Origin of the sequence: Mesorhizobium sp. WSM3864, assembly GCF_002294955.1 — a bacterium.
In the GTDB taxonomy this organism is placed as follows: Bacteria; Pseudomonadota; Alphaproteobacteria; order Rhizobiales; family Rhizobiaceae; genus Mesorhizobium.
The window spans coordinates 446006-501757 of sequence record NZ_NSGD01000004.1 but is presented as its reverse complement, the minus strand read 5'-3'; the positions used below and the strand labels follow the sequence as shown (position 1 = coordinate 501757).

Annotated in this window: 54 protein-coding genes and 1 tRNA gene; 35 read left to right on the top strand and 20 right to left on the bottom strand. The window is 64.3% G+C overall.

Going from position 1 to position 55752, the window contains the following annotated elements; genetic code table 11:
* Nucleotides 1–128: 128 nt before the first annotated feature.
* Nucleotides 129–1046, bottom strand: coding sequence for a peptidylprolyl isomerase (locus CK215_RS12815; RefSeq protein WP_095831106.1), 918 nt, complete (start codon nucleotides 1044–1046; stop codon nucleotides 129–131).
* Between the two features lie 263 nt (nucleotides 1047–1309).
* On the opposite strand from CK215_RS12815, the gene secA reads away from it, so the two are divergent.
* From secA to CK215_RS12780, 7 genes are all read left to right on the top strand, one after another.
* Nucleotides 1310–4042 (top strand): preprotein translocase subunit SecA, encoded by a 2733-nt coding sequence (secA, locus tag CK215_RS12810; RefSeq protein ID WP_095782409.1) that lies wholly within the window; start codon nucleotides 1310–1312, stop codon nucleotides 4040–4042.
* Between the two features lie 122 nt (nucleotides 4043–4164).
* Complete coding sequence (locus CK215_RS12805; RefSeq protein WP_095831105.1) at nucleotides 4165–5568, top strand: lipopolysaccharide biosynthesis protein; 1404 nt, start codon at nucleotides 4165–4167, stop codon at nucleotides 5566–5568.
* Nucleotides 5568–6848 (top strand): GNAT family N-acetyltransferase, encoded by a 1281-nt coding sequence (locus CK215_RS12800; RefSeq protein ID WP_095831104.1) that lies wholly within the window; start codon nucleotides 5568–5570, stop codon nucleotides 6846–6848. The genes CK215_RS12805 and CK215_RS12800 overlap by 1 nt, the downstream gene beginning before the upstream one ends.
* A 70-nt stretch (nucleotides 6849–6918) precedes the next feature.
* Nucleotides 6919–8073, top strand: a complete 1155-nt coding sequence (locus CK215_RS12795) for a YncE family protein (protein WP_095831103.1) — start codon at nucleotides 6919–6921, stop codon at nucleotides 8071–8073.
* Between the two features lie 173 nt (nucleotides 8074–8246).
* Complete coding sequence (locus CK215_RS12790) at nucleotides 8247–8567, top strand: metalloregulator ArsR/SmtB family transcription factor (protein WP_066990141.1); 321 nt, start codon at nucleotides 8247–8249, stop codon at nucleotides 8565–8567.
* 53 nt (nucleotides 8568–8620) lie between these two features.
* Entirely contained in the window at nucleotides 8621–10009 is a 1389-nt protein-coding gene (locus tag CK215_RS12785; protein WP_095831135.1) for an NAD(P)-binding protein, read from the top strand.
* Nucleotides 10010–10023: 14 nt separating this feature from the next.
* Nucleotides 10024–11211 carry an MFS transporter gene (locus CK215_RS12780; RefSeq protein ID WP_095831102.1) on the top strand — a complete coding sequence of 396 codons (1188 nt, stop codon included), beginning with the start codon at nucleotides 10024–10026 and terminating at the stop codon, nucleotides 11209–11211.
* A gap of 114 nt (nucleotides 11212–11325) precedes the next feature.
* Here CK215_RS12780 and CK215_RS12775 read toward each other — a convergent pair.
* Nucleotides 11326–11410 (bottom strand) — tRNA-Leu (locus CK215_RS12775).
* 265 nt (nucleotides 11411–11675) lie between these two features.
* On the opposite strand from CK215_RS12775, the gene CK215_RS12770 reads away from it, so the two are divergent.
* Together CK215_RS12770 and CK215_RS12765 are read left to right on the top strand one after the other, a co-directional pair.
* The gene (locus CK215_RS12770; RefSeq protein WP_095831101.1) at nucleotides 11676–12266 is read left to right on the top strand and encodes a YqaA family protein; all 591 of its coding nucleotides are present in this window, start codon (nucleotides 11676–11678) and stop codon (nucleotides 12264–12266) included.
* Nucleotides 12267–12391: 125 nt separating this feature from the next.
* The gene (locus CK215_RS12765; protein ID WP_095799920.1) at nucleotides 12392–12910 is read left to right on the top strand and encodes a disulfide bond formation protein B; all 519 of its coding nucleotides are present in this window, start codon (nucleotides 12392–12394) and stop codon (nucleotides 12908–12910) included.
* A 200-nt stretch (nucleotides 12911–13110) separates the two neighbouring features.
* On the opposite strand, the gene CK215_RS12760 is transcribed toward CK215_RS12765, so the two are convergent.
* Nucleotides 13111–13668, bottom strand: a complete 558-nt coding sequence (locus tag CK215_RS12760; RefSeq protein ID WP_040970486.1) for an HNH endonuclease — start codon at nucleotides 13666–13668, stop codon at nucleotides 13111–13113.
* Between the two features lie 110 nt (nucleotides 13669–13778).
* On the bottom strand, nucleotides 13779–14438 hold the full coding sequence (locus tag CK215_RS12755) for a DNA-3-methyladenine glycosylase (protein ID WP_095831100.1): 660 nt from the start codon (nucleotides 14436–14438) through the stop codon (nucleotides 13779–13781).
* 92 nt (nucleotides 14439–14530) lie between these two features.
* Here CK215_RS12755 and gluQRS point away from each other — a divergent pair, with 92 nt between their 5' ends.
* Nucleotides 14531–15406, top strand: a complete 876-nt coding sequence (gluQRS, locus tag CK215_RS12750) for a tRNA glutamyl-Q(34) synthetase GluQRS (RefSeq protein WP_095831134.1) — start codon at nucleotides 14531–14533, stop codon at nucleotides 15404–15406.
* Here gluQRS and CK215_RS12745 read toward each other — a convergent pair whose 3' ends face one another.
* Nucleotides 15407–15694, bottom strand: coding sequence for a hypothetical protein (locus CK215_RS12745; RefSeq protein ID WP_066990158.1), 288 nt, complete (start codon nucleotides 15692–15694; stop codon nucleotides 15407–15409).
* 159 nt (nucleotides 15695–15853) lie between these two features.
* Between CK215_RS12745 and CK215_RS12740 the strand changes: the two genes are divergently transcribed.
* A complete protein-coding gene (locus tag CK215_RS12740) occupies nucleotides 15854–16756 on the top strand; it encodes a DMT family transporter (protein ID WP_067319647.1) in 903 nt (300 codons plus the stop codon).
* Here CK215_RS12740 and CK215_RS12735 read toward each other — a convergent pair.
* Entirely contained in the window at nucleotides 16726–17577 is an 852-nt protein-coding gene (locus tag CK215_RS12735) for a YihY/virulence factor BrkB family protein (protein WP_066990164.1), read from the bottom strand. The genes CK215_RS12740 and CK215_RS12735 overlap by 31 nt on opposite strands.
* 58 nt (nucleotides 17578–17635) lie before the next feature.
* Here CK215_RS12735 and CK215_RS12730 point away from each other — a divergent pair, with 58 nt between their 5' ends.
* The 7 genes from CK215_RS12730 (at nucleotide 17636) to CK215_RS12700 (ending at nucleotide 23256) form a co-directional block, all read left to right on the top strand.
* A complete protein-coding gene (locus CK215_RS12730; protein WP_095831099.1) occupies nucleotides 17636–18502 on the top strand; it encodes an SDR family oxidoreductase in 867 nt (288 codons plus the stop codon).
* A 25-nt stretch (nucleotides 18503–18527) separates the two neighbouring features.
* On the top strand, nucleotides 18528–18719 hold the full coding sequence (locus tag CK215_RS12725; protein WP_066990167.1) for a twin transmembrane helix small protein: 192 nt from the start codon (nucleotides 18528–18530) through the stop codon (nucleotides 18717–18719).
* Nucleotides 18720–18736: 17 nt separating this feature from the next.
* Nucleotides 18737–19318, top strand: a complete 582-nt coding sequence (locus CK215_RS12720; protein WP_066990170.1) for a cob(I)yrinic acid a,c-diamide adenosyltransferase — start codon at nucleotides 18737–18739, stop codon at nucleotides 19316–19318.
* Nucleotides 19319–19343: 25 nt separating this feature from the next.
* Nucleotides 19344–20153 (top strand): rhomboid family intramembrane serine protease, encoded by an 810-nt coding sequence (locus CK215_RS12715; RefSeq protein ID WP_095831098.1) that lies wholly within the window; start codon nucleotides 19344–19346, stop codon nucleotides 20151–20153.
* Nucleotides 20154–20402: 249 nt separating this feature from the next.
* A complete protein-coding gene (locus CK215_RS12710; protein WP_095828459.1) occupies nucleotides 20403–21152 on the top strand; it encodes an electron transfer flavoprotein subunit beta/FixA family protein in 750 nt (249 codons plus the stop codon).
* Between the two features lie 24 nt (nucleotides 21153–21176).
* Entirely contained in the window at nucleotides 21177–22106 is a 930-nt protein-coding gene (locus tag CK215_RS12705) for an electron transfer flavoprotein subunit alpha/FixB family protein (RefSeq protein WP_095831097.1), read from the top strand.
* Between the two features lie 271 nt (nucleotides 22107–22377).
* Nucleotides 22378–23256, top strand: coding sequence for a 3-hydroxybutyryl-CoA dehydrogenase (locus tag CK215_RS12700; RefSeq protein ID WP_066990182.1), 879 nt, complete (start codon nucleotides 22378–22380; stop codon nucleotides 23254–23256).
* 34 nt (nucleotides 23257–23290) lie between these two features.
* Here the strand turns inward: CK215_RS12700 and CK215_RS12695 are convergent, their stop codons facing one another.
* The 3 genes from CK215_RS12695 to CK215_RS12685 form a co-directional block, all read right to left on the bottom strand.
* Nucleotides 23291–25252, bottom strand: a complete 1962-nt coding sequence (locus tag CK215_RS12695; RefSeq protein ID WP_245418670.1) for a PAS domain S-box protein — start codon at nucleotides 25250–25252, stop codon at nucleotides 23291–23293.
* A 132-nt stretch (nucleotides 25253–25384) separates the two neighbouring features.
* On the bottom strand, nucleotides 25385–26023 hold the full coding sequence (locus tag CK215_RS12690; protein WP_095831095.1) for an NrsF family protein: 639 nt from the start codon (nucleotides 26021–26023) through the stop codon (nucleotides 25385–25387).
* Nucleotide 26024: 1 nt separating this feature from the next.
* Nucleotides 26025–26561 (bottom strand): sigma-70 family RNA polymerase sigma factor, encoded by a 537-nt coding sequence (locus CK215_RS12685; protein ID WP_066990192.1) that lies wholly within the window; start codon nucleotides 26559–26561, stop codon nucleotides 26025–26027.
* 204 nt (nucleotides 26562–26765) lie between these two features.
* Between CK215_RS12685 and CK215_RS12680 the strand changes: the two genes are divergently transcribed.
* From CK215_RS12680 to CK215_RS12670, 3 genes are all read left to right on the top strand, one after another.
* On the top strand, nucleotides 26766–27773 hold the full coding sequence (locus CK215_RS12680) for an iron ABC transporter substrate-binding protein (RefSeq protein WP_066990195.1): 1008 nt from the start codon (nucleotides 26766–26768) through the stop codon (nucleotides 27771–27773).
* Nucleotides 27774–27934: 161 nt separating this feature from the next.
* A complete protein-coding gene (locus CK215_RS12675; protein WP_095828454.1) occupies nucleotides 27935–29506 on the top strand; it encodes an iron ABC transporter permease in 1572 nt (523 codons plus the stop codon).
* Nucleotides 29503–30585, top strand: a complete 1083-nt coding sequence (locus tag CK215_RS12670; RefSeq protein WP_095779358.1) for an ABC transporter ATP-binding protein — start codon at nucleotides 29503–29505, stop codon at nucleotides 30583–30585. Before CK215_RS12675 ends, CK215_RS12670 begins: the two co-directional genes overlap by 4 nt.
* Before the next feature lie 7 nt (nucleotides 30586–30592).
* Here the strand turns inward: CK215_RS12670 and CK215_RS12665 are convergent, their stop codons facing one another.
* From CK215_RS12665 to ugpB, 4 genes are all read right to left on the bottom strand, one after another.
* Nucleotides 30593–31675, bottom strand: a complete 1083-nt coding sequence (locus tag CK215_RS12665) for a sn-glycerol-3-phosphate import ATP-binding protein UgpC (RefSeq protein WP_095831094.1) — start codon at nucleotides 31673–31675, stop codon at nucleotides 30593–30595.
* Between the two features lie 6 nt (nucleotides 31676–31681).
* Nucleotides 31682–32530, bottom strand: a complete 849-nt coding sequence (gene ugpE, locus CK215_RS12660; RefSeq protein WP_066990208.1) for a sn-glycerol-3-phosphate ABC transporter permease UgpE — start codon at nucleotides 32528–32530, stop codon at nucleotides 31682–31684.
* A gap of 8 nt (nucleotides 32531–32538) precedes the next feature.
* Complete coding sequence (gene ugpA, locus CK215_RS12655; RefSeq protein WP_066990493.1) at nucleotides 32539–33423, bottom strand: sn-glycerol-3-phosphate ABC transporter permease UgpA; 885 nt, start codon at nucleotides 33421–33423, stop codon at nucleotides 32539–32541.
* Nucleotides 33424–33492: 69 nt separating this feature from the next.
* Nucleotides 33493–34803, bottom strand: coding sequence for a sn-glycerol-3-phosphate ABC transporter substrate-binding protein UgpB (gene ugpB / locus CK215_RS12650; RefSeq protein ID WP_066990210.1), 1311 nt, complete (start codon nucleotides 34801–34803; stop codon nucleotides 33493–33495).
* 314 nt (nucleotides 34804–35117) lie between these two features.
* Here ugpB and CK215_RS12645 point away from each other — a divergent pair, with 314 nt between their 5' ends.
* Nucleotides 35118–37547, top strand: a complete 2430-nt coding sequence (locus CK215_RS12645; RefSeq protein ID WP_095831093.1) for an EAL domain-containing protein — start codon at nucleotides 35118–35120, stop codon at nucleotides 37545–37547.
* On the opposite strand, the gene CK215_RS12640 is transcribed toward CK215_RS12645, so the two are convergent.
* Nucleotides 37539–38228 carry a TlpA disulfide reductase family protein gene (locus tag CK215_RS12640; RefSeq protein ID WP_066990216.1) on the bottom strand — a complete coding sequence of 230 codons (690 nt, stop codon included), beginning with the start codon at nucleotides 38226–38228 and terminating at the stop codon, nucleotides 37539–37541. The two genes, CK215_RS12645 and CK215_RS12640, sit on opposite strands and share 9 nt — an antisense overlap.
* A gap of 36 nt (nucleotides 38229–38264) precedes the next feature.
* Here CK215_RS12640 and argH point away from each other — a divergent pair, with 36 nt between their 5' ends.
* The 7 genes from argH (at nucleotide 38265) to CK215_RS12605 (ending at nucleotide 46031) form a co-directional block, all read left to right on the top strand.
* Complete coding sequence (argH, locus tag CK215_RS12635) at nucleotides 38265–39665, top strand: argininosuccinate lyase (protein WP_095831092.1); 1401 nt, start codon at nucleotides 38265–38267, stop codon at nucleotides 39663–39665.
* A gap of 72 nt (nucleotides 39666–39737) precedes the next feature.
* On the top strand, nucleotides 39738–39944 hold the full coding sequence (locus CK215_RS12630; RefSeq protein ID WP_066990222.1) for a lipoprotein: 207 nt from the start codon (nucleotides 39738–39740) through the stop codon (nucleotides 39942–39944).
* A gap of 52 nt (nucleotides 39945–39996) precedes the next feature.
* Nucleotides 39997–41265, top strand: coding sequence for a diaminopimelate decarboxylase (gene lysA / locus CK215_RS12625; protein WP_095782430.1), 1269 nt, complete (start codon nucleotides 39997–39999; stop codon nucleotides 41263–41265).
* Nucleotides 41266–41299: 34 nt separating this feature from the next.
* Nucleotides 41300–42241: a threonine/serine dehydratase gene (locus tag CK215_RS12620; protein WP_095831091.1), complete on the top strand. Its 942-nt coding sequence runs from the start codon at nucleotides 41300–41302 to the stop codon at nucleotides 42239–42241.
* A 113-nt stretch (nucleotides 42242–42354) separates the two neighbouring features.
* On the top strand, nucleotides 42355–44952 hold the full coding sequence (locus tag CK215_RS12615) for a TIGR02302 family protein (RefSeq protein WP_095831090.1): 2598 nt from the start codon (nucleotides 42355–42357) through the stop codon (nucleotides 44950–44952).
* Nucleotides 44953–44975: 23 nt separating this feature from the next.
* On the top strand, nucleotides 44976–45341 hold the full coding sequence (locus tag CK215_RS12610; RefSeq protein WP_095831089.1) for a glyoxalase superfamily protein: 366 nt from the start codon (nucleotides 44976–44978) through the stop codon (nucleotides 45339–45341).
* Nucleotides 45342–45428: 87 nt separating this feature from the next.
* A complete protein-coding gene (locus tag CK215_RS12605) occupies nucleotides 45429–46031 on the top strand; it encodes a 2-hydroxychromene-2-carboxylate isomerase (protein WP_095782433.1) in 603 nt (200 codons plus the stop codon).
* Nucleotides 46032–46048: 17 nt separating this feature from the next.
* On the opposite strand, the gene CK215_RS12600 is transcribed toward CK215_RS12605, so the two are convergent.
* Nucleotides 46049–46933, bottom strand: coding sequence for a LysR substrate-binding domain-containing protein (locus tag CK215_RS12600; protein ID WP_095782779.1), 885 nt, complete (start codon nucleotides 46931–46933; stop codon nucleotides 46049–46051).
* A gap of 189 nt (nucleotides 46934–47122) precedes the next feature.
* Between CK215_RS12600 and CK215_RS12595 the strand changes: the two genes are divergently transcribed.
* Nucleotides 47123–48073 carry a DMT family transporter gene (locus tag CK215_RS12595; protein ID WP_066990236.1) on the top strand — a complete coding sequence of 317 codons (951 nt, stop codon included), beginning with the start codon at nucleotides 47123–47125 and terminating at the stop codon, nucleotides 48071–48073.
* 4 nt (nucleotides 48074–48077) lie between these two features.
* On the opposite strand, the gene CK215_RS12590 is transcribed toward CK215_RS12595, so the two are convergent.
* From CK215_RS12590 to CK215_RS12580, 3 genes are all read right to left on the bottom strand, one after another.
* Nucleotides 48078–48449 carry a response regulator gene (locus CK215_RS12590; RefSeq protein ID WP_095831088.1) on the bottom strand — a complete coding sequence of 124 codons (372 nt, stop codon included), beginning with the start codon at nucleotides 48447–48449 and terminating at the stop codon, nucleotides 48078–48080.
* Nucleotides 48450–48524: 75 nt separating this feature from the next.
* A complete protein-coding gene (hpt, locus tag CK215_RS12585) occupies nucleotides 48525–49067 on the bottom strand; it encodes a hypoxanthine phosphoribosyltransferase (protein WP_095782435.1) in 543 nt (180 codons plus the stop codon).
* 178 nt (nucleotides 49068–49245) lie between these two features.
* Nucleotides 49246–49887: a hypothetical protein gene (locus tag CK215_RS12580; protein WP_095831087.1), complete on the bottom strand. Its 642-nt coding sequence runs from the start codon at nucleotides 49885–49887 to the stop codon at nucleotides 49246–49248.
* A gap of 181 nt (nucleotides 49888–50068) precedes the next feature.
* Between CK215_RS12580 and ftsE the strand changes: the two genes are divergently transcribed.
* The 3 genes from ftsE (at nucleotide 50069) to CK215_RS12565 (ending at nucleotide 52623) form a co-directional block, all read left to right on the top strand.
* Entirely contained in the window at nucleotides 50069–50728 is a 660-nt protein-coding gene (gene ftsE, locus CK215_RS12575; RefSeq protein ID WP_066990245.1) for a cell division ATP-binding protein FtsE, read from the top strand.
* Nucleotides 50721–51710: an ABC transporter permease gene (locus tag CK215_RS12570; protein ID WP_095779349.1), complete on the top strand. Its 990-nt coding sequence runs from the start codon at nucleotides 50721–50723 to the stop codon at nucleotides 51708–51710. The genes ftsE and CK215_RS12570 overlap by 8 nt, the downstream gene beginning before the upstream one ends.
* Nucleotides 51711–51894: 184 nt before the next feature.
* A complete protein-coding gene (locus CK215_RS12565; RefSeq protein ID WP_095831086.1) occupies nucleotides 51895–52623 on the top strand; it encodes a YdcF family protein in 729 nt (242 codons plus the stop codon).
* Here CK215_RS12565 and CK215_RS12560 read toward each other — a convergent pair.
* On the bottom strand, nucleotides 52620–53240 hold the full coding sequence (locus CK215_RS12560) for a pyridoxamine 5'-phosphate oxidase family protein (protein ID WP_127325771.1): 621 nt from the start codon (nucleotides 53238–53240) through the stop codon (nucleotides 52620–52622). The genes CK215_RS12565 and CK215_RS12560 overlap by 4 nt on opposite strands.
* A 102-nt stretch (nucleotides 53241–53342) precedes the next feature.
* On the opposite strand from CK215_RS12560, the gene CK215_RS12555 reads away from it, so the two are divergent.
* Together CK215_RS12555 and CK215_RS12550 are read left to right on the top strand one after the other, a co-directional pair.
* Nucleotides 53343–54245, top strand: a complete 903-nt coding sequence (locus CK215_RS12555; protein WP_095831084.1) for a LysR family transcriptional regulator — start codon at nucleotides 53343–53345, stop codon at nucleotides 54243–54245.
* An 81-nt stretch (nucleotides 54246–54326) separates the two neighbouring features.
* On the top strand, nucleotides 54327–55121 hold the full coding sequence (locus CK215_RS12550; RefSeq protein ID WP_066990260.1) for a 1-acyl-sn-glycerol-3-phosphate acyltransferase: 795 nt from the start codon (nucleotides 54327–54329) through the stop codon (nucleotides 55119–55121).
* A 7-nt stretch (nucleotides 55122–55128) separates the two neighbouring features.
* Here the strand turns inward: CK215_RS12550 and CK215_RS12545 are convergent, their stop codons facing one another.
* Entirely contained in the window at nucleotides 55129–55749 is a 621-nt protein-coding gene (locus CK215_RS12545) for a LysE family translocator (RefSeq protein ID WP_095831083.1), read from the bottom strand.
* Between the last annotated feature and the right edge of the window lie 3 nt (nucleotides 55750–55752).

Sequence of the window (55752 nt, the reverse complement as noted above, 5' to 3'; positions counted from 1 at the left end):
GTCTGTTCAGGGGCGGGTCGCTTCAACATGACCCAGTGAATCAAAAACCCCCGGCAAACGCCCGGGGTTTGTCAGCAGTCTGAGGGCGCCCTAAGGCGCCCTTAGCACCATCTTTCAGGCTGGCCGGCTTACTTGCCGCTCTCCAGCGTGTCGACCGCCGACTTCAGCTTCGCGTCCGGGATCTCGATCTTAGCGGCGCCGCGCAATTCCTTGACCATGGCGAAATACTTGTCGCGGATGACGGCCTGCTTGGCCTGGTCCTTGACGTCGTCGAAGGCCGGCGGCTGCTTGGCGCGCTTGTCCTCGATCTTGATGACATGCCAGCCGAACTGCGACTGCACCGGCTCCTTGCTGTACTTGCCGACATCGAGCGCAAACGCGGCCTTGTCGAACTCCGGCACCATCTGTCCGGGACCGAACCAGCCGAGGTCGCCGCCATTCGACTTGCCGCTCGGGTCGCTGGTGTGCTCGTTGGCGAGCTTCTGGAAATCGGCGCCGCCGTCGAGCTGCTTGATGATCGCCTCGGCTTCTTCCTTCGTCTTCACGAGGATGTGACGGGCGTGGATCTCATTGACCGGCGGCGTGTTGGCGATTTCCTGGTCGTAGCGGGCGCGGACATCTGCATCCGTCACCTTGTCGACGACTTCCTTCTCGACGACCTCGCCGTGCAGGGCGCGCTGCTGCAGGAAGGCCATCCGACGCAGGAAATCGGCATCCTTGTCGAGGCCGCTGTCGACCGCTTTCTTGGCCATGACGCGGATTTCAATGGCCGCCGAAAGAGCAGCGGCGCGGCGCTGTTCCGGCGGCAGCTGCGCGAACTGCTGCGACAGCTCGCCTTCAGCCAGCGCGAGGTCGGCCTCGGTCAGCTTCTCGCCGTTGATGGTGGCGACCACGGCGTTGGGATCCACGGGAGCGGCTGCGGGAGCCGCTGCGCCCGGCTGGGCGGGCTTGGTTTCCTGCGCCATCAGCGGCGACAGCGAAAGAGCCGAGAGCCCGAAGGCCAAGCCAAGGCTGGCGAGCGACGCGCAGCGGAACGACAGGGACATCAAGATAACTCCAATGGGGATTGCCGATAAGGATCGCTTGAACGGGAAGGTTCCAGATCAGTCCGATTGTGGCGGAATTTGGCGCTGCCCATAGGGCTAACGCGGCGTTGACATCAGTTGAGCCCCCTCTTATCTGTCCAACGACTTGGCGTCCAGAACCGTTTTCCGGGCGCTTTTTGCGTTTGTCCGCATTCACGCGGATTTGATGGGCCCGCCAGGCGCCTGTCGCAAACGGCTAAAATTGCTATCGAAAGGACCATTGGATGGTCAGTCTCGGCGCTCTCGCGCGTAAGGTTTTCGGCTCTTCCAACGACCGCCGAGTCAAGGCGACCAGGCCCCGGGTCGAGGCCATCAATGGGTTGGAAAACGAGATGCGGGCGCTCTCCGATGCCGAGCTTGCCGGCCGCACCGAGAAATTCCGCCAGGACTTCGCCAATGGCGCCTCGCTCGACGACCTGCTGATCCCGGCCTTTGCCACGGTGCGAGAGGCGGCCCGCCGCGTTCTCGGCATGCGTCCCTTCGATGTCCAATTGATCGGCGGCATGGTGCTGCACAATGGCGGCATCGCAGAGATGCGCACCGGTGAGGGCAAGACGCTGGTCGCCACCTTGCCGGTCTATCTCAACGCGCTCGCCGGCAAGGGCGTGCATGTCGTCACGGTCAACGACTATCTTGCCAGGCGCGACGCCGAATGGATGGGCCGCGTCTACAAGTTCCTCGGCCTCACCGTCGGCATCATCGTCCATGGCCTCTCCGACGACGAGCGCCGCGAGGCCTACGCCGCCGACGTTACCTACGCCACCAACAACGAGCTCGGCTTCGACTATCTGCGCGACAACATGAAGTATGAGCGCTCGCAGATGGTCCAGCGCGGCCATGCCTACGCCATCGTCGACGAGGTCGACTCGATCCTGGTCGACGAGGCGCGCACGCCGCTGATCATTTCCGGTCCGCTCGAGGACCGCTCGGAAATGTACAACACCATCGACGCCTTCATGCTGAAGCTCGGCCCGGCCGACTACGAGGTCGATGAAAAGCAGAAAACCACGATCTTCACCGAGGACGGCACCGAGAAGCTGGAAAACATGCTGCGCGATGCCGGCCTGTTGAAGGGCGAGTCGCTCTACGACGTCGAGAACGTCGCCATCGTCCACCACGTCAACAATGCGCTGAAGGCGCACCTGCTGTTCCAGAAGGACAGGGACTACATCGTGCGCAACGGCGAGATCGTCATCATCGACGAGTTCACCGGCCGCATGATGCCGGGCCGCCGCTATTCGGAAGGCCTGCACCAGGCCCTCGAGGCCAAGGAGCATGTGCAGATCCAGCCGGAGAACCAGACGCTGGCCTCTGTCACCTTCCAGAACTATTTCCGCCTTTACAAGAAGCTCGCCGGCATGACCGGCACGGCGCTGACCGAGGCGGAGGAATTCGCCAACATCTACAATCTCGAAGTCACCGAGATCCCGACCAACCTGCCGGTCGCCCGCAGGGACGAGGACGACGAGGTCTACCGGACGGTGGAAGAGAAGTACAAGGCCATCGTCAAGGAGATCCGCGACGCCCGAGAGCGCGGCCAGCCGATCCTGGTCGGCACCACCTCGATCGAGAAATCCGAGCAGCTGGCCGAGCGCCTGCGCAAGGAAGGCGTCAAGAATTTCGAGGTGCTCAACGCCCGCCACCACGAGCGCGAGGCGGCTATCGTCGCCCAGGCCGGCAAGCCCGGCGCCATCACCATCGCCACGAACATGGCTGGACGCGGTACCGACATCCAGCTCGGCGGCAATGCCGACATGCGCATCGCGGAAGAACTGGCGGATATGCCCGCCGGCCCGGAGCGCGAGGCGCGCGAACAGCAGATCCGCGATGACGTCGCGCAGCTGAAGGAAAAGGCGCTGGCCGCCGGCGGACTCTACGTCTTGGCGACCGAGCGCCATGAATCGCGCCGCATCGACAACCAGCTGCGCGGACGTTCCGGCCGCCAGGGCGATCCTGGCCGTTCGAAATTCTTCCTGTCGCTGCAGGACGATCTGATGCGCATCTTCGGCTCCGAGCGCATGGACGGCATGCTGCAGAAGCTCGGCCTCAAGGAAGACGAGGCCATCATCCACCCGTGGATCAACAAGGCGCTGGAGAAGGCGCAGAAGAAGGTCGAGGCGCGCAACTTCGACATCCGCAAGAACCTGCTGAAATACGATGACGTCTCCAACGACCAGCGCAAGGTGGTTTTCGAGCAGCGCATCGAGCTGATGGATGGCGAAGGCCTGTCGGAGACGGTGGCCGAAATGCGCGAGGGCGTCATCGAGGAAATCGTCGCCAAGAACATCCCGGAAAACGCCTATGCCGAGCAGTGGAACGTCGCCGGCCTGAAGGAGGAAGTGGCGCAGTACCTCAATCTCGACCTGCCGATTGACGACTGGGTCAAGGAGGAGGGCATCGCCGAGGACGACATCCGCGAGCGCATCTCCGCCGCCGCCGAGGCAGCCGCCAAGGAACGCGCCGAGCGCTTCGGCCCCGACGTCATGAGCTATGTCGAGCGTTCGGTCGTGCTGCAGACGCTCGACCATCTGTGGCGCGAGCACATCGTCAACCTCGACCATCTGCGTTCGGTCGTGGGCTTCCGCGGCTATGCCCAGCGCGATCCGCTGCAGGAATACAAGGGCGAGGCCTTCGAGCTGTTCCAGGGCATGCTCGGCAATCTGCGCCAGGCCGTGACCGCGCAGCTGATGCGCGTCGAGCTGGTCCGCCAGGCGGCTGAAGCGCCGCCGCCGTCGGCGCCGGATATGTTCGGCAGCCATATCGACGGCACCACCGGCGAGGACGACTTCCAGGGCGGCGAGACGGCGTTGTTGGTCCGCCAGGAATCGCATGCCATGGTGGCACCGGAAAATCGCGATCCGAAGAATCCCGCGACTTGGGGCAAGGTCGGCCGCAACGAGGCCTGCCCCTGCGGCTCCGGCAAGAAATACAAGCACTGCCACGGCGCCTTCGCTTGATCCCCTTCCCTTCTTCTCCCCGGATATGACGGGGAGAAGGAAGCCCTCCACCCAACCGTTTCTTAATGTGTTTCGCATACACCGAAACCTTGGAAACAGGCGGAAAACGGAGAGTATTCGGGGTGCGCTTTTCCGCGGCGACGACTGCCGGGCGGTTCTTGCCGCAGCGCTGGGCGCTGCGCATGCGGCCGCTGCTTGGCCGCATCGACGCCGTGCTGTTCAGCGCCGACGAACGCGGCGAAGCCGGCCGCATGTCGCTGATCGCCTTTTCCATCCGCATCGTCAGCGCGGTCATCGCCTTCGTCAGCCAGGTGCTGATGGCACGCTGGATGGGCTCGTTCCAATACGGCATCTTCGTGCTGGTCTGGGTGACGATGGTCATCGTCGGCAATCTCGCCTGCCTCGGCTTCCACACCTCGGTCATCCGTTTCATTCCCGAGTATCGCGAGCGCGGCATGCTCGCCGAGCTGCGCGGCATCGTGCTGGCGAGCCGGCTGTTCGTGCTGGTCGCTTCGACGGTGATCGCGGGGCTGGGCGCGCTCGGCGTCTGGCTCGCCTCGCCCTGGATCGAGAACTACTACGTCATTCCCTTCATCCTCGGCGTCATCAGCCTGCCGATGATCGCGATGGGCGACCTTCTTCAGGGACTGGCGCGGGCGAACTCATGGGCGCTGTTCGCGCTGTCGCCGACCTATCTGGTGCGGCCGGTGCTGATCCTGGTGTTCATGGCGCTTATGCTCGCCATGCACTACGTGCCGGATGCCAAGACCGCGATCTTCGCCTCGATCGCCGCCACCTATACCACGACGCTCGGCCAACTGATGGGCGTCACCTCGCGCATGGACAAGCAGATCCCGGCCGGGCCGATGACCGTGCATTTCGGCCGGTGGTTCCTGGTCTCGCTGCCGATCTTCCTGGTCGAGAGTTTTTTCTTCCTGCTCACCAATGCCGACGTGCTGATGGTTGGCGCCTATCTCGAGCCCAATGACGTCGCCGTCTATTTCGCCACCGTGAAAACGCTGGCTCTGGTGCATTTCGTCTATTTCGCCGTCAAGGCGGGCGTTGCCCAGCGCTATGCGCAATTCACCCATGGCGAGCCGGAAAGGCTCGCCGCCTTCGCCCGCGAGACCGTCTCCTGGACCTTCTGGCCCTCGCTTGCGATGGCGCTGCTGGTGCTGGCGCTCGGCGAGCCGATGCTGGTGCTGTTCGGCCCTGAATTCACCGCCGGCTATCCGCTGCTTTTCCTGCTGGTTTTCGGCGTCGTCGCGCGCGGCGCCGTCGGCCCCTGCGAAAGCTTGCTCACCATGAGCGGCAACCAGAACATCTGCGCCGCCGTCTATGCCATGACGCTCGCGCTGAATATCGCTCTCAATGTGGTTCTGATCCCGCTCTTCGGCCTCTGGGGCGCGGCGATCGCCACCAGCCTCGCCATGGTCTTCGAGGCCGGCGCGCTGTCCTTCACCGTCTGGCGCAAGCTCGGCATCGTCATGGCGATCTTCGTGCCCGCAAATAAGGAAGTCGCCTGATGGCCGCCATTCCGCTGCTTGAAGAGACCAGCGGCGGCCCCGCCGGCGCCATGGTGTCGGGCCTTGCCGGCCTCGTCAGGGAGGCCGATCCCGCCCATATCGAGCTCTTCGCCAACAACCGGCCGGAGCGCAAGCTCGCGATCTATCCCGCCTCGGCCGGCTTCGACCTGGTCGAGGAGCTCGACTATCTTAGCGCTCGCACGATCGAGCCCAACGTCTTCTTCAACCCGCGCTTCCTGGCGCCGGCCATGCCGAGGCTCGAGGACCGCGAAGTGCGGCTGGCCGTGATCCGCGACGGCGACGAGTTCCGCAACCGGCTGCGGCTCCTTGTGCCGTTCTCGGTCGAGCGCCCCGCAATTCCGCTCGGCGTGCCGGTCATGCGCACATGGTCGAGCCCGTTCGGCCCGCTCGGCACGCCGCTGGTCGATCGTGATGATCCGGTCGGCGTCATCGAGGATTTCTTCTCGATGCTGTCCAGGCCGCATCTCAAATTGCCGAAGGTCTTCGTGCTCCCCGACATCAAGCTGGACGGCCCGGTGGCGAGCCTGCTCACCTCCTTTGCCGACAGCCGCGGCCTGACCCTGGTCGTCACCGGCAAGGCCGAGCGCCCCGTGCTGGAAAGCGATGCCGATGGCGACGACTACCTCAAGGCCTCGCTGCGCGCTCATCACTATCGTGAATTCCGCCGGCTGAAGCGGCGCCTCGCCGGCCTTGGCAAGCTGGACCATGTGGTGGCGCGCGGACCGGACGAGATCCGCCACGCCATCGAAAGCTTCCTGACACTGGAGGCGGCCGGCTGGAAGGGCCGCGAGCGCACGGCCATGGCGATCGACCGCTACCGCGCCGCCTTCGCCCGCGAGGCGGTGCACAGGCTCGCCGAGCACGACATGTGCCGCATCCACACACTGACGCTCGAGGGCCGTACGATCGCTTCTCTCGTCGGCTTCGTCGAAGCGGGCGTCGCCTACACCTGGAAGACGGCTTATGACGAGACGCTCTCGGCCTATTCGCCGGGCACACTGCTGATGATCGAGGTGACCAAGCAGCATCTCGATGATCCTAATGTCGCCATGACCGATTCCTGCGCGGTGCCCGACCATCCGGTGATGAGTCGCCTGTGGACGGAGCGCAAGCCGATGGGCACGCTGGTGGTCGGCCTGACGCCCGACGCCGACCGGCCGGCCCGCCAGGCGGCCTCGCAGCTCCATCTCTACCGCGAGACCCGCAACATGGCGCGGCTCCTGCGCAATCGCATGCGGAGCCTATTGAAAAGGCGCTAGCTGAAAGGCCGCATACCGGCTATGGCATCCGGCGGCCGAGCCGCCATGCCTTCTTCACAAAGCAATCCAGATGTTCGAAACCTTCCTGCGCTTCGCCCGCCTCAGTGCGCCGCTTGTCCTGCTCGCCATGCTCCCGGCGCGAGCCTTCGCCGAGTCCTGCCCCGAGGATTGCTCCGAGCCCGCGCCCGTCGACATCTACAGCCACACCACCGCCGGCCATATGGCTCCAGCCGCGGCAGCTGCGTTGCCGCGCGTTTATGTGCCCAACCGTTCCTCGAACAGCGTTTCCGTCATCGACCCGGCGACGCTGAAGGAGGTCGACAGGTTTCCGGTCGGCAGCAAGCCGCAGCACGTCGTTCCTTCCTGGGACCTGAAGACGCTTTGGGTGGCCAATAACGGCACCGGCAAGAACGGCAGCCTGACGCCGATCGACCCGACGACCGGAAAGCCCGGCAAGCAGGTGCCGGTCGACGACCCCTACAACATGTACTTCATGCCGGACGGCAGCGCCGCCATCATCGTCGACGAGGCCCTGAGGCGGCTCGATCTGCGCGATCCGCGGACCATGGCGCTGCAAGCCGTCATCCCGACGCCGGCCTGCCCCGGCATCAACCATGCCGATTTCGCGGCCGACAATTCCTATGCGATCTTCACCTGCGAATATGGCGACGGCGGACTGGCCAAGATCGACCTGAAGAACCGCAAGGTGCTCGGCCCTCTCGACCTGTCGAAGATGGGCATGCCGCAGGACATAAGGCTCTCGCCCGACGGCAAGGTCTTCTACGTCGCCGATATGATGAATGACGGCGTCTTTCTGATCGAAGGCGACAGCTTCAAGGAGATCGGCTTCATTCCGACGGGCATTGGCGCGCATGGCTTCGTCGTCAGCCGCGACGGCAAGCGGCTCTATGTGTCGAATCGCGGCTCGCACAAAATGGAGCAAGGCCGCGCCGACGGGCCGGGCAGCGTGACGGTGATCGACTTCGCGACGCGCTCGGTCGTCGCCCAATGGCCGATCCCCGGCGGCGGCAGCCCCGACATGGGCAATGTCAGCGCCGACGGCAAGCAGCTCTGGCTCTCCGGCCGCTTCGACAGCGAGGTCTATATGATCGACACGACGTCGGGCGCCGTGACGAAGATCCGCGTCGGCGTCGAGCCGCACGGCCTGACGGTGTGGCCGCAGCCGGGGCGCTACTCGCAGGGGCATACGGGGAATATGCGGTAGGGTGTCGGTGACCTGCAAATGCTGACGACCTCAATCCCAATGGAGCCTTGGCACCATGTCCGCTGCCCTTCCGCGACGGCTCCCTGCCGATGCACTTGGAACTCGTCTGACCATATTTCGATCATTGTCGAAATAGAGTTGACCGGCGGCGGCGGAGGGTGCAGTCTATTTCCATGAAACTCGAACAAGCCGCAAAACAGCTCGAAGCCATCGGCAACCCGACACGGCTCAAGCTCTATCGCACACTGGTCAGAGCCGGCGAAGCTGGCCGGCCGGTGGGGTACTTGCAAGACACCCTTGGCATCGCGGCCTCGACACTGTCCCATCACCTGCATCGCCTCATTCTGACCGGCCTCGTGACGCAGGAGCGTCAGGCGACGACCCTCATCTGCCGGGCCAACTATCCTATCATGCGCGACTTGATCGGCTTCCTGGCTGACGAGTGCTGTGCTGACGCAGCTTGCGGCGCGACGGAGAGCGACGCGGCGGCATAGCCTCTTTTTTTGCATCGTATTTCGATGATCCCGGAAGGATGGAAAAAATGTCAATGAATGACCCTGACGCCCTCCCTGTCGCCGTCATCGGAGCCGGCCCGGTCGGCTTGGCGGCTGCCGTCCAACTCATCCAAAGGGGGCTCCCGGTGAAGGTCTATGAGGCCGGCGCTGGCATCGCCACAAATCTCAAGGACTGGGGCCATGTCCGGGTGTTCACGCCTTGGCGCTACTGTGTTGATCAGGCGGCCCGAAAGCGTCTTGAGGAGAGCGGCTGGGCGATGCCCAAGCCCGAGGCGTTCCCCACCGCTGATGAACTGATTGCCCGCTACCTCGAGCCGCTAGCAAGGCTCCCTGAACTCTCCTCGTCCATCGAAACCAGTGCGCGCGTGATTGCCGTTTCGCGCTGGGGCGCAGACAAGGTCTTGAGCAAAGATCGAAAGGCGCGACCGTTCATGCTGGTGGTCGAAACCGGGGAAGGCATCAGGCGCGACAGTGCACGGGCCGTCATTGACGCCTCAGGCACGTGGCAGACGCCAAATCCACTTGGGGCCGGTGGTGTCCCGGCGGAGGGCGAAGCGGAGTTCGCAGACAAGATTGCCTATGGCATTCCCGACATTCTCGGCCGCGACCGCACCCTTTATGCCGGCCGCGCCACGCTTGTTGTCGGTTCGGGCCATTCGGCCGCCAATGCCCTGCTCGATCTCGATAGGCTGGCTGCGGTTGAGCCGGGAACCGCTTTTGTCTGGGCGACACGCGGGACCGATCTGGTTCGCATTTACAGCGGCGGAGACTTGGATCAACTGCCGGCGCGCGGTGAGCTTGGTTCTGACGTTCGCGAACTGGCGGAGAGCGGGCGCACAAAGCTCGTCACTGGGTTCGCGACACTGGCCATCCGAAGCGCAATCGGCCGCCTGACAGTCGAAGGTCAGACGAAGGACGGCCTACAAACCCTCGGTCCTTTCGACCGCATCATCGCGGCGACCGGTCAGCGGCCCGATCTGTCCCTCACCCGCGAACTTAGGCTTGACCTCGATCCGTGGCTTGAGGGCGTAAAGGCGCTGGGGCCTCTGATCGACCCCAACGAGCACTCCTGCGGCGATGTTCCCCCGCACGGCCATCGCGAACTGAGCCACCCCGAGCCCGATTTCTACACTGTCGGCATCAAGAGCTACGGCCGCGCCCCGACCTTCTTGCTGCTGACCGGGTATGAACAGGTGCGGTCGGTCGCGGCAGCCCTCGCTGACGACATGGCGGCTGCGGATGCGGTGCAACTGGTGCTACCCGAAACCGGCGTCTGCACGGTTCCCCAGTCGACCATACGCGCGACCGCTGGCGGATGCTGTGGTGGTCCCGCTTCTTCCGAGGCTGACGCCTGTTGTGTCGCCGATGCTGAAGCGAAGGCCGCTGGCAAGGGTGGCTGCGGGTGCGGGGTGGCAGCCTAATCGCATCACGCCCGATGAAACGCAGTCGCCGAACGATCATCACCGTCCTCGGGCTGACCCAGATCATGGCCTGGGGGTCCACCTATTACCTGCCGGCGGTGATTGCACCAAAGGTCGCCGCCGACACCGGCTGGCCGCTGCCTTGGGTCGTGGGTGGATTATCGCTTGGCCTGCTGGTCGCCGGGCTGATTTCACCTCGCGTCGGCTCGTCCATTGAGCGCCACGGCGGCCGGAACATTCTAGCGTTCAGCGCCGGATGCATCGGCATCGGCCAGATCGGGCTCGCTGCCTCGCCGAACCTTGCCGCCTACATCGCAGCGTGGCTCGTTGTTGGGCTTGGAATGGGGGCGGGCTTGTACGATGCCGCCTTCGCGACCCTCGGCCGGCTCTACGGACATAGCGCGCACTCGGCCATCACAACCCTTTCGCTGTTCGGCGGCTTCGCCAGCACGTTCTGTTGGCCGATCTCGGCCTTCCTGATGGGCGAGACGGGCTGGCGCGGCACATGCCTCGTCTATGCTTCGGTGCAGTTGTTCTTCGCCCTGCCCCTCTATCTCGGAATGTTGCCGCGTCGGGTGCCGCTGCCGAGCGTCACAGATCGGCCGGGAAAGGAGCAGGTGGGCACCCCAGTTCAGCCGGCCGCAGTGCCGATCATGGTCGTCCTGGCTGCCACGCTGACCTTGGCGGCGGTCATTTCGTCGACGGTGTCAGTTCATCTCCTCACCATCTTGCAGGCCAGCGGCATGGCGCTCGCCGCTGCCGTTGGGCTCGGGGCACTGGTCGGCCCCGCTCAGGTGTCGGCGCGTGCCGTCGAGATGATCATCGCCCGCTACCATCATCCCATCTGGACCAAGTTCGCGTCGGTGAGCTTCGTCGCCATCGGCATTGGTGCGCTCTGCGTCGGGGTTCCGGTGGTGCCTGTGGCGCTGGCGTTCTACGGTGCAGGCATCGGCCTCGAAACGATAGCGCGAGGCACGCTGCCGCTCGCTCTGTTCGGTCCGTCGGGATACGCGAGACTGATGGGGCGACTTGCCATGCCCAGCTTGATCGCTCAAGCAGCAGCGCCGTCTGTCGGAGCGCTATTGTTGGAGCATGTGGGCGCTCACGGCACTCTAGCAGCTCTCGCTGGCTTGGCGCTGCTGAACGTCGGACTGGCGTGTAGCCTTGGCTGGCTGATCTTCCGTCGTCGAACCTTAAATTAGAGGTACAGGCGCAGTGATGCTTTGTAACCGGCCGGTAGCCCTGTGAAGCGGTTGGCCAGCCTATGAAGCTCCGTCACTTCGGCAACTGCCTGGTTGAAGATCAAAGAGACCAATTGGTGCCCCTAGCCGGGATCGAACCAGCACTCCTTGCGGAACTCGATTTTGAGTCGAGCGCGTCTACCAATTCCGCCATAGGGGCTCAGGCCGGGCGGCCTGGATGGGCGCGGACTATACGGGTGGACAGGCTTTCGTCAACTGGCCTGTTGCCGATTTGCAGGCGCTGCCTGCACCCGGCCATGCCTTTCAGTCTCGTGCAGGTGCCGCCATTGTGCGGCGCGGAAAATCTTTCTAGACAGGGGATGCGTTGAGGCGTCTCGGATCCCGAAGGGTGGATGCGGCGCTTTGGAACCTTGTCTTCCTGCCACCCGGTGTCCAAAACCACTGCGCGCTTTTCAGGAGAGCCGATGCTTCGCGGACTTTACGACTGGACCATGTCCCTGGCGGCAAGGAAATCGGCCGAATGGTGGCTGGCCTTCATCGCCTTCGTCGAAAGCTCCGTCTTTCTGGTGCCGGCCGACGTGCTCTATCTGCCCATGGCGCTGTCCAAGCCGGAGCGCGCCTATCGCTACGCGCTGGTGGCAACGGTGGCCTCGGTGCTCGGCGGCGTCGCCGGCTGGTTCATCGGCCACTACGCCTACGAGGCAGTCGCCAAGCCGATTCTGGAATTCTACGGCAAGTATGACGAGTTCGAGCAGCTGCGCACCTCATCCGGCGTCGGCTTCATCGTCCTGATGCTGATCACCTCGGGCGCGGCGCATTTGCCGCCGATCAAGGTCGTGACGATCTTGTCGGGCGTCATCGGCGTCAACCTCCTGCTGTTCATCGTGCTGGCGATCGTTGCGCGCGGCGCCCGTTTTCTGCTGCTTGCCTGGCTGCTGCGCCGCTACGGCGAGTCGATCAGAGAGTTCATCGAGAAACGGCTGGGCATGATCGTCAGCGCCGGCGCCGCTGCCCTTATTTTGCTCTATATCGCGGTCAGATACGCCCACGGATAATGCATGTCGCCCAAAAGTGCGCAGCGGTTTTGGGAGAACGACATGCATCGAAACAAGACTCAAGCGCGGCGCCTGAATTCATTTCTGCGCGGCGCTTTAGTCGCCAGGCGAACGGATCACGACCGATGACAGCGACCATGACTGCCGACACTGGACGCCAGCGGACGCGTGCCGCGCTGTTCCTGGCCGTCGCCATGGCAGCGACCGTCGGCTCGGCGCTCGCCTTCCAGTATATCGGCGGCTACATTCCCTGCCATCTCTGCCTGGAGCAGCGCACGCCCTATTATATCGGCGCGCCGCTGATGCTGGTGGCGGCCGTTGCCTCGATGCTGCGCGCACCGGCCTGGCTGACGCGCGGCCTGCTGGGAATCGGTGGCCTCTTGATGCTCTACGGCCTCTATCTCGGCGTCTACCACTCCGGCGTCGAATGGGCCTGGTGGCCCGGCCCCGCCGACTGCACGGCCGGCGCCGGTCCGGTCGACACCGGCGGCAAGGGCGTGCTCGACGCGCTGGACAAGTTCGTGCCGCCCTCGTGCGACAAGGCCGCGCTTCGCATCCTCGGCCTGTCGCTCGCCGGTTGGAATGCCATCGCCAGCCTCATCCTGGCCGCCGTCGCCTTACGCTGCGCGCTCGCGCGCGACTGAGCTACACAGCCGTAGTGACGGGGAGAAAAGAGGCCGTCATCAATGGCTTCGCCAATGATCGACCTTGCAGAACGGGTGTCGTCGTGGCGGACAGTTCCTTCTCCCCGAAACTAAACGGAGAGAAGGTGGCGCCAGCCGGATGAGGGCAACGCCGAAGATCGGCAATTTGTCGTTGCATGGCCGGTCGATTGTGCCGAACTCTACGGCTCCAATTCGACATCCCAGTACAGATAGTCCATCCAGCTTTCATGCAGATGGTTGGGCGGGAACAGGCGGCCGTTGTTGTGCAGATCGTGCACGGTCGGCTGATAGGGTTTTTGCAGCGGCCACATCTTGGCCTGCGCCGGCATCATGCCGCCTTTCCTGAGATTGCAGGGCGAGCAGGCGGCCACGACGTTCTCCCAGGTCGTCGCCCCGCCGCGATGGCGCGGGATGACATGGTCGAAGGTGAGATCGTCGGTCGTGCCGCAATACTGGCACTGAAAGCGGTCGCGCAGAAAGACGTTGAAGCGGGTGAAGGCAGGATGCCGCGACGGCTTCACATAGGCCTTCAGACTCACCACGCTCGGCAGCTTCATCGAGAAGGTCGGCGAGGAGACGGCGTGTTCGTATTCGGCGACGATATTGACCCGGTCGAGGAAGACAGCCTTGATGGCGTCCTGCCACGACCAGAGCGACAGGGGGTAATAGCTGAGCGGACGGTAATCCGCATTCAGCACCAGCGCGGGAAGCCCATCCGGAGATACGGCAACCGTCACGTAGTTGGCCTCCTTCGTTCCAAACCGAACGCCACGGATACTGTAAGCCCGACATGACAGGGATGTGAAGCGGATTGTCGTTCGGCGAAACGTTCAAAAACGCATGATTTTCATGCTTTTTCGGCCATCTCGACAGGCGGCGCCGCGTCCCTGCCCTTCAATTCCCGATAGTAGGCCCAGAAAAGCCGCGACGCGACCCCTCGCCACGGGCTCCATGATTCGGCCAGTCGAATCAGTGTTTTCTCCGGCGGACGAGGGTCGATGCCCAGGGCGTGGCCGACCGCCGTCTGCAGCGCGACGTCGCGCGCGGGAAACACATCGGGGTGACCGGCGGCGAACAGCAGGTAGCACTCCGCCGTCCACGGTCCGATGCCCGGCACCGCCGTCATCGCCGCGATCGCCTCGTCGGCGTCGAGCGAGCAGAGATGGTGGAGGTCAAGCCCGCCGGCCACGGCTTGCGCGATGGCCATCAGCCCGCGCTGCTTCGGCCGCGACAGGCCGGCCTGGCGGAAAATATCCTCGCCGGCGCAAAGGATGCCTTCCGGCGTCAGCGGATCGACCAGCCTGATCAGCCGGCCAAAAATGGCATCGGCGCTGGCGCGGGACACCTGCTGCGAGACGATGATCGACGCGAGGCTGCCGAATCCGGGCTCGGAGAGCCTGAGCGGCACCTCGCCGGCCATGCCGCGTACCTTCTCCAGCCGTGGATCGAGCACGCAGAGCGCCTCGAGTCCTGCCGCAATGTCGTCGAGTGAGGCGATGCGTTGCACGTTTGCTTGTTCCCAGGGCGCTCATGAAGTGGCAATTGATGGCTAACTATCAACCGGCGGAAGCGCCTTTCAACCCGAATGCCGTCCGAGACATGACGCTCCTGACATTCCGCTTCGCGCCGAGCCCCAATGGCGAGTTGCATCTCGGCCATGCCTATTCGGCGTTGCTGAACCGGCAAATGGCGGCGCGGGCGGGAGGACGGCTGTTGCTGCGCATCGAGGACATTGACATCACCCGCTGCACCCCGGAATTCGAGGCCGGCATATTCCGCGACCTGGAATGGCTGGGGTTCGAATGGGAAGAGCCCGTGCGGCGCCAGTCCGAACACTTTTCCGAATACAGGGCCGTGCTCGACCGGCTGATCGCCGAGGAACTCGTCTATCCCGCCTTCATGAGCCGCGGCGAGATCCGCGCCTTCATTGCCGAGACCGAGAAACGCGGCCGCGATTGGCCGCGCGACCCCGACGGCGTGCCGCTTTATCCGCCGCTCGACAAGGCACTTCCGTCTAAGGAGCGCAGGCGGCGCATTGCCGAGAACACGCCTTTTGCCTGGCGGCTCGACATCGAGGCAGCCATGGCGCGCATGCCGGGCGCCTTGTCATGGGTCGAGTTCACCGACGAGGCCATGGCCGCGACGCAAACGGTCGACGCATCGCCGCAGGCCTGGGGCGACGTCGTCGTGGCGCGCCGCGATATCCCGACCAGCTACCATCTCGCAGTCGTCGTCGACGACGCGCTGCAGGGCGTCAGCCATGTCGTGCGTGGTCAGGACCTTTACGCGGCGACCAGCGTGCAGCGCTTGTTGCAGGACCTGCTCGGCCTCCCCGCGCCGCGCTACTTCCACCATCGGCTGATCCTCGGCTCGGACGGGCGGAAGCTGTCCAAGAGTTTCAAGGACACCGGTCTTGCCGCACTCAGGCAGGCAGGCGTCTCGCCGCAGGATGTCATGCGGCTCGTTGGGCTTTAACTACAAGCGAGCCAGTCCGGCCTTGATCAGCGCCATCACGCTGATGAAGACGAAGGCGCCGCTCAATCCCCATGCCACAGCTAGCTTGATATCCCGGAAGGTGATGCCGTGCTCATTGGCGATCATCACCGCGACGAAGAAGCCCAGCGTGAAGAGCAGCGTGTTGCCGGTCGAGCCGAAGCCGTCGTCCTTCATGATGGCATCGAGCGCGGTACCGAAGAAGAATCCGAAAACCGCGACGGTGGCGACCGCGAACAGCAGCCATGTCGTCCCGAGATGCAAAAGCATGCCTGCTCATGGCGTGCCTTAACGCCATGCCCCTCTTGGCACCGTTGTTGAATTCGGATGAGCTTATGGATCAACCGTTTCGTTTTGCTTGCCGAATTGATCGGCATTAGAGCAATTGCCGACATTAACTTTTCACGCGCAGCCAGAGCCCTCCTTCCAATGCACAGCATCAAGCGGTTCATCCCCGCCTCTTTCGTCGTTCTGTGGGCGACCGGCTTCATCGGCGCGCGCTATGCCATGCCATGGGCGGAGCCTTTCACCTTCCTCGCCATCCGCTTCGTGCTGGCGGCGATCCTGTTTGCGGGACTGACTGTCCTTATCGGCTCGCGACGGGCCACCCGCGAGGAGGCGCTTCATGCGACGGTGGCCGGCGTCCTAATGCACGGCGTCTATCTGGGCGGCGTCTTCTGGGCGATCCACAGAGGCATGCCGGCCGGGCTTTCGGCGCTGATCGTCGGCCTGCAGCCGCTGATCACGGCGGTGCTCGCCGGCAAATTTCTCGGCGAGGCGATCCTGCCGCGCCATTGGGCGGGCCTTGCCGTCGGGCTTCTGGGCGTCGTCATCGTGCTGTGGCCGAAGCTCGGCATGATTGGCGGCGGCGTTACCGCGGCAACGCTGACGGCCTCGCTGGTCTCGGTGCTCGGCATGGCCGCTGGTACGATCTGGCAAAAGCGCTTCGCCTCCGGCGGCGACCTCGTCTCGGCGACCATGTGGCAGTATGTCGGCGGCTCGGTCGTCACGATCCTGGGGTCGCTCGCCTTCGAGACGCGCACCATCACCGTCAACGGCGAGCTCATCTTTGCCATGGCATGGCTGGTGCTGGTGCTGTCTCTCGGCGCCATCTTCCTGTTGATGGTGATGATCAGGGACGGCGAGATGTCGAAGGTCGCATCGCTGTTCTATCTTGTGCCCGCCGTCACCGCCGTCATCGCGTGGGCTCTGTTCGGCGAAGAGCTCACTCTGCTGCAGATCGCCGGCATGGCGATCGCCACTTTGGGCGTCGGGCTCGCGACCGCCCGTCAGGACAGAGCTCAACCCACGCGGGCGCGCGCCTCGAGATAGCGGCTGATCGCGGCATTGAGCTCGCCGCCAAGGATGAAAATGGCCGAGATGATGTAGAGGAACACCACCGCGATCATGATCGAGGCCAACCCCGCATAGGTCGTCACATAGGACGAGAAATGGTCGAGATAGGTGGCGAAGATGGTCGAGCCGGCCAGCCACGCGACCAGCGTGAAGACGATGCCCGGAACGATGGAAACGAAGCGGCGCTTGCCGGCCGGCAGCCAGATATGCACCGCGAACAGGCCGATGACGATGACCGTCGAGGCGATCACGTAACGCCATATGGTGATCGTGCCCATATAGGGCTTGATCCATTCCAGATGCGCCTCGGCCAGCCGCGCGAGCAGGGGCGCGAGCACCAGAAGCACGCTGACGGCGAGAAAGCAGGCCGTCGCGATCAGCACGAAGACGATGCTCTGCACCCGGCGGTGGATGATGCCGCGCGTCTCGGTAACGCGATAGGCGCGGTTGAGCGAGGTCCTTAGCGCCTCGATGCCGTTCGAGGCGAAGTAGGCGGCTAAGAGCACGCCGTAGGTCAGGAGGTCGCTGCGCCGCACGGTGAGCACATTCTGCACCTCGCGCGCGATCGGCTTGGCAATCTGCTCCGGCCAGGTGTCGAAGACCAGATGCACGGCCGTGTCGGCGAAGGCGCGCGCGCCGAGAAAGCTGGCCAGCGTCGTTGCGAAGATCAGGAACGGAAACAGCGCCATCAGCGAGGTGATCGCCAGATGGCTGGCCATTGCCCAGCCATCGTCGGTGGTGAAATGGCCGATCGCATCGTAGAGCACGCGCTTGACCGCGACGATATTCCTGAGCAAGGACCCGCGCTCCGCTCGATTGTGTCGACGCCGCGAATATGGGAAGGGATTGCGGCAAATGGCAACCCCAGGTCCCACAACGTTGCCCACCGCTGAACAGTTGCGCAGCATCATCGTCACCGGCACCTCCTCCGGCATAGGCGCCTATTGCGCGCGGGCATTGAAGGCGGAAGGCTGGCGCGTGTTCGCCACGGCTCGCGCACCGGCCGACATCGCCGCGCTCGAGGCGGAGGGCATCGAAGCCTTCTATCTCGACTATCGCGAGCCCGAGTCCATCGCCGCCTTGGCCGAGGCCGTGCTGGAGCGCACGGGCGGCACGCTCGACGCGCTGTTCAACAATGGCGCCTACGCGCAACCCGGTGCCGTCGAGGACCTGCCGGTCGAAGCGCTGCGCGAGCAGTTCGAAGCCAATTTCTTCGGCTGGCACGACCTGACCCGCCGCGTCGTGCCGGTCATGCGCCGCCAGGGGCACGGTCGCCTCGTCCACTGCTCCTCGATCCTGGGGCTCGCCCCGGTCCGTTTTCGCGGCGCCTATTCGGCGTCGAAACATGCCGTCGAAGGCCTGATGCTTTGCCTGCGCCAGGAGCTCGCAGGCAGCGGCATTCATGTCTCGTTGATCGAGCCGGGGCCGGTGACCTCGAAGATCGCCAGCAACGGCCTGGTATGGTTCTTGAAGAACATCGACGTCGAGAACTCCGTTCACCGCGCCGACTACCAGGCGCAGCTCGCGCGGCTCAAGGCCGGCGGCAGCGTCTCGCGTCTGAAGCCCGGACCTGAGGTGGTCCATGCTGCCTTGCGCCACGCGCTTCTGTCACAGCGCCCCCACCCGCATTATGTGGTAACGGTGCCGGCCAGAATCGGCGTGGCGCTTAAGCGCATCCTGCCGGCCTCGATGCTCTACCGCGTGCTCGCCAGGCGGGCCTGACCGAAACCCAACTGGAGCCAGCCCCATGGCAACCGTCTTCAACATCCTCGCCATAGTCGTCATGGCTGCCGTCGTGGTCGTGCTGATCCGCGGCCTCGTCAACATGATGCGCGGCGGCTCCGGCTTCACCTCCAACAAGCTGATGCAGGCCCGCGTGCTGCTGCAGTTCATAGCTCTGGTGCTCATCATGCTGACCGTCTACTTCACCCGTAAGTAACGGGCCGGGAGGAGAACGTGGTCAAGCTCAACAAGATCTATACCCGTACCGGCGACGACGGGACCACCGGTCTGGGCAGCGGCGAGCGGCGCCTGAAGTCAGATCTTCGCGTCGAAGCCTACGGCACCGTGGACGAAGCAAATGCCTGCGTCGGCATGGCGCGCGTCCACACCGCAACCGATCATCCGGCGATCGACGCCATGCTCTCCCGCATCCAGAACGATCTTTTCGACCTCGGCGCCGACCTTGCGGTGCCGGACAACGGCAAACCGCTCGGCTACGAGCCGCTGCGCATCGTCGCCGCGCAGACCGGGCGCGTCGAAAAGGACATCGATGCTCTCAACAAGGACCTGCAGCCGCTGAAATCCTTCGTGCTGAACGGCGGCACGCCTGCCGCGGCAGCCCTGCATCTTGCGCGCACCGTAACACGGCGCGCCGAGCGCCTCATGGTGGCTCTGGCGCAGGACCCGGCCGAGCACGTCAACCGCGAAGCGCTGAAATACGTCAACCGCGTCTCCGACTTCCTGTTCGTCGCCGCCCGGGCGGTCAATGACAACGGAATTGCCGACGTGCTATGGGTTCCCGGCAAGAACCGCTGACAACCGGGTATGGCGGGAGGGTCCGATGTTCATCCCGCTCTACGACACCAACAGGCTCCGCCACATCCGCCTGCAATATGTGACGATCGGCCTGATCGCCGCGAATGCCTTGGTCTATCTCGCTACCACGCTTGGCGGCGAGAGCTTCACCAATGCCGCCGTGCTTGGCCTCGGCTTCATCCCTTCTGTCGTCCATGACAAGGTGGAGCTGTCGCCCGAATTCGTCGTCATTCCCGAAAGCCTCAGCTATCTCACCTATTCCTTCCTGCATGCCGACATCTTCCATCTCGGCGGCAACATGCTGTTCCTGTGGGTGTTCGGCGACAATGTCGAGGACGCGCTCGGCCATATCCGCTACCTGATCTTCTACCTCGCCTGCGCGGCGGCGGGCGCTTTCTTTCAAGGCTTGGTCGGCTGGGATTCCCAGGTGCCGCTGATCGGCGCCTCCGGCGCCATCGCCGGCGTGGTTGCGGCCTATCTGATCCTCTATCCGAGGGTTAAGGTGTGGGTATTGGTTTTTGCGCGCATTCCTCTGCGCATCCCCGCCTTCATCCCGCTCGTCCTTTGGATCCTGTTCCAGATCGTGATGTTTGCCGCCGGCGGAGAGGATCAGATTTCCTGGGCCTGCCACATCGGCGGCATCATTGCCGGCGCCGTTCTCGTCCTGGTGCTGCGCAGCCGCGGCGTTCCGCTGCTTGCCGGCGCAGACGGCGAGCCGGACCCGACGCCGAAGGTCCAGAACGTCCCTCTGCCGATCGAGCCCGGACCAACGCCCGAGGCGCCGGCACAGACTGCGCCTCGATGGAGCCGCGGCGCGGCGTCCCCGCCAGACTGAACCGATTTGAGTGCGACGTGCATATTGACGCGCCGGATTGCCGCCACTACGGAACGCCACCACAGAGCATGATCCCGAAAAGTGGGAACCGCTTTTTCGGAACGATCATGCTCAACCGAAACATCGGGGTGGAACTGCTTCTTGGCCGTTGGAGACCAGAATTCCGCCCGGAATGTCGGCTTTCGACAACTCTGACAAGGCGCACACTGCTATAGCGCGCCCGACTATCTCAGGAGAGGTGACAGGAAAATGAAGATCCTTGTGCCCGTGAAGCGGGTTGTGGACGCGAACGTCAAGGTCCGGGTCAAGGCCGACGGACTGGGCGTCGAGCTTGCCAACGTCAAGATGGCGATGAACCCGTTCGACGAGATCGCGGTCGAGGAAGCGATCCGGATCAAGGAAGCCGGCAAAGCCGAGGAGATCATCGTCGTCTCGATCGGCCCGCAGCAGGCGCAGGAGACGCTGCGCACCGCGCTCGCCATGGGCGCCGATCGCGCCATCCTGGTCAAGACCGACGAGCAGACCGAGCCGCTGGGTGTCGCCAAGGTGTTGAAGGGCGTGGTCGAGGCCGAGAAGCCCGGCCTCGTCATCCTCGGCAAGCAGGCGATCGACGACGACAGCAATCAGACCGGCCAGATGCTGGCGGCGTTGCTGGGCTGGGCGCAAGGCACCTTCGCCTCCAGGATCGAGCTCGGCGGCGATCATGCCAAGGTGACGCGTGAGGTCGACGGCGGCCTGCAGACGGTTGAGCTGAAAATGCCGGCGATCGTGACCGCCGACCTTCGCTTGAACCAGCCGCGCTATGCATCGCTCCCCAACATCATGAAGGCCAAGAAGAAGCCGCTCGACGAAAAGAGCCCGGCCGACTACGGCGCCGACGTCAAGCCGCGCCTGAAGGTGATCAAGACCGAAGAGCCCGGCGGCCGCAAGGCGGGCGTCAAGGTCAAGAGCGTCGCCGAGCTGGTCGAGAAGCTCAAGAACGAAGCCGGCGTGCTCTAAAGCGGTCAGGAAAGGAACAGGAAAATGGCAATTCTCCTCATCGCCGAACACGACAACGCAAGCCTTTCCGACCAGACTGCCAAGGCGCTCGCGGCCGCCCTGCAGATCGGCTCGGATATCGATGTGCTGGTCGCCGGCAAAGGCGCCAAGGCGGCAAGCGACGCGGCCGCCAAGCTGAAAGGTGTTCGCAAAGTCCTGCTGGCCGAGGCCGACGAACTCTCCGAACGGCTGGCGGAGCCGCTGGCTGCACTCGTCGTCTCGCTCGCCGGCTCCTATGACGCGATCGTCGCCCCCGCGACCTCAGCGGGCAAGAACGTCGCGCCGCGCGTGGCGGCCCTGCTCGACGTCGCGCAGGTCTCCGAGATCATCGAGGTGGTCTCGCCCGACACCTTCAAGCGGCCGATCTATGCCGGCAACGCCATCCAGACCGTGCAGTCGACCGACGCCAAGAAGGTGATCACCGTGCGCACCGCCTCCTTCCAAGGGGCGCCAGAGGGCGGCTCGGCCCCGGTCGAGACGGTGAACGCCGCCGCCAATCCCGGCCTCTCCTCCTTCGTCGAGAACAAGCTCTCCGAGAACGACCGTCCCGAGCTGACCTCGGCCAAGATCATCATCTCGGGTGGCCGTGCACTCGGCTCGTCGGAGAAGTTCCAGGAAGTCATCCTGCCGGTCGCCGACAAGCTCGGCGCCGCTGTCGGTGCCTCTCGCGCCGCGGTCGATGCGGGCTATGCCCCCAATGACTGGCAGGTCGGCCAGACCGGCAAGGTGGTTGCCCCCGATCTCTACATTGCCGTCGGCATCTCCGGCGCCATCCAGCATCTTGCCGGCATGAAGGATTCCAAGGTCATCGTCGCCATCAACAAGGACGAGGAAGCGCCGATCTTCCAGGTTGCCGATTACGGTCTCGTCGGCGATCTCTTCGTCATCCTGCCGGAGCTGCAAAAGGCGCTTTGACGCTTTCTGCTCTGGCATATTAAAATCCGAAGGGTGGGGTAGACGAAGTCGCCCCGCCCTTTTAGTTTGCACTGCACAAAAAGCAGGCCGGTAAAGGCTTGCGCAATTCCAGGAAAAGTCCATAGCGGTTTTCCCTGCGGAATTGCGATAAACAAAAAAGGCAATTCCAGGAAAGTGCCGAGCCACTTTGCGTCCGGAATTGCGGGAAACAAGAGAAGGGAGCGCTTCCGTGCCTCGCAGAAGCGGAAATGCTCCAGACGGGATTGGGGTAATGAGCAAGATCGAGACGATCGGCATTGTCGGCGCAGGTCAAATGGGGGGCGGTATCGCCCACGTCTCGGCGCTGGCCGGCTACAAGGTCCTGATCCACGACATCTCGCCCGACCGGGTCGAGAAGGGCATCGCCACGATCAGCGGCAACATGGCCCGTCAGGTCGGTTCGGGAAAGCTCGAGGAGAAGGCGCGCAACGAGGCGATGGCCCGCATCTCATCGGCGTCCGCCATGGCCGATCTCGCCGCCGCCGACCTCGTCATCGAGGCGGCGACCGAGGATGAGACGGTCAAGCGCAAGATTTACGCCCAACTCTGCCCGCAGCTCAATCCGGAGGCGATTCTCGCGACCAACACCTCCTCGATCTCGATCACCCGGCTCGCCGCGCAGACCGACCGGCCTGAGCGCTTCATCGGCATACATTTCATGAACCCGGTGCCGGTGATGAAGCTGGTCGAGCTGGTGCGCGGCATCGCCACCGAGGACCAGACGTTCGAGGCCGCCAAGACCTTCGTGAACAGGCTCGACAAGACGATCACCGTTTCGGAGGATTTCCCGGCCTTCATCGTCAACCGCATCCTGTTGCCCATGATCAACGAGGCGATCTACACGCTTTATGAGGGCGTCGGCACGGTGGACGCCATCGACACCGCCATGCGGCTCGGCGCCAACCATCCGATGGGACCGCTGCAGCTGGCCGACTTCATCGGTCTCGACACCTGCCTGTCGATCATGCAGGTGCTGCATGAGGGCCTGTCGGACTCCAAGTATCGCCCCTGCCCGCTGCTGGTGAAATATGTCGAGGCCGGCTGGCTCGGCCGCAAGACCGGCCGCGGCTTCTACGACTATCGCGGCGATCATCCGGTGCCGACACGCTGAGCCGCCCGCGACTGAACGCTCTCCCAGCCGGCGTTCAGGATGCCGCGGCAAGCGGCAGCGGTGCCGCCTCGTCCTTCGAAACTTCATCGGGTGCTGCCGAAACGCAGCCGCGGCCTGCCGCCTTGGCGGCATAGCAGGCGGCATCGGCACGGGCGATGATCTCATCCACCTCGCCGCAGCCGGCGCGGATCGGCGCAAGCCCGATGCTGGCGGCGATCGAATGCGGACGACCGTCCCAGCTGAAGCCCAGGTTGCGGATGGCTTCGATGATGCAACGCGCCGCGACCGTCGCTCGCGCCGGCGCGCCCGATTTCAGTATGACCGCGAACTCGTCGCCGCCCAGGCGGGCGACGATATCTTCCGGCCCGAGCACGTTGCGGATGGCGTCGGCGACGCGCTTCAGCAGCGCATCGCCCGCCGCGTGGCCGCCAGTGTCGTTGACCGCCTTGAAGTGGTCGAGGTCGACGAACATGAACTGATGCTCGCCGCCATTCAACCGGCACCGATCGACCAGCTCCTCCATCGTGCGGATGAAGCTTGGGCGGTTGGCGAGCCCGGTCAGCGCGTCATGGGCCGCGGCATAAGCGAGCTGGCGCTGCAGGGCGCGCGCGTCGGTGAAATCCTGGAAGACGATGACCAGCCCGCAGAACTCGTCACGGTCGTTCATGATCGGCGACACCATTTGGCGGATGCTGCAGCGCGTGTCGTCGCGCCTGATGAGCACGGCGCGGGCGTTCTGATCGCAATGATGGCGGTCGGCGGCCGAAGGTCGTGTCAGGCCGATCCTCTGCCCGGTTTCCTCGTCGACCGCCCAGTAGACATCGCCGAGCACCTTGCCAAGCGCCTCGCCGCTGGCAATGCCGGTGAGCTTTTCGGCGACCGGATTCATGAAGGTGACGCGGTTCGCGGCATCGGTGCAGATCACCGCGTCGCCGATCGACTGCAGCGTCACCCTGAGCCGCTCCTTTTCGTCGGCGAGCATCGCCGCCGAGACCTTGCGCCGTTCTTCGGCCTCCTTGCGCTCCGTGATATCGGTCAAGCTGCCGATCGCCCGGATCAGCCGGCCCTCGCCGTCGCGTTCGATCGCCTTGCCGCGGTCGAGGATCCAGACCCAATGGCCGTCCTTGTGGCGCATCCGGAACTCGGCCTCGAAGAAGGCCGTCTCGCCGTCAAGATGCGCCCGGTCCGCCTCGGCGACGATTTGGCGGTCGTCCGGGTGGATCATCGTCAGCCAGCGGTCGGGGTCGCCGTCCAGCTCGCCATCGTCATAGCCCAGCATTCTGACCCAGGTTTCGGAGTAAGTCGTGCCGCCCTTGCGCATGTCGAGGCTCCAGACGCCTTGTCCGGCGCTGGTCAGCGCGAAATTCCAGCGCGTCTCGGCTTCGGCGATGCGCGCTTCGGCCTGCTTGCGCGCATCGATGTCCTCGATCTGCGACACAAGATAGAGCGGCTTGCCGGTCTCATCTTCGCGAATGACCGAGCCCGCAAGCTGCGCCCAGACCGGAGTGCCGTCCTTCTTCAGGTAGCGCTTCTCGAAATGAAAGGAATCGATCTTTCCTTCTTTCAGCGCGATCATCGTCTCACGGCCGATCTGCAGGTCGTCGGGATGCGTGATCTGGAAGAAGGTCAGCGCCTCGATTTCCGCCCGGCTGTAGCCGAGCATCGCCGCGAAGGCGGGATTGGTCTGAAGGATGCGGCCGTCGAGGCCGACGATGGCGACGCCGATCGCCGAGTCTTCCATCGCGCGGCGAAAGCGCTGCTCGCTCTCGGCAATCTGCCGGCGGTCGTCGATGATCCTGCGGATGAACAGCGCCGAGACAAAGAGCGTCACGGCGGTGACGGCGACCGATATCTGTAGGCAGAACTTCAGCGCGTCCGCACCGAGCTCCAGCGCCGGCAACAGGACCGATGCCATCAGGGTGATAAGCCCTGCCGCCATCAACGCGAGCACAGCGCGCTTGCCGGCCCGCGGACCTTTCCAACTCAACCACGCCACAATGCGATCCCACCCCATGCGCAACTGCCACAACCCTGGCGGATCGATTTTAAGGAATGGTTGTAAGCTGCGGCGGCCACGCCGCTAACCGGCAAAGCAATTGCCGGCATGATTAAGGATCGGTGTGTAATCCTACCAGCGGACGAAAAACCGTCCGCCAAGCGCGCCGAGCGCGGTGAGGAACGCGATCGCGATCGTGTACCAGGTGGCGACGAACAGCGGCGAATCGTCGAAGCAATGCGCGGCATAGAAGGTCGCCGCCAAGCCGCCCGCGAGCAGGCCCGCGACCGCGCCGGCCAGCACCGGCCGCGTCGGCGCGCCATAGCGCAGCATGCCGAGGAAGATCGCCAGGGGACCGATGCCGATCAACGGGATAAAGCTCATGCAGATCATCAAGTTGGAACCCACGAGCCGCCTGCCCCAGTCCGCCTCCGGCACGACGAAAAGCTCCAGGATGACCGCGATCACGACGAGCGCAGGCGCGGCGAGCGTCCATAGTTTCGCTCGCCTGCTCGCCGCACCGGGCGTCGACAGGGCTCGGATCAGAGCGAATGCGCTGGTCGTGAGCGCCAAGGTGAAGACGAACTTCGACATGAAGCGCATCGTATGCATGGCCGGCATGATGTCCGGGCGCGGACCGATGGTCATGAAAAAGACCACCGCCGCGACCACAACCGCCACGCCGACGGCGAGCCACCAGGCGAGGCCAAGCGGCATCGCCTTGTTGCGGGCATCGGCGTCGAGCGCCTTTATGAGGTCCTCGGTTCTCATGTCACCGTCGTCCGAACCTTTTGGCGATCGCGGCAAGGCCGCGATGCAGCGACACGCGCACCGCCGTCTCGCTGATGCCGAGCTTGACCGCCGTTTCGCCGATCGAATGGCCGTCGACCGAGATCGAGGAAACCACGGAACGCTGCGAGGGCGGCAAGCCGTCCAGGGCCCGGTTTATGTCGCGCTCGCTCACCGTCTCCGCTTCCGGCTCGGCGAACGTCTCGGCGATCTCGTCGATCTCGACCTCGATGCGACGGCCGCGCCTGCGGAATGCATCGATCAGCTTGAAGCGGGCGATCGCATAGACCCATGGCAGCACCGGCGCGTCTTCTCGCCACGTGTGCCGTTTGACGTGAATGGCCAGCAAGGTTTCCTGCACGACATCCTCGGGGTCGACCCCGCCCTGGACGATCTTGCGCCGGACGAAGCCACGAACGAGAGCGGCTATCCGGTGAAGAAAGTCGGCGTAAGCCCTTTCGTCTCCCGCAATCGCGGCCCTGAGCAGCCGGGAAAGCTCGGCCTCGTCCTTGCCGGTCACAAGAGTTTACCCCCGATGTTCGCGTCTCGGCCCTGGTTTGTTACGTGTCCGGCGAAATAATGTCCAAGCCAAAGTACCGGAAAATCACGAAAGTTTGCGGCACGGCGACCGATTGAAGCAGGCCGGAATGTTGACTATCGTAATCAGGTATTGATAGGTGCGCCTGAGCCCGAACCCCTGTCTCCAGATTTGAGGACGATGCCCATGAAAACTGCCTTTTCCACTCTTGCCGGCGCCGCCGCGCTGGCGCTCGGCCTGATTGCCGGACCGGCCATGGCGGAGGATGCAGGCATCATCGTCTACAACGCCCAGCATGAAAGCCTGGCCAAGGAATGGGCGAAGGGCTTCACCAAGGAAACCGGCATCAAGGTCACGCTGCGCAACGGCGGCGACAGCGATTTCTCCAACCAGATCGTCGCCGAGGGTGCTGCCTCGCCGGCCGACGTGTTCCTGACAGAGAATTCGCCTGCAATGGCGCTGGTCGAGGCGGCCGGCCTGTTCGCGCCGGTGGATGCCGACACCCTCGCTCAGGTTCCGCAGGAATACCAGCCTTCGAGCGGCAAATGGGTGGGCGTCGCCGCGCGCAGCACCGTCTTTGCCTACAACAAGGACAAGCTCAAGGAAGGCCAGCTGCCCAAGTCGCTGCTCGACCTTGCCGATCCGAGCTGGAAGGGCCGGTGGGCCGCCTCGCCGTCCGGCGCCGATTTCCAGGCCATCGTCAGCGCGATGCTCGAGCTCAAAGGTGGAGCCGCGACTTCCGACTGGCTGAAGGCCATGAAGGAGAACTTCACCGCCTACAAGGGCAACAATACGGTGATGAAGGCGGTCAATGCCGGGGAGATCGATGGCGGCGTGATCTACCACTACTACTATTTCGGCGACCAGGCGAAGACCGGCGAGAACAGCAAGAATGTCGGCCTGCATTATTTCAAGAACCAGGACCCGGGCGCGTTCGTGTCGATCTCTGGCGGCGGCGTGCTGGCCTCGAGCAAGCATCCGAAGGAAGCCCAGGCTTTCTTGAAGTGGGTCACCGGCAAGGCCGGCCAGGAGGTTTTGAAAACCGGGACCTCTTATGAATACGCGGTCGGCAAGGATGCCATGTCGAACCCGAAGCTCGTGCCGCTGGCCGATCTGCAGGCGCCCAAGATCGATCCGACGCACCTGAACTCGAAGAAGGTCATCGACCTGATGACGCAAGCCGGCTTGCTTTAGTCCGCGTTCGTCCTAAAAGGACAACCGACCGTGCTCCCGCCGGAATTCGCTTTCCGCGGGAGCGCTTTTGTTTTGGAGATGGCCTCGTCGATGACGATCATCTGCGTTTCCGACCGCGTTCGCGGTTCATCAGATCGTCTCCAGGCGGTGCATTCCGGCTGATGTCCGCGATCGACCTCACGCATTCGGGGCCGCCGGCTGCCGCAAGGCAGAGCCGGCGGTCCACGTCGTGGATTACGCTTGCGGCCGCCATCGTCTCGCTGATCGCTCTCCTGCCGCTTGCCTTCATCGTCTGGGTGGGCATCCAGACGGGATGGGACACGGTGGTGGCGCTGATCTTTCGGCCTCGCGTCGGCGCGCTCCTGGTCAACACCATCCTGCTTGTCGTCCTGGCCGTCCCGATCGCCATCGTGCTGTCGGTGGCGCTTGCCTGGCTGACCGAGCGCAGCGACCTTCCCGGCAACCGTTGGTGGTCGTGGCTGTCGGTAGCGCCGCTGGCTATCCCGGCCTTCGTCCACAGTTACGCCTGGATCAGCCTGATCCCCGGCCTGCACGGGCTCTGGGCCGGCGTGCTCGTCTCCGTCATCGCCTATTTCCCGTTCCTCTATCTGCCGATCGCAGCGGCGCTGCGCCGGCTTGACCCTGCGCTGGAAGATGCCGCCGCAGCGCTGGGCCTCGGACCCTGGCGCGTCTTCGCGCGCGTCGTGCTGCCGCAGTTGAGGCTGGCCATCTGCGGCGGGTCGCTGCTGGTTGGCCTGCACCTGCTTGCCGAATACGGGCTTTATGTCTTCATCCGCTTCGATACCTTCACCACCGCGATCGTTGACCAGTTCCAGTCGACCTTCAACGGCGCGGCGGCGAACATGCTCGCCGCCGTGCTGGTCGCCTGCTGCTTCGTGCTGCTTGGCGTGGAGGTGATCGTGCGTGGTGAGGAGCGTTATGCCCGCGTCGGCTCCGGGGCGGCGCGCCAGCAGCAGCGTGTCGCCCTCGGCCGCGCCACTCTGCCTTGCTTGCTGCTGCCCGCCGGGACTGCGCTGCTCACGCTCGGCGTGCCCTTTGTGACCGTCGGCCGCTGGCTGCTTGCCGGTGGCGCCGACGTCTGGCGTTGGGACGAGATCAGCCTGGCGCTCGGCCAGACGCTGGTCCTCGCCGTCGCCGGCGCGCTGCTTGCCACGGTCGCCGCGATGCCCATGGCCTGGATCTCGATCCGTGCGCCGGGCCGCTTGCAGCGCCTGCTCGAGAGCTGCAACTACATCGTCGGCTCGCTGCCGGGTGTGGTCGTCGCGCTGGCGCTGGTGACCATCACCGTACGCGTCGCCTTGCCGCTTTATCAGACGCTCTTCACCATCCTTTTCGGCTATGCGCTGATGTTCCTGCCGCGCGCGCTGGTCAGCCTGCGCGCCTCGATCGCCCAGGCGCCGGTGGAACTCGAACGCGCAGCTTCGAGCCTCGGCCGCCCGCCGCTCAGGGCGCTATGGTCGACCACGATCCGGCTGTCGGCGCCGGGCGCGGCGGCCGGGATGGCGATGGTGGCGCTCGGCATCACCAATGAATTGACCGCCACGCAGATGCTGGCGCCGAACGGCACCCGCACCCTTGCGATGGCGTTCTGGTCCTACAGCGGCGAGATCGACTACGCCTCGGCCGCCCCTTACGCCTTGATCATGGTGGCGATGTCGCTGCCCATGACCTGGGTGCTCTACGTCCAGTCGAAGCGGATGGCCGGCCGATGAGCTTCCTCGAGCTCCGCGACGTAGCAAAACATTATGGCCCCGTGGCAGCACTTGCCGGCGTCGACCTCACCGTCGAAAGCGGCAGCCGCACCGCGATCGTCGGACCCTCCGGCTGCGGCAAGACCACCTTGCTGAGGCTGATCGCCGGCTTCGAGGCGCCAGATCGCGGCCGCATCGCGCTCGACGGCAAGCTGCTCGCCAATGGCGGGGCGGCGGTGCCGGCGCATCGCCGCGGCATCGGCGTGGTGGCGCAGGACGGCGCCCTCTTCCCGCATCTCACCATCGCCGACAACATCGGCTTCGGCATGCCCCGAAGCGCCGAGAAGCGCGCCGAGCACATTGTCGAGCTCGCCTATATCGTCGGGCTGGACAAGGCGATCCTGAAGCGCCGTCCGCACGAGCTTTCCGGCGGCCAGCAGCAGCGTGTCGCGCTTGCCCGCGCCATGGCGATGAAACCCCGGCTGATGCTCCTCGACGAGCCGTTCTCGGCGCTCGACACCGGCCTGCGCGCCTCGATGCGCAAGGCTGTGGCCGAGCTTCTGGAGGATGCGGGCATCACCACCATCCTGGTCACCCATGATCAGGCCGAGGCGCTGTCCTTCGCCAGCCAGGTGGCCGTCATGCGCGACGGCCTGTTCTCGCAGGTCGGCACGCCGCGCGAACTCTACTTCCAGCCCAGGGACAGGATGGTTGCCGAGTTCCTCGGCGACGCCATCATCGTGCCGGCCAAGATCGCCGACGGCTTTGCCATATCGCCGCTCGGCCGCATCGCGGTCGACATCACCGAGCGGCGCGACGTCGCCCGTATCATGCTCAGGCCCGAGCAAGTGGTGCTTAAACGAACCTCCCGCGAAGGCATGTCGGGGACGCCGGACATGCTGTTCGGCGAGGTGACGGACTCCGAATTCGCCGGCTCGGTCTGCACCATCGCCGTGCGGCTGCTTAACAGCCCGGATCCGCCGGATGCGGCCGCGATCGGCAACACACCGCTCATCCTGCGCAAGACCGGCATGGACGTGCCGGAGGTCGGCGAGATCGTGCGCCTCACCGTGACCGGCAAGGCGCATGTGTTTGCCTGAAGCTGGGTCAAGAGGAGGGGCTTGTGCTGTCGAGGCGCCTGCCGCCCCGATCGAACCAGTGCAACTTCTCGGCTGTGGCGGTGATGCGCAACTTGTCGCCGGGCTTTGCCGCCGTGCGGCCGCCAACCCGTATCACGATACGATTGCCGGCAGCCGAGCAGTGCAGGAAGGTTTCCGCGCCGACCGGCTCCACGGCCTCGACCGTTGCGGACAGCATCAGCGCCCCGGATCGGTCCTCGGCATCGGCGACGAGTTCGGCGTCCTCGGGCCTGAAGCCTAGCATTGCCGCCTGCCCGCCGGGCGGGGCAAGCCCAAGCAACTTTCCTTCCAGCTCAGTTGCAGAACTTTCTGTGCTCAGTGAGAGCAGGTTCATCGGCGGCGCGCCAATGAAGGACGCGACGAATGTCGAGGCCGGCTTCTCGTAAATGTCGAGAGGAGCGCCGATCTGCTCGACCAGCCCGGCATTCATGACGACAAGCATGTCGGCTAGCGTCATCGCCTCGAGCTGGTCGTGGGTGACATAGACCGAAGTGACGCCGAGCCTGCGCTGCAGGCTCTTGATCTCGACCCGCATCTGGCCGCGCAGCTTGGCGTCGAGGTTGGAGAGCGGTTCGTCGAACAGGAAGACTTTCGGATTGCGCACGATCGCCCGGCCCATGGCGACGCGCTGTCGCTGGCCGCCGGAAAGCTCGCGAGGGCGCCGGTCGAGCAGTCCCGACAATTCCAGCACCTTGGCAGTTGAACGCACTCTGCTGTCGATCTCGGCTTTCGGCGTGCCGCGATTACGCAGGCCATAGGCCATGTTGTCGTAGACCTTCATATGCGGGTAGAGCGCGTAATTCTGGAAGACCATGGCAATGTCGCGTTCGGTCGGACCGACGGCATTGACGATCTTGCCGTCGATCGCAACCGTTCCGGACGAGATGGTCTCGAGTCCGGCGATCATCCTGAGCAACGTCGATTTGCCGCAGCCAGAGGGACCGACCAGCACGCAAAGCTGCTTGTCCGGAATGGCGATGGAAACGCCTTTCACGGCCTCGACGCCGCCGGCATAGAGCTTCCTCACATCATTGAGATCAACCGTCGCCATCGCCCCTCACTTCTCGGATTCGACCAGGCCGCGCACGAACCAGCGCTGCATCAGCACCACGACAAGGATCGGCGGCACGATGGCCAGCATCGCGGTGACCATCACAAGGTGCCACTGGGTATCGGCATCGGCGAAGGAAACCATCTTTTTCAGCGCAATGACGATGGTGTTCATGTCGTTGCTGTTGGTGACCAGCAGCGGCCACAGATATTGCGTCCAGCCATAGATGAAAAGGATGACGAACAGCGCCGCGATGTTGGTGCGCGACAGCGGCAGGAGGATGTCGAAGAAGAAGCGCCACGGCCCGGCACCATCGACGCGCGCCGCCTCGACGAGCTCGCCCGGGATGGTCATGAAGAACTGTCTGAACAATAGCGTGGCCGTGGCCGAGGCGATCAGCGGAATGATCAGACCGGCATAGGTGTCGATCATGCCGAGATCGACCATCACCTTGTAGGTCGGCAGGATGCGGACCTCGACGGGCAGCATCAGAGTGATGAAGATCAGCCAGAAGAAGGTCATGCGCAGCGGGAAACGAAAGAACACGATGGCATAAGCCGACAGGATCGAGATGAAGATCTTTCCGACCGCGACGCCGAGCGCCATGACCGTCGTGTTGAGAAGCAGCCTGCCGACGCTGACGCCGCCGATGCGCCCGACACCGCCGAACAACGCCTCGCTGTAATTGTTCCAGAGCTGGTCACCGGGCAGCAGCGGCAGGGGCGGCTTGAGGATCGTCTGCAGCGTCTGAGTCGAGGCCACGAATGTGTAGTAGATGGGAAATGCAACGATCAAAATGCCGAGAATGAGAGCGGCATGGGCGATCAGGACACGCAACGGGGACTGGCCGATCATCGCTTGCCTCAGCCGTAGTGGACTTTGCGTTCCACATAGCGGAACTGGATGGCGGTGAGCGCTATGACGATGACCATCAGGATCACCGACTGCGCCGCCGAGTCGCCGAGGATCAGGTTGACGAAGCCGTCATTGTAGACCTTGTAGACCAGCGTCTCGGTGGTCTTGCCCGGTCCGCCGCCGGTGACGGCATGGACGATGCCGAACGTGTCGAACAGGGCATAGACAGTGTTGACGACCAGCAGGAAGAAGGTCGTCGGCGCGAGCAGCGGGAAGATGATGGTCCAGAAACGCTTGGTCTCGCGGGCGCCGTCGATCGCCGCCGCCTCGATCAGCGTCTTCGGCACCGCCTGCAGCCCGGCGACGAAGAACAGGAAATTGTAGCTGATCTGCTTCCAAGCGGCGGCGGAAACCAAAAGGATCATGGCGTGACTGCCGTTGAGCAACGGGTCCCAGGCTATACCGAGACTTCTCAGCACGTAGGATAGCGAGCCGATCGAAGGGTTGAACAGGAACAGCCACAACATGCCGGCGATCGCCGGCGCCACCGCATAGGGCCAGATCATCAGCGTGCGGTAGAGCGCTTTCCCGCGCACCACTTTTTCCGCCATTACGGCGAGCAGCAACGCCACGGCCATGGCCACGATTGCGGTGGCAAGCGAAAATACCACCGTTACCTTGATCGAGTTGAGATAGGCCGGGTCGGCAAGCACTTTGCGGAAATTGGCAAACCAGACGAACTTGCTCTTCAGCCCGAATGGATCCTGCCTGAGCATGGACTGGTAGAGCGCCTGCCCGGCCGGCCAGTAGAAGAAAACCAGTGTTATGGCGAGTTGCGGCGCCACAAGCAGGTAAGGCAGAACTTTGTGGGGGAAAACGACGCGCGGGGTCAGCTTGGTTTCCTCGTCAAGCAAGGATCGCCCGCGCGGATCCGCGCGGGCGACGTTTCATCTCGGCCAGGTCTAGTTGCCCAAAGCGTCCTTGATCGCCGCGTTGCCGCGCGAGACGGCATTGTCGAGCGCCTGCTGAGCCGTTTCCTGGCCGGCCAGCATCTTCTCGAACTCCTCGTTCTGGATATCGCGCACCTGCGGCAGATTGGGCAGGCGCACACCCTTCGAATTCTCGGTCGGCGCCTTGCCGGTCATCTGCAGGATCGGTGTCTCGCGGCCCGGGTTCTTGTCGTAGAAGCCGGACTTCTTGGTCGCCTCATAGGCCGCCAGCGTCACCGGCAGGTAGCCCGACTTCTGGTGCAGATATTCCTGCACCTCGGTCTTGGAGAGATAGGCGAAAAAGGCCGCGACGCCCTTGTACTCCGCATCGGATTTGCCGCTGAAAACCCAGAGGCTTGCGCCGCCGGGCGTCGTGTTCTGCGGCGCGCCCTTGGCATCGCTGTCATACGGCAGTTGGCCGATGCCGTAGTTCATGCCCGACTTGACGATATCGCCGAGCCCGCCCGAGGACTCGGTAAAGATGCCGCATTCCCCGGCGAGGAATATCTGCTTGGCCTCGGAGGTGCGCCCGCCATATTTGAAAGTGCCATCCTTAGCGAGGTCAGCCAGCGCCTGAAAGTGGTTGACGAAAATCGGCGCATTGATCTTGAGCTCGACGTCGCCGCCGGCCAGTCCGTTCTGCTGGGTCGCCCAGGAAACATTATTCCAGGCGGCAAAATTTTCCAGATGGATCCAGGTCAGCCAGGTCGAGGTGTAGCCGCAAGGGGCCGCGCCGCTCGCCTTGATCTTCTTCGCCGCTTCCCAGACCTCGTTCCAGGTCTTAGGCGGGTTGTTCACGTCGAGGCCGGCCTTCTGAAAGATGTCCTTGTTGTAGTAGAGGATCGGCGAGGAGGAATTGTAAGGGAAAGACAACATGGTGCCGTCCGGCTTCGAATAGTAGCCGACTATGCCGGGCAGATACTGGCTCTTATCGAACGTCATCCCCGCGCCCGTCAAAACTTCGGCCACGGGTTTGATCGCGCTCTCTGCCGCCATCATGACGCCGGTGCCGACATCGAACACCTGGATGATGTCCGGCGCCTGGCCGGCGCGGAACGCGGCGATGCCTGCATTCAGCGTCTCGGGATAGGTGCCCTTGAAGACCGGAACGATCTGGTAGTCGCTTTGGCTGGCGTTGAAGTCCTTCGAGATCTTGTCGACGACTTCCGCATTGGCGCCCGTCATCGCATGCCACCAGCTGATCTGCGTGACAGCGAAAGCGGACGTGGTGGAAAGCAGGGTCAAGGTAGCGGCAACACCTGCCGCGAAGCCGAAGAGCTTCATGTTTTCATCTCCCGTTGTGATTGGCGAAAGGGGGGCTTCCGCAGAAACCAGTATGTGTTGCGCATGACAATCGGACAACGGTTTTGTTATGCGTCGATGAACATCAACTGATCCTAAAATAACGTGCATCAGTCACGGCCGGGCAGATTGCTTGCCGGCTTAGGATTGAGCGCGTGTGCGACAGCCGGCCTAACCTTATCCGCCCTTACAACCCGAGACACACGCGTCGGTTGCAGGTCCACTAATCGATTCTTTAGCCGTCGGGCCTTAAGCAATCTTAACTTGATTGATGCGGGAAGATCAGGTGGGGCCAAATGTTGACCGTCTATAATTGCATCGTGCACGAGCACGATCTGAGGTTGGTCGCGCTTGCGGCGCTCATCTGCGGAATTTCTTCTTTCTCGGCGGTCAATCTTCTTCGCCATGTCGAGCAATCGACCAGTCGAAATCGCTACGCATGGCTGTTGATTGCAGCCACGGCGACCGGATTTGGCATCTGGGCGACGCACTTCGTCGCCATGATCGCCTTCACGCCGGGAATACCCAACGCCTATAACGCGGAGCTTTCCGCCCTTTCGCTGGCTGCCTCCGTAGTTCTGACAGCGGCCGGAATGTGGATCGCCACCATCCGCGGCGGCATTGATCACTACCTTGTCGGCGGCGCCGTGCTCGGCGTCGGCATTGCCGTGATGCACTATACCGGCATGGCGGCGTTCGAGGTCCAGGGCCGGATCGTCTGGAACGAGCTGCTCGTCGCTCTTTCGCTGGCGGCGGGCGTCACGCTTGCCGCGCTTTCGCTGCTCGTCGTGCTGCGCCGCCCGTCGACGCTTACGACGATCGCTGCCGCCGTCTTGCTCACACTGGCCATCTGCACACTGCATTTTATCGCCATGGCGGCGGTCTCGATTTATCCGGACTCCTCGATAGAGATCTCAAAATTCACCATCGCGCCGATGTCGCAAGCCTTTGCCGCCGCGGCGGCAAGCCTGGTCATCCTGGTGCTCTCGGCCGCGGCGCTCCGCATCGACCTGCGCTTCCGACGCCACCAGGCGGAAGCGCAGCGCATGCACGGCCTGGCCAACGCGGCGGTCGAGGGGCTGATCGTCTGCGACGGAAGCCGCATCGTCAGCGCCAACGACAGCATCGCGGCGCTGAGCGGCATCGCGCCCGGCACGCTGAACGTGATGACGCTTGGCGACCTCTTCGGCGAACGCATCGCCTCAGCCATCGCCGGCGGCAGCGGCCAGGCGCAGGAAACCGAGCTGCGCAGCCAGGACGGCACCCGCATCCCGGTCGAGCTGATCGCCCGCAGCATCGACTATTGCGGCAAGCCTCACGACGTCGTCGCCGTCCGCGACATGCGCGAGCGCAAGAAGGCCGAGCAGGAGATCCTTCGCCTGGCGCATTTCGATCCGCTGACCGGGCTTGCCAATCGCCGCAGCTTCACCAGCCGCCTCGAGGCCGAGATCGCCACGGCAAGCGGCAAGGGCGGGCAGCTCGCGCTGATGCTTCTCGATCTCGACCGCTTCAAGGAAGTCAACGACCTGTTCGGTCATGCGGCCGGCGACGCCGTGCTGCAGAGGGTGGCGCAATGCGCTTCGGGCGTGCTCCGCCATGGGCAGATGCTCGCCCGCCTCGGCGGCGACGAATTCGCCATCATTGCGCCGAACCTTCCCGACCCGCAGGCCGCGGGCCGCATCGCCGAGGCGGTGCTTTCCAAGCTGCGCCAGGAGAGCCAGTTGTCGCCCGGCGGCGAACTGGTGTCGGCCAGCATCGGCATTGCTCTTTTCCCGCTGGACGCCGACGAGCAGGCGGCGCTGGTCAGCCATGCCGACACCGCGCTCTACCGCGCCAAGGCCGAGGGCAAGGACACTTATCGCTATTTCGAAGCTTCGATGGGCGCCGAGACGCGCGACAGGCGCGCCATGGAGCACGATCTGCGCCAGGCGGTTGCGCGCGGCGAGTTCCGGCTGGTCTATCAGCCGCAAAAAGAGATCAGCAGCGGCAAGATGATCGGTTTCGAGGCCTTGATCCGCTGGCATCATCCGGAGCGCGGCAACATCCCGCCGTCGGTCTTCATCCCGGTCGCGGAAGACAGCGGCGCCATCGCCCAGATCGGCGAATGGGTGCTGGCGACGGCCTGCGAGGAAGCCGTCCGCTGGAAAAATCCGCTGACCATCGCCGTCAATGTCTCGGCGGTGCAGCTCCACAACCCGAATTTCAGCCGCAAAGTGCACGAGATTCTGCTGCGTTCGGGACTTCCGGCCGGACGGCTGGAGCTTGAAGTGACCGAGACGGCGCTGATCAAGGATATGCCGCGGGCGCTGGCGACTCTGCGGCAGGTCAAGGCGCTTGGTATTCGCGTCGCGATGGACGATTTTGGAACCGGCTATTCATCGCTTTCCAATCTCCGCGCCTTCCCTTTCGACAAGATCAAGATCGACGGCTCCTTCATCAAGTCGGTCGACAGGAATGGCCAGGTCGCGGCCATCGTGCGCGCCGTGCTGGGTCTGGGGCGCGGCCTCGGCCTGCCTGTTCTGGCCGAAGGCGTCGAAACGCTGGACGAATTGCGCTTCCTCGATGCCGAAGACTGCGAGATCGGCCAGGGATACTATCTCGGCAGGCCAGGCCCGATCGAAACCTTCAGCGAGCTGACCGGCGTGCCGGCGGCCATGGATGCTGTCGAGGCCCGCGGCGGCAGCATCCTGATGCTCGAGCCGGCCGCCGCGCTGCGCTCAGCTTGACGGACTGAGCGCGGCCTCCACCAATCGCTTGGCGTCGGGGCTCGACCATTCCGCCGGGCCGTTCATATGTGCGATCAGGCAGCCTTCGCCGTCGATCAGCATCGTCACCGGCAGGCCAAGCGCCAGCCCGCGCGTCTTGGCCTCGTTGAACAGGCCCATCGTCGCATCCCGGTAGTAGCCGAGCGTCTCGATGCCGATCTCCTTCAGGAACTTTTTCGGCTTGGCGTCGTCGCCGGTGTCGACATTGACCGCGACGACCTCGAAAGCGTTGCCGCCCTTTTCCTTCTGCAACGCATCGAGCGCCGGCATTTCGGCGCGGCAGGGCGCGCACCATGTCGCCCACAGATTGAGCAGCACCGTCTTGCCGGCATGACCGGCGATCGTCGTCGGCTTGCCGTCGGGTCCGTTGAAGGCGAGGCCCTTCAGCGATTGCGGCGGATCCGCCGGCTGCAGCGCCGCGACCTGGCCGACTGCCTTTGCCGCAACCTGCTTGGCCCGTTCGACCTTCGCCTTGCAGGCGATGTCGTCCTTGCCGGTGCCGGCCGCGGCAACCTGATCCGGCGTGTTGTTGCCAGAACCGCTCTCGCTGACATATACCGCGACCGCGCCGGCCAGCACGCCCGCTACAAGCGCGGCGAGGATGAGGCGCGGGGCCGGGAAGAATTTATTGCCGTCTGCCATTTTCTTAAAAACTGCTCCGGAGCACGGGTTATAGCGATGAGCGACAAGAAGGCCAGCAACCAGATGTGGGGCGGACGTTTTGCCTCGGGTCCGGCCGCGATCATGGAAGCGATCAACGCATCGATCGCCTTCGACCGCAAACTCTACGCGCAGGACATCCGCGGCTCGATCGCCCACAGCGAGATGTTGGCTGAAACGGGCATTATTTCGGCGGCCGATCAAGAGAAAATCGCTCACGGCCTGAACACGATCCTGAAAGAGATCGAGGCTGGGAAATTTGAATTCTCGACCAAGCTCGAAGACATCCACATGAATGTCGAGGCGCGTCTGGCCGATCTGATCGGGCCGGCTGCCGGCCGCCTGCATACCGCCCGCTCGCGTAACGATCAGGTGGCGGTCGATCTGAGACTCTGGGTCAAGGAGGAATGCCAGCGCGTCGCCCAGGCGCTGAAGGACCTCATCGCCGCCTTTCTCGAGCGCGCCGAGGAGCACGCCGCGACGGTAATGCCCGGCTTCACTCATATGCAGGCCGCGCAGCCGGTGACCTTCGGTCATCATTGCATGGCCTATGTCGAGATGTTCGGCCGCGATCTCTCGCGTGTCCGCGACGCCATCGAGCGCATGGACGAAAGCCCGCTGGGCGCCGCCGCGCTGGCCGGCACGAGCTTTTCCATCGACCGCCATATGACGGCGAAGGCGCTCGGCTTCCGCGAGCCGATGCGCAATTCCCTCGACAGCGTGTCGGACCGCGACTTCGCGCTCGAATTCCTCTCGATCGCCGCGATCTGCGGCACGCATCTGTCGCGGCTGGCCGAAGAGATCATCATCTGGTCGACGCCGCAATTCGGCTTCATCCGGCTATCGGATTCCTTCTCCACCGGCTCCTCGATCATGCCGCAGAAGAAGAACCCCGACGCCGCCGAACTGGTGCGCGGCAAGACCGGCCGCATCAACGGCCATCTGGTCGGCTTGCTGACGGTGATGAAGGGCATGCCGCTGACCTACGGCAAGGATATGCAGGAGGACAAGGAATCGGTCTTCGACGCCGCCGAGACGCTCGACCTGATGCTGGCGGCGACCACCGGCATGGTGCGCGACATGACCGTGAACACGGCCGCCATGAAGAAGGCCGCCGGCGCCGGTCACGCCACCGCCACCGACCTCGCCGACTGGCTGGTGCGCAATCTCGGCCTGCCCTTCCGCGAGGCCCATCACGTCACCGGCCGCGCCGTCGCGCTCGCCGAGGAGAAGAAGGTCGGGCTGGAAAAGCTCTCGTTGGAGGACCTGCGCTCGATCCATCCCGGCATCACCGACGGCATCTTCTCCGTGCTTGCCGTGCAGAATTCGGTGAAGAGCCGGACCAGCTTCGGCGGCACCGCGCCGTCGGAGGTGAAGAAGCAGATCCGCTATTGGAAAAAGCGGCTCGCCAAGGCGTGATGCCGGGATGCAATGCGCCGAAAACTCGGCTAAAAGCGCGGCTGGACAAAACATTTTCGAACGGATGGATCGATGACCCGAGGCAGGATTTTGGTGACGCTCGCGCTGCTGGCGGCGGTTGTCACCGTCACGGCCTGCGGCAGGAGAGGCGGCCTCGATACGCCTTACGAGGCTGCCGTGCAGGCGCGCAAGGATGCGGAGCGAGCCAAACAGCCGCTGCCGCCCGAGCCTGAGAAACCGGTCAAGGACAAGAAGTTCATTCTCGACCCCTTGCTCTAGAGCCGAGGAGATCATCCGATCTCATCGCGCTCCAATTTTCGGACCTCTCCCCGTGAACCATTTCGACTACCGCGACGGCGTTCTCTACGCCGAGGATGTGGCAATCCCCGACATCGCCGCCAGCGTCGGCACGCCGTTTTACTGCTATTCGACCGCGACCCTGACCAGGCATTTCCGGGTCTTCAAGGAAGCTTTTGCCGGTCTCGACGCGCTGGTCTGCTACGCGATGAAGGCGAATTCCAACCAGGCCGTCCTGAAGACCCTGGCAAGACAAGGCGCCGGCGCCGACGTGGTGTCGGAAGGTGAACTGCGGCGCGCTTTGGCCGCCGGCATCCCCGCGAGCAAGATCCTGTTTTCCGGCGTCGGCAAGACCGCGCGGGAAATGGACTTCGCCCTCAATGCCGGCATCCTCTGCTTCAACGTCGAGTCCGAACCCGAACTCGAACTGCTGTCGGCGCGCGCCACAGCGCTCGGCAAGGTGGCACCCGTCTCGCTGCGCATCAACCCGGACGTCGACGCCAGGACCCACAAGAAGATCTCCACCGGCAAGGCCGAGAACAAGTTCGGCATCCCGTGGCAGCGGGCGCGCCAGGTCTATGCCCGCGCGGCGGAGCTGCCGGGCATCAAGGTCACCGGCATCGACACCCATATCGGCAGCCAGATCACCGAACTGCAGCCTTTCGACGACGCTTTCGCGCTGCTGGTGGAACTGGTCGGCGTGCTGCGCGCTGACGGACACGCCATCGAGCATGTCGATCTCGGCGGCGGCCTCGGCATTCCGTACCGCGTCGACAACAGCCCGCCGCCCTTGCCCGACGCCTATGCCGAGATCGTCAGGAAGCATGTCACCCGGCTCGGCCTGAAGGTGATGTTCGAGCCTGGCCGGCTGATCGTCGGCAATGCCGGCATCCTGGTCTCGGAAGTGATCTATGTGAAGGAAGGCGACGCCAAGAACTTCCTCGTCGTCGATGCCGCCATGAACGACCTGATCCGGCCGACGCTTTATGACGCCTTCCACGACATCAGACCGGTGGTGCAGCCGCCGGCTGCCACGCCGCGCATGAAGGTCGATATCGTCGGCCCCGTCTGCGAGACAGGCGATTTCCTCGGCCTCGACCGCGATCTCCCCAGGCTGAAGGCCGGCGACCTCATCGCCGTCTCCACGGCCGGCGCCTATGGCGCGGTGCAGGCCGGCACCTACAACACAAGGCTCCTGGTGCCCGAAGTGCTGGTCGACGGCGACCGTTTTCACGTCGTACGGCCGCGCCCGACCTATGAGGAGCTGATCGGGCTGGATTCATTGCCCGAGTGGCTGAAATAGAAGCACGAGGGTCCCGCGCTCAAAGGAGCAAGCCATGATGGAGACTGGAGCTATCCCGCGGGATCGCATCGCCGCGGTGGAACCGCACATCCGCCCGTTCGTCCGCCACACGCCGGTAATGCGCGTCGACATGGCTGACTTCGGCCGGCCGGCCTTTCCGGTCGATCTGAAGCTCGAATGTCTGCAGCATTCCGGTTCGTTCAAGGCGCGCGGCGCCTTCACCAACCTGCTCGAGCGGCAGGTGCCCGCAGCGGGTGTGGTCGCCGCCTCCGGCGGCAATCATGGCGCCGCCGTCGCCTATGCCGCCATGAAGCTCGGGCACAAGGCCACCATCTTCGTGCCCGAGGTCAGCCCGCCGGCAAAGCTCGAGCGCATCCGCAGCTACGGCGCCGAGCTGGTGGTCGGCGGTGCGCGCTATGCCGAGGCGCTGGCCGCCAGCGAGGATTTTGCCGAACGAACCGGCGCCCTGCAGATCCACGCCTTCAACCAGGAAGAGACGCTCATCGGCCAAGGCACTCTCGGGCTCGAGGTCGAAGCCGATCTGCCGGAGATCGAGACGCTGCTTGTCGCGGTCGGCGGCGGCGGCCTGATCGGCGGCATCGCCGCCTGGTTCGCTGGCCGCATCCGCATCATCGCCATCGAGCCCGAGGGCGCGCCGACGCTTCACCGCGCCTTCGAGGCCGGCAAGCCGGTCGATGCACCGGCCGAGGGCATCGCCGCCGATTCGCTGGCGCCGAAGCGCGTCGGCGAAATGATGTTCCCGATCGCGAAAGCTTTCGTCGAGCGCTCGATCCTGGTCAGCGACGACGACATCGTGGCGGCGCAGAAAGCGCTCTGGGAGCGCGCGCGAATCATCGCCGAGCCGGGCGGGGCCGCTGCCTTTGCCGCGATGCTTTCCGGCCGCTACGCGCCGGCTCCCGGCGAGCGCGTGGCCGTCCTGGTCTGTGGTTCCAATACGAATCCCGCGAATTTCTGATCGTAAAGGCGGCGAACCCGTCACAGATTTTGGAACCCGCCTCGCCTTCGCCGTGTTTGGTGTTATCCTCTGCTCATGAGGTCCGGGCGATCCTGCCCGGGCAGGAAGGGCCGATGACGGAACGACCCATTTCCAGCGGCGAACGCGGTCTAGCCGGGCGCCTTGCCTTGAGCCGGCTGGCGACGCGGGCCTCGATGATCTTCGAGCGCGGCTGGCCGTTGCTGTTGCCGCTGGCGGTGGTCGCCGGCCTGTTCCTCAGTGTCTCGTGGCTGGGCTTGTTCCAGCGCCTGCCGGATCTGGCGCGGATCGGCCTCCTGATCCTCTTCTCCATCTCGGCGCTCGCCGCGCTCTTTGCGCTGCGCTTCTTCCGCATTCCTTCCGCCGTCGAGGTCGACCGGCGCATCGAGGCAGCGAACGAGCTGCTGCACAGCCCCGTGCAGGTGCAGACCGACCGGCCGAGCGGCGCGGACAGCCTCTTCTCGCAGGCGCTGTGGCGCGAGCACCAGAAGCGCATGGCCGAGCGGCTCTCCGGCCTGGGCGCCGACCGGCCGCGCACAAGCGTGCCGGATTATGACCGCTGGGGCCTGCGGGCTGTGGTGGGGCTGCTGTTCGTCACCGCTTTTGCCTTCTCGTTCGGACCTTTCGGCGGCAGGATCAGCGACGGCTTCGTCGCCAGCGCCGCGCGCGATAGTGTGCCGCCGCGCATCGATGCCTGGGTGACGCCGCCGTCCTATACCGGGAAGCCGCCGCTGTTCTTGACCGCCGACGTGAACCAGGCCGCGCAGGTCTTCAGCGTCCCAGAGGGCAGCGACGTCTCGCTGCGCGTCACCGGCGGAACCGGCGAAGAGACGCTGAGCTATGCCGACGCGAACGGCAACGATCGCGCCATCGAGCCGGCTGCGCCGAAGGGCGCCGCGCCAGCCGCGGCGCAGCCGGGGTCCCCAGCCGGGCTCAAAGTGCGCCAGTTCTCCGGCAAGCTGAACACCAACGGCACGCTGCGGCTCAAGTCCGGCGAGGACGACCTCAGCCACTGGGCCTTCGCCATCATCCCGGACAAACCACCGACGATCCGTTTCGTCGGCGAGCCCAAGCGTGCCGTCAATGGCGCTATCGAGCTCAACTACCAGATCGACGACGACTATGGCGCGGCCTCCGCCAAGGCCGTCTTCGAGCTGTCTGGGCCGCCGCCGGCCAATGCGCATCCGCTCTATGGCCCGCCCGACATGCCGCTGACGCTGCCGCGCCGCGGCGGCAAGGCGAACGCGGCCAAGACGACCAAGGATCTGACCGAGCATGTCTGGGCCGGCAGCACCATCAAGCTGACGCTCACCGCCACCGACGATGCCGGCCATACCGCCACCAGTGAGACCAAGACGCTGGTGATGCCGGAGCGGCCCTTCTCCAATCCGCTGGCCCGCGCTGTGATCGAGCAGCGCCGCCTGTTGGCGCTCGACGCCAACGCCAAGCCGCGCGTGCTCGACCTGATGGACGCGATCACCCTGCGCCCCGAGGATACCTTCGACAACATGTCGCATTACCTTGCGATCATGAGCGCGAGGAGCCGGCTGAAGCTTGCCGAGAACGACGACCAGCTACGCAACGAGGTGGCTTATCTGTGGGAGATCGCGCTCGGCATCGAGGAAGGCAATCTGTCGGCCGCCGAGCGTCGGCTGCGCCAGGCGCAGCAGGCGCTACAGGACGCCATCAAAAACGGCGCCAGCGACGAAGAGCTCGAAAAGGCGATGAAGGAACTTCGCGAGGCGATGAACCAGTTCCTGCAGGAATTCGCCCAGCGCGCCCAGCAGAACCCGAACGCGCCGCAGATGCAGCAGAACGGTCGGGAACTGCGCCAGAGCGACATCAACCGGATGATGGACGAGATCGAGAATCTCGCCAAATCCGGCGACCGAGACCGGGCCCAGCAGTTGTTGTCGGAACTGCAGGACATGATGAACAACCTGCAGGCCGGGCGCCAGCAGCAGGCCGGCGAGCAGGACAGCGAGATGCGCCAGCAGATGGACAAGCTGGGCGAGATCATGCGGCGCCAGCAGGAGATGATGAACGATACCTTCCGCCTCGACCAGATGCAGCGCGGCGATCGGCAGCGCGGTGCAAATCGCGACGAGCAGCTGGGCGAGGATGGCGAGCAGTCGCAGGATGGGCAGAAGCCCGGTGACGACCGCGACCCGCTTGGCCGGCCGAAACAGATGACGCCGCAGGAATTCGCGGATGCGCTGAAGCAGCTGCAGGAGGGTCAGGGCCGGCTGCAGAGCGAGCTCGACAAGCTGAAGAAGGGCCTCGAAGGCATGGGCATGCAGCCCAATGAAGGCTTCGGCGAGGCCGGCAAATCCATGGGAGATGCCGAGCAGGCGCTGGGCGAAGGCGAAGGGGACCAGGCGGTCGGCCACCAGGGCCGCGCGCTGGAGGCGCTGCGCCGCGGCGCCAAGGAGATGATGAAGCAGATGCAGGCCATGCAGGGCGACCAGGGCGGCAGCGAACAGGGCGGACGTCAGCAGGACGCTGACCGCGACCCACTCGGCCGGCCGCGCGCCACAAAGGGCCCTGACGACGGCAACTCCGTCAAGGTGCCCGACGAGATCGACGTGCAGCGCGCCCGCCAGATCCTCGAAGCGATCCGCAAGCGCCTCGGCAACGCGCTCAGCCCGGACATCGAGCGCAGCTACCTCGAACGGCTGCTCGAACTGAAATAGCGCCCACACCCGTCACCATCGCCATGCCGAAGCTTGGAACCGTCACCCCGATCCTGCGCATGTTCGATATCGCCAAGGCGCGAGAGTTCTATCTCGAGTTCCACGGTTTCGAGGTCCGCTTCGAGCATCGCTTCGACGACAACGCGCCGCTCTATATGGGCATCGCCCGCGACGGCTGCGAGCTGCATTTGAGCGAGCATCATGGCGACGGCTCGCCCGGTGCCAATATACGCATCGAAGCGACCGGCATCATTGAGCTGCATCGCGAGTTCAAGGCCAAGAACTACCGCTTCAACAGGCCGGGCCTTGAGACTACGCCTTGGCAGACGAAGGAGGTCACGGTGATCGATCCGTTCGGCAATCGCCTGACCTTTTTCGAAAGAGACTGAGGTAGCGGGCAGCCGCAGGTCTCTCTCGCCACACGCATTGCAGGCCGCGCTGCCTGCCGGTATCGTCATCGTCAAGGGAGACTGGCGATGATCGACTTCTGGTTCTCCATCGGCAGCACCTACACCTATCTTTCGGTGATGCGTCTCGCCGAGGTTGCGGCTGAGACCGGCATCGAGTTCCGCTGGCGACCCTTCAATGTGCGCGCCATCATGATCGAGATGGACAACATTCCCTTTGCCAAGAAGCCGGCGAAGGCGGCTTATATGTGGCGCGACATCGAGCGCCGAGCGGCGATGTACAGGATGGTGCCGAAACTGCCGGCCCCCTACCCGCTGGCCGAGCTCGAACGCGCCAATCGCGTGGCTCTCATCGCGGCGCACGAGGGCTGGTGCGAAGCCTATGCCCGGGAAAGCTACCGGCGCTGGTTCGAAATGGGTGAGCCGGCGGGTAGCGAGCCAAACATTTCGGCGAGCATCGAGAAAGCCGGACAGAAAGCGGAGCCGGTTCTTCGGCGGGCCGACAGCGATGACGCCAAGGCCGAGCTCGCGGCCGCGACGGAGCAGGCCAAGGCGCTCGGCATCTTCGGCTCGCCGAGCTTCGTCGTCGACGGCGAGCTGTTCTGGGGCGACGATCGCCTTGAGGATGCCATGCGCTGGCTCAAGCAGATGGAGAGCGGACCGCCGGATTGAGCGGACCGTTTCGTAAGTCAAAGACTGACTGTTGCCTGTGCCTGCCTGGTCAACATGAAAGCCTCGCGGATCGCGTTTTCCATCCCGTCGATCGCTTCGCCCGTCGCCAGCGGATTGCGGTGCAGCACCACATTCGAGGAATCGATGTCGCCGAAGCCGTCGGCGGCGGTCAGCTCGCGGCAATCGGGCGGGATGTTGCTGCGCGAGATCGGTGCGATCGCCAGGCCAGAAGTGACCGCCAGCGTCAGGCCGCCATTGGTGTCGCTGGTGTAGGCGACGCGGTAGTCGAGGCCGCGCTGCTGCAGCGACTTGATCGCGAAGTCCCGGCACCAGCCATTGCGGCTGTAAAGCGCGATCGGCACCGGCCGTTCCTCATGCATGTGATGCAGCGTTGACGTCACCCATACCGTGGGATCGTGCATCAGCACATCGCCGCCGGAAAAACCTTCCCACTCGAACACCACCGCAAGGTCGAGTTCGCCGGCCGCAAGCGCCCTCACCTGCGAGTCGGAATGCGCGTAACGCACCGTGACCTCCACGCGCGGGTGGCGTTTGGCGAATTCGCCAAGTGCCCGCGACAAGATCGACCGTCCGTATTCGGCAGGAATGCCGATGCGCACCAGCCCGCCGAGCGGCGGCGCGACCAGCGATGCCGCCGTCTCGTCGAGCAGCGAGACGATGCGGCGGGCGTTGGCGATCAGCTCGCCGCCGCGACGTGTCAGCGCCACCCCGCGAGAGCCGCGTTCGAACAGGCTGTCGCCCACCATGTCTTCCAGCTTCTTCATCTGCATGGACACCGCCGACTGGGTGCGTCCGGCCTTTTCGGCCGCCTTGGTGAAATTGCCGGTCTCGGCCACCGCCACGAAGGTGCGCAGGAGGTCGCTGTCGAGGGTGGGCTTCATCGATGCCGCCATAAGAAATTTTGATTGCTGGTATCATTCCAATTCGTTTGCAACATGTCAAACGCCGCAGGATAGTTGCTCTACCCATTGGATATGCGGCCGTGAGATTCGGCCGCGGACCAATTCGAAGAGTCCTCACTCGTGCCCGCTGCCCGAAACGGTGGCGGGCTCTTTTTCACTGGAACGAACATGCAGAACCGGATGGTGCTTGGCATTTTGAGCCTCTGCCTCGGCGTTCTCGTCTTTTCGTTGCAGGACCCGCTGGTGAAGGCGGTTTCGGGCAGCTATCCGGTGACGGAAGTGATGGCGATCCGCGCCCTCGTGGCGCTGCCGATCCTGGTCGTTATCGTCCAGGCCGATGTCGGCCTGACAGCCTTGCTGTCGAAACGAGCGGGCATGCTGACGCTGCGCGGCTTCATCCAATTCAGCTCCTACACCGTCTACTATCTGGCGATTGCCGCCCTCTCGCTGGCCGACGCGATAGCGCTCTATTTCATGGCGCCGCTCTTCATCATGTTGCTTGCCGGGCCTTATCTCGGCGAGCACGTCTCCGGGCGGACGCTGACGACGGTGCTGATCGGCCTCGTGGGCGTGGTCGTGATGTTGCGTCCGGGCGCCGGATTATTCGACTGGGCGGCACTGCTGTCGCTCGGCTCGGCATTCCTCTACGGGTTCTCGCAGCTGATGGCGCGCCGGATCGGCGAGACCGAATCCTCGACGGTCATGGCCTTCTACCAGAACGGCGCCTATCTCACCGGCGCTGTGGCGGTGGCCGCGGTGTTTCATCTTGCCGGCATCACCCATGCGGGCCACCCGAGCCTCGACTTCCTGGTGCGGCCCTGGGTCTGGCCGGCGCTGCCGGACTTCCTGAAGATGGCGGCCTGCGGCTTCGTTGCCTCCGCCGGCATGATCTTGCTGTCGCAGGCCTACCGGATGGCGCCCGCCAACCGGGTCGCAACCTTCGAATACACGGGCATCCTCTGGTCGCCGCTGTGGGGCTTCCTGTTCTTCGCCGAGGTCCCGCGGTCAACGACGGTGCTGGGCGCGGCGCTGATCATCGGCGCCGGTCTGGTTGCACTCAACGGTGAGCGCCGACGCGGCGCAGCACCTGCAATCGCAGCGACCGGCGATGCCGTCTAAACGATCAAGCGAAGCAGCTTAATGCCCGTCCGACGCGGGCGCGTATTTCGGCAAGCGTGAACGGCTTCTGCACGACGTCGAGGATGATGCCGTTCAATTCCTCGGCCCGCTCGCGCTGGTCGGCATAGCCGGTCATCAGCATGATCTTCATGGCCGGAAACTGTTTTGCCGCCGCGGTCGCCATCTCGATGCCGTCCATCTCCGGCATGCGGATATCCGACACCACGAGATCGTAGCTGCCGCGCTGCTGGCGGATCAGGGTGAGCCCCTGCACGCCATCGGCGGCGATGGTGACACTGTGCCCATCACGTTCCAGCGCGCGGGCAGCGAGGGTGCGGACGGATTCATCGTCCTCGACGATCAAAAGCTTTGCCATGCCGAGATAGATGCCGCCGAAACGTTGACGTTTTCTGAAAATTTGAAACGTCCATGCGGCCTTTTCGGCGCGACCTTACTTGTCCTCTTTCACGACCCCGACAAACGGCAATTCCCGGAAAGCATGCGCGACGTCCATGCCGTAGCCGACGACGAAATAATCGGGGCAGTCGAAGCCGACATAATCGGCGTTGAGCGTGGTCTGGCGGCGCATGCGCTTGTCGAGCAGCACCGCGATGGCGCAGCTCCTGGCGCCGCGCGACAGCATCAGGTCGCGGGTGAAGGAAAGCGTCTTGCCGGATTCGAGGATGTCGTCGATCAAAAGAACGTCGCGGCCGGCGACCTCGTTGTCGATGTCGCGCAGCACCTTGACCTCGCCGCTTGTGGTGCCGGCTCCGTAGCTGGAGATGAAGATGAATTCGACCTCGGGCGACAGGCCGACATCGTGCATGGCGCGGATAAGATCGGCGGCAAAGACGAACGAGCCTTTCAGGATCGATATCACAAGCAGGTCGTGATAGTCGCGCCCGGCGATTTCCTTGGCGAGCTCGAGATTGCGCCGGGCGATCGCCGACGCCGAAAACAGGACCTCGATGTCCTTGCCGCGTACAACTGGCATAGCTTTTTCCTTCAGAATCGCCTGCAACGCCGGATGGGCTAGGTTCATCAATATTCAGGTCAGGCCGAGCCCAAAATAGCGGGTTCCGAGAACCGGTGCAGAGCGTACTCAAGCACGTGAGCACCCAAGCGCAGGAAACCACTATTTGCAGGCCGGCATCACCCGAATATCGATGCACCTACCCGGCGAAGGTGACCGATACGGCCTTCACGCCGTTTCTAGGGACATCGAGCCGGCTGGAAAAGCCGAATCTTTCGCCGGGCGCCAGCGAGCGGTTGGATGTCCCCAGCCTGTAGCGGATGACATTGCTGGCATTGTCGGTGACGCGGATCTCGAGCGGCGGCAGCGACTCCGCCCGTGCGCCGTCATTGGCGGCCTCGCCGTCGATGAACAGGATGGGCTTCAGCCCCGAGGCATCGATTCGCGACGTCACACCGGAAATGCTGAGCGCGCTTGCCGGCTGCGCAGCCGCCCAGAAGGGGCTCTGACGCACCAGGGCATGTCCGCCCGACACCCAGAAAGCGACGAGGGCGGCGCCCACTCCGGCGGCCCAGAAGATCGGACCGCCACGCGAGGCCGGCCGCGCCGGCGTAGCCTCCGGTTTGCGCAGCATGCCCATACCAGCGATGGATGGCGTCGAGGGCGCTTGCGGCGGCAAAGGCGCCGCGGTCGGTTCCGAACGGGCGGCGAATCGCGGCAGCACCACATAGTCGGCATCGACGATATCGCTGTCGAGGATGACGCGCTCCGGCGCGGCCTTTGTCGCCGTGCCGGTCATGATTTCGCCGGAAACAGAGCGCGCGGTTCTATCCTCAGCCATTCCGGCCCCAGTGCAATCTTCGTTGCTTTTGGGTAAACGCAAATGGTTAACGCTTCGCCACCGGACCGGCTGTGAAACGTCGAAAGCGCGCAGAAATTAACCAACGATTAACCATGCCGGCCGATGGTCTTGGCAGAGAACAGGCTGGCGCGATGCCGCCTAAGGTTTCAGGTCGCCGAACGTGATCCGCTTCGAAAATGTCGGCCTCCGCTATGGCATGGGTCCGGAGATCCTCCGCGACATTTCCCTGCACATTCCGGAGCGCTCCTTTCAGTTCCTGAGCGGCCCCTCGGGCGCCGGCAAGACCACCTTGCTGCGCCTGCTTTTCATGTCGCTGAAGCCGACGCGCGGCCTGATCACCATTTTCGGCAAGGATCGTTCGCGCATCTCGCGCGGCGAGTTGCCGCTGCTCAGGCGCCGCATCGGAGTGGTGTTCCAGGATTTCCGCCTGCTCGACCACATGACCACTTATGAGAACGTGGCGCTGCCGTTGCGCGTGCGCGGGCGCGAGGAGGCGAGCTATCGCACCGACGTCACCGAGCTCCTGAAATGGGTTGGCCTCGGGGAGCGCATGCATGTGCTGCCGCCGGTGCTGTCGGGCGGCGAGAAGCAGCGTGCTGCGATCGCGCGCGCGCTGATCGAGCAGCCGGAGATCCTGCTTGCCGACGAGCCGACCGGCAACGTCGATCCGCCGCTGGCGCGCCGGCTGCTGAGGCTCTTCATCGAGCTCAACCGGCTCGGCACCGCCGTGGTGATCGCAACCCACGACCTCGGCCTGATGGAGCAGGTCGATGCCCGGCGCATGATTCTCGCCGGCGGAAGGCTGGACGTTTATGACTGAACTTCCGGCCGATCACCTGCACGAGGAAGCCGCCGAGACGCCGGCTGCCGTTCGGCGCGTTCAGCGCAAGATGGCGCCGATCGTGCCGGCGCACAACATCGCCGGCCGGGCGCTGGTGCTGGTCATCGCCATCATGACCTTCCTGTCCTGCCTGACCTTCGGCGCCGTGACGCTGGTGCGCGACACCGCCTCGGTGTGGGAGAACCAGATCTCGCGCGAGGCGACGATCCAGATCAAGCCCGTTGAGGGTCTCGACATGGAAGCAGCCCTCGCGCAGGCCTCTGAGATCGCCAGCGAGTTCCCGGGTGTGAAGGGTACGAGGATCGTCGACCGCGATGCGACGGCGCGCCTTTTGGAGCCGTGGCTGGGCACCGGCCTCAACATCGATGAACTGCCGGTGCCGCGCCTCATTGTCGTGACCATCGACGAAGCCAATCCGCCCGACTTCGCGGCCATGCGCGCCGCGATCACGCCCAAGCTGCCGAGCGCCGCGCTCGACGACCATCGCACCTGGGTCGACCGGCTGGTCGCCATGGCGCATACGACGGTGACGATCGGCTTTGCCGTTTTGGCGCTGATATTGTCGGCGACGGTGCTGACGGTGGTGTTCGCCACGCGCGGCGCCATGGCCGGCAACGGCCACATCATCGAGGTCCTGCATTTTGTCGGCGCCGAGGCCCGCTTCATCGCGCGCGAATTCCGTTGGCATTTCCTGGTCACCGGCATGAAGGGCGCCGCCGCCGGAGGTGCCGCCGCTATCTTGGTCTTCATCGTCTTTTCCTGGTGGTCGTCGCGCAACATGGCGACGCCTGAGGCCGACCAGGCGACCGCGCTGTTCGGCAATTTCGCGATCGGCTCGACCGGCTATCTCGGCGTCGCCCTGATGGTGCTGGTGATCGGCGCGCTGACCGCGGCGACCTCACATGCCACGGTCGTCGCCTATCTCAGTGAGATCGACATCCGGCAGCCGGAGGCAAGCTGATCATGACGCGAAACCAAGTGTGGCGCGAATGCAAGAGTTGGCAAGTTGGGTTTCCAATGCGACCCGGACCCTACAAGTGCATGATCACGCAAGGGAAACTGCCGTAACGCAATGTGCGCCGTGCTATCTATGAAAGGCGACGTTTCAGAGTTAACCATTGGATGTTTTCAGGATTAACCTGGGGATGATGGACGCGCGGGACTCGATCGGAACGGCTGGACGGATGCCAGCGGCGCTTACGCGCGGTGCTGCGTCTGCAAGAACCGGTCGTCTCAGATTTGCGCTTCGTCTCTGCGGTTTCTTCGTGCTTGCCCTGCTGGCGCTTTTCGCCGGCGGCTTCGGCTGGTTTGCCGACAAGGTCAGCAACATGACGACGCCGGTCAATCCGGCCAGGGCCGACGCAATCATCGTGCTCACCGGGGGCCAGTCGCGACTCGACGCCGCCATGGATCTGCTGGCATCAGGCAAGGGCGAGCGGCTCTTGATCAGCGGTGTTCACCCCACCGCCAGCCGCCGCCAATTGCAAGCGGCAATGGGCGGCGACAAGCAGTTGTTCTCCTGCTGCGTCGACATCGACCGCGCCGCGCTCGACACGATCGGCAATGCCGAGGAGAGCGCCAAATGGGTGGAAAGCCACGCCTATGGCAGCATCATCGTCGTCACCAACAACTACCACATGCCGCGCAGCCTGCTCGAGATGGGCCGGCTGCTGCATGGCGCGCGGCTTGAGCCCTATCCGGTGGTCAACAACAAGCTCGGCAATGGCAGCTGGCTGACCAAGCCGGAAGCGCTGCGCGTGCTGCTCACCGAATACAGCAAATATTTGCTGGCGCTGGCGCGCGGCATCGTCCCGCTTCGGCCGACCACCGAGGGCGTCACGCTCGCCGAAGCCTCTACGGTGAGCAAGAACTAAGCTTCGCCAGACGCGCTGTTGCGCAGGCGTGCGATCTCCTGCTCCAGACCGGCAATGCGTCTATCCCGCTCGGCAAGCGCCGCAGCCACATCCGCCGCCTCGAAGCGCTGCGGAATGTGCTGCGGGCAATTTGCATCCCAGGCCGTGACGCTGAACAGGATCGCCTGCTCCGGCCGCGCCTTGTAGTTGGCCGGCATCAGCCTCGCCGTCAGCTCCGCATCGTCCTCGACGACGCGCGCTGTGCCCCAGATCTTGATGCGCTGCCGAAGCATGTAGTCGATCAGGAACAGGAAGGCCTGGGCATTGTCCGCAAGATTGCCCTGGGTGATGAACTGCCGGTTCCCCGAGAAATCGGCAAAGCCGATCGTATGCCCGTCCAGCACCTTCAGGAAGCCGGCTGGCCCGCCGCGATGCTGAACATAGGGTTGACCTCCGCCATTGGCTGTCGCCAGGAACACGCTGGTCTGCGCCTCGATGAAGGCAGCGAGGTCGGGCGTGATCGTCGCCCGCCAGCCGCCGCGCTCCTCGACCCGCGCATAAGATGCGCGCGAGCCCTTGCGGGACTGGATGGCCTTGACCGTAGGGGTAAAGGCGACGTCGCTGGTGAAGGCGTCCACGGCGGCGGTCCTCTGCCAAAGTGGAACGACATGTAGCCCCTTCCGAAATCCGGAGGTAGAAGGCATAGTTGCAATCCATCCTTCCACATTTCGGAAGAATAGATGGACCGCCTCGACGCCATGTCCTTGTTCGTAGCCACGGTGGAGGCCGGCAGCCTTTCCGCCGTCGCGCGACACGCCGGCGTACCGCTCGCCACCGTCAGCCGCAAGCTCTCCGAACTGGAGAGGCACCTCAACACGCGTCTGCTCAACCGCTCGACGCGGCGCCTCACCTTGACGGACGCTGGTCGTTCCTATCTCGCCGCCTGCCGCCGTATCCTCGATGAGGTGGGCGAAGCCGAACGAGCCGCCGCTGGCGAATATTTGAGCCCGACCGGCGAGCTGGTGATCACTGCGCCGGTCGTCTTCGGCCGCCTGCATGTGCTGCCGGTCGTCACAGATTTTCTGGCCGCCTATCCCGAGGTCGACATCCGCCTGACGCTGTCCGATCGGATCACGCAACTGATCGAGGAGCATATCGATCTTGCCGTGCGCATCGGCGAGCTGCCGGATTCGGCCATGGTCGCAGCGCGCGTCGGCCAGATCCGCCGCATCGTCTGCGCCAGCCCGGCATATCTTGCGAAGCATGGCACGCCGTTCGAACCGCGCGACCTTTCAGGCCACAACTGCATCACCTTCGAAGGGCTTGCCTCTCCCGCGACGTGGAGCTTCGGCACCGGCAAGAGCGAAACCGTGGTTCCGGTCCGCTCGCGGCTGCAGCTCAACACCGCCGAGGCAGCAATCGATGCGGCGATCGCCGGCCTCGGCCTGACGAGGGTGCTCTCCTATCAGGCGGACGCCGCGGTGCGCGCCGGCGCGCTTCATGTCGTGCTCGAGCCGTTCGAGCCGCCGCCATGGCCGGTCAATCTCCTGCATGCCGGTCAGGGCCTGCTGCCGGTGAAGCTGCGCGCCTTCCTCGATTTCGCGGCGCCCCGCCTGAAGGAGCGGCTGGCGCGCTCGCTGTGATGCGCCCCACCGTCGCGCCGTTTCCTTTTTGCCCGCGCTTGGTGTAACCAACGCTCACTTCCACACCGGGCCCTTTCCCGCATGCTCATTATCCGCTCGCTGGCGTTCAACCTAGCCTTCTATCTCAGCCTGGTCGTTCAGATGATCTTCTGGACGCCCTTCTATTTCCTGTCGCCCCGCCACCGCGCCTGGTTCGTGCCGAAATTCTGGTCGCGCACCTCGATGTGGCTTTACGACAAGATCGCCGGCACCAGGAGCGAAATCACGGGCGCCGAGAACCTGCCTGAGGGGTCCTTCATCCTGGCGCCGAAGCATCAGTCCTTCTGGGACGCGATCGCCTTTTTTCCTTATCTCGACGACGCCTTGTATATCCTGAAGCGGGAACTGACCTGGATCCCCTTCTTCGGCTGGTACATCATGAAGATGCGCATGATCCCGGTCGACCGCGGCAGCCGCTCCAAGGCGCTGAAAGCGGTCGTTGCCGCGACAAGGCAGGAGATGGCGCGCAACCCGCGTCAGCTTATCATCTACCCGGAAGGCACTCGTCGCCCACCGGGCGCCGAGCCGTCCTACAAATACGGCATCGTCGAGCTCTATACCCAGCTGGGCGTTCCCGTGGTGCCGGTCGCCCATGTCGCCGGCCTCTACTGGCCGCGCCGCAAGTTCATGCGTTATCCGGGCACCATAAAGGCCCGTTTCCTGCCGCCGATTCCTCCGGGGCTCGACAAGGAGGAGTTCATGCAGCGGCTGATCGGCGAGACCGAGACCGCCTGCGACGAGCTGCTGGTCGAGGCCTCGCGCGCGCCGAACCCCCCGCCGATGCCGCCGACGGCGGTGAAGCGGCTGGCAGAGCTCGGCGCTGCGCCGAAGGCCTGAGCTCCCCTTACGGCAGCCCCGCCAGTGCAGTCGTCAGCACCAGCGTCGCCGCGAAGACGAGATTGATGATCCGCGACGCCAATGGATCGCGCAGCAGCCTCGCGAAAATCGTCCCAGCGAGAAGCCAGAGCACATGAATGGCGACGATCATCGCTGCCAGCACCAAAAGCTTGGTCGAAATCCCGAGCCCGTCGACTGTGGATGAAGCTCCCGCGAAGACCGCGCCGATCGCCACATAGGCTTTCGGGTTGGCGACGGCGAGCATGAAGCCGCCGAAGAAGGTGGGACGCGCCGCCGCATTGCCGCCTTGGGCAAGCGGCGGCGCTGTCGCGATCCTGAAGGCAAGGTAGAGGATATAGAGGGCCGAAGCGACAGTCAGCAACGGCGCCAGCCCCGGCACCGAGGCGAGCATGCCGAATATCCCGGCGGCCACAACCAGGAGCACGGCCATCGTTCCAAGCACGATGCCGGACATATAACCCAGCGAAGGCCGCAGCCCGAAAGCGGCGCCGACGGCGGTGACGCTGATCGTCGCCGGACCTGGGCTACCCATGACAACGGTCGCCGCCATGACCAGCGCCAGCACCTGCTGCCAGGGCTGCGCTTCGGACAAAACTTCTCCGACCATGCC

Bases quoted from the DNA above. Each gene is read 5' to 3' on its own strand.
- hpt (WP_095782435.1), bottom strand. From the start codon at position 49,067: ATGCCAGTTGTACGCGGCAAGGACATCGAGGTCCTGTTTTCGGCGTCG.
- CK215_RS12675 (WP_095828454.1), top strand. From the start codon at position 27,935: ATGTCCGCGATCGACCTCACGCATTCGGGGCCGCCGGCTGCCGCAAGG.
- CK215_RS12705 (WP_095831097.1), top strand. From the start codon at position 21,177: ATGGCAATTCTCCTCATCGCCGAACACGACAACGCAAGCCTTTCCGAC.
- ugpE (WP_066990208.1), bottom strand. From the start codon at position 32,530: ATGATCGGCCAGTCCCCGTTGCGTGTCCTGATCGCCCATGCCGCTCTC.
- CK215_RS12730 (WP_095831099.1), top strand. From the start codon at position 17,636: ATGGCAACCCCAGGTCCCACAACGTTGCCCACCGCTGAACAGTTGCGC.
- secA (WP_095782409.1), top strand. From the start codon at position 1,310: ATGGTCAGTCTCGGCGCTCTCGCGCGTAAGGTTTTCGGCTCTTCCAAC.
- CK215_RS12565 (WP_095831086.1), top strand. From the start codon at position 51,895: ATGATGGACGCGCGGGACTCGATCGGAACGGCTGGACGGATGCCAGCG.
- gluQRS (WP_095831134.1), top strand. From the start codon at position 14,531: ATGACGCTCCTGACATTCCGCTTCGCGCCGAGCCCCAATGGCGAGTTG.
- CK215_RS12800 (WP_095831104.1), top strand. From the start codon at position 5,568: ATGGCCGCCATTCCGCTGCTTGAAGAGACCAGCGGCGGCCCCGCCGGC.
- CK215_RS12690 (WP_095831095.1), bottom strand. From the start codon at position 26,023: ATGAGAACCGAGGACCTCATAAAGGCGCTCGACGCCGATGCCCGCAAC.
- CK215_RS12710 (WP_095828459.1), top strand. From the start codon at position 20,403: ATGAAGATCCTTGTGCCCGTGAAGCGGGTTGTGGACGCGAACGTCAAG.
- CK215_RS12590 (WP_095831088.1), bottom strand. From the start codon at position 48,449: ATGGCAAAGCTTTTGATCGTCGAGGACGATGAATCCGTCCGCACCCTC.
- CK215_RS12550 (WP_066990260.1), top strand. From the start codon at position 54,327: ATGCTCATTATCCGCTCGCTGGCGTTCAACCTAGCCTTCTATCTCAGC.
- CK215_RS12610 (WP_095831089.1), top strand. From the start codon at position 44,976: ATGCCGAAGCTTGGAACCGTCACCCCGATCCTGCGCATGTTCGATATC.
- CK215_RS12665 (WP_095831094.1), bottom strand. From the start codon at position 31,675: ATGGCGACGGTTGATCTCAATGATGTGAGGAAGCTCTATGCCGGCGGC.
- CK215_RS12815 (WP_095831106.1), bottom strand. From the start codon at position 1,046: ATGTCCCTGTCGTTCCGCTGCGCGTCGCTCGCCAGCCTTGGCTTGGCC.
- CK215_RS12555 (WP_095831084.1), top strand. From the start codon at position 53,343: ATGGACCGCCTCGACGCCATGTCCTTGTTCGTAGCCACGGTGGAGGCC.
- CK215_RS12795 (WP_095831103.1), top strand. From the start codon at position 6,919: ATGTTCGAAACCTTCCTGCGCTTCGCCCGCCTCAGTGCGCCGCTTGTC.
- CK215_RS12770 (WP_095831101.1), top strand. From the start codon at position 11,676: ATGCTTCGCGGACTTTACGACTGGACCATGTCCCTGGCGGCAAGGAAA.
- CK215_RS12670 (WP_095779358.1), top strand. From the start codon at position 29,503: ATGAGCTTCCTCGAGCTCCGCGACGTAGCAAAACATTATGGCCCCGTG.
- CK215_RS12765 (WP_095799920.1), top strand. From the start codon at position 12,392: ATGACAGCGACCATGACTGCCGACACTGGACGCCAGCGGACGCGTGCC.
- argH (WP_095831092.1), top strand. From the start codon at position 38,265: ATGAGCGACAAGAAGGCCAGCAACCAGATGTGGGGCGGACGTTTTGCC.
- CK215_RS12600 (WP_095782779.1), bottom strand. From the start codon at position 46,933: ATGAAGCCCACCCTCGACAGCGACCTCCTGCGCACCTTCGTGGCGGTG.
- CK215_RS12570 (WP_095779349.1), top strand. From the start codon at position 50,721: ATGACTGAACTTCCGGCCGATCACCTGCACGAGGAAGCCGCCGAGACG.
- CK215_RS12725 (WP_066990167.1), top strand. From the start codon at position 18,528: ATGGCAACCGTCTTCAACATCCTCGCCATAGTCGTCATGGCTGCCGTC.
- CK215_RS12620 (WP_095831091.1), top strand. From the start codon at position 41,300: ATGATGGAGACTGGAGCTATCCCGCGGGATCGCATCGCCGCGGTGGAA.
- CK215_RS12605 (WP_095782433.1), top strand. From the start codon at position 45,429: ATGATCGACTTCTGGTTCTCCATCGGCAGCACCTACACCTATCTTTCG.
- CK215_RS12790 (WP_066990141.1), top strand. From the start codon at position 8,247: ATGAAACTCGAACAAGCCGCAAAACAGCTCGAAGCCATCGGCAACCCG.
- CK215_RS12630 (WP_066990222.1), top strand. From the start codon at position 39,738: ATGACCCGAGGCAGGATTTTGGTGACGCTCGCGCTGCTGGCGGCGGTT.
- CK215_RS12615 (WP_095831090.1), top strand. From the start codon at position 42,355: ATGACGGAACGACCCATTTCCAGCGGCGAACGCGGTCTAGCCGGGCGC.
- CK215_RS12780 (WP_095831102.1), top strand. From the start codon at position 10,024: ATGAAACGCAGTCGCCGAACGATCATCACCGTCCTCGGGCTGACCCAG.
- CK215_RS12595 (WP_066990236.1), top strand. From the start codon at position 47,123: ATGCAGAACCGGATGGTGCTTGGCATTTTGAGCCTCTGCCTCGGCGTT.
- CK215_RS12715 (WP_095831098.1), top strand. From the start codon at position 19,344: ATGTTCATCCCGCTCTACGACACCAACAGGCTCCGCCACATCCGCCTG.
- CK215_RS12745 (WP_066990158.1), bottom strand. From the start codon at position 15,694: ATGCTTTTGCATCTCGGGACGACATGGCTGCTGTTCGCGGTCGCCACC.
- CK215_RS12680 (WP_066990195.1), top strand. From the start codon at position 26,766: ATGAAAACTGCCTTTTCCACTCTTGCCGGCGCCGCCGCGCTGGCGCTC.
- CK215_RS12700 (WP_066990182.1), top strand. From the start codon at position 22,378: ATGAGCAAGATCGAGACGATCGGCATTGTCGGCGCAGGTCAAATGGGG.
- CK215_RS12740 (WP_067319647.1), top strand. From the start codon at position 15,854: ATGCACAGCATCAAGCGGTTCATCCCCGCCTCTTTCGTCGTTCTGTGG.
- ugpB (WP_066990210.1), bottom strand. From the start codon at position 34,803: ATGAAGCTCTTCGGCTTCGCGGCAGGTGTTGCCGCTACCTTGACCCTG.
- CK215_RS12640 (WP_066990216.1), bottom strand. From the start codon at position 38,228: ATGGCAGACGGCAATAAATTCTTCCCGGCCCCGCGCCTCATCCTCGCC.
- CK215_RS12785 (WP_095831135.1), top strand. From the start codon at position 8,621: ATGAATGACCCTGACGCCCTCCCTGTCGCCGTCATCGGAGCCGGCCCG.
- CK215_RS12645 (WP_095831093.1), top strand. From the start codon at position 35,118: ATGTTGACCGTCTATAATTGCATCGTGCACGAGCACGATCTGAGGTTG.
- CK215_RS12580 (WP_095831087.1), bottom strand. From the start codon at position 49,887: ATGGCTGAGGATAGAACCGCGCGCTCTGTTTCCGGCGAAATCATGACC.
- CK215_RS12545 (WP_095831083.1), bottom strand. From the start codon at position 55,749: ATGGTCGGAGAAGTTTTGTCCGAAGCGCAGCCCTGGCAGCAGGTGCTG.